Raw genomic sequence first — 48,919 nt, 5'->3', positions numbered from 1 at the left:
ATTCAGATTGTTATTCGTAGAAAAGTCAATGTATCTCTAAATTCTTAGGCTGTCTTCTGGCTTACTCCATTTTTGAATTGCCTTCCCAATATTCAGTCAACAGTGAGCAGTTAACAGTTAACAAAAATGATAACGAATAACTGATGATTGATGGCTGTTAATCAGTGGCTATAAGTTTTGTTCAAAAAATATCAGTGATTAGTATTAACCGTTCACTGAAAAGAGCTTACAGCAGCGGGTCTGCCCGGGATTCTCACCCGGTTCCCTTTTCACCATCCTTTAAGAACATAAAGGATGACACCAAAACCATGACAAAGGTAGATATTTTATCTTAAATTGCTATATGACTGGCAGTAGAAAATTTATTTTGTATGTGTAGATGTGATAGTTCCATGCAATGGTTATTATTCCAGATGACGACCGCCGCACTTTTTAATGATTTTCCGACATCGATTAACCGCTGATTGCTGCTACCTCTGAAGATAAGGGATTCATCTTTTAATGATTCAACATATCGCCCGTCTACAAGTACATCTATGTAGGGAAGTATCCGGGATAGCCTTTCCGACCTTATGATTTGTTCATAAATATAGCCCGTGTAGCACCAGATGTTTTTATCTGTTTCGGATTTGATCCTTCGGGCTAGTTCTGTAAACCCTTCTACCTGCATAAAGGGATCGCCTCCCGTAAAAGTTACATTGGAAAACTCGGATTCCTTGAGTTTCTCCAATAAGCTATCAATGGAGTATGCTTTACCATTCCCGATATCCCACGAATGGGGATTGTGGCACCCTTTGCAAAGGTGTGCACACCCGGCGGCATAGATGGCAGTCCGGAATCCGGGGCCATCTACAGTGGTGTCGTGTACGATATCCAGTATCGATATATTGCTATTCATGGACAATACGGTCATTAAGTTCAGCAAGTTTTGCGCTATTCCATCTATCGGTAGTGCCTACCAGATAGCCTGTTATACGTTGCAGGCGGTCTATCTGCATGCTTCCGCAACGGGGGCACTCATTTATTTGTGTAGCGGCATTTTCGTATCCGCATTTCAGGCAACGGTTCCGGTTATGGTTCACCGAGGCGTAGCCGATATTATATTTATCCATCATATCTACAACAGTCATAATAGCTTCTGGATTATGAGTCGCGTCGCCATCCATCTCGACATAAAATATATGTCCTCCACGCGTAAGATCGTGATAGGGAGCCTCTATTTTAGCTTTCCGATGTGCGCTGCATGAATAATATACAGGTACATGATTTGAGTTTGTATAATACTCCCGGTCTGTAATTCCTTCAATAAGTCCGAAATCTTTTTTGTCGCGTCGTGTAAACCGCCCGGCAAGTCCTTCGGCGGGAGTGGCCAGTACGCTATAGTTGTGCTGATATTTATCAGAAAATTCATTTACCCGGTCTCTCATATATGTTATTATTTCCAGACCTAGTTTCTGGGCGGTTTCGTCTTCTCCGTGGTGCTTGCCGGTAAGGGCAACCAAGGCTTCGGCCAGCCCGATGAACCCTATGCCAAGTGTGCCCTGATTGATAACTTTCTCTATTGTATCCTCACCTGCCAGCTGCTCGCAACCTTCCCATAGCACCGACATTAATAACGGGAATTGTTTGGGAGCGGCTGTCTTTTGGAACTCGAAGCGGCGATGCAATTGGAGGGCGGCCAGCCCGAGCATCTGATCCAGTTTCCTGTAAAAGCAGTCGATCCGTTCCTTCTCGTTTTCTATGTTTCTGCATTCCAGAGCAATGCGTACCAGATTGAGTGTAGAGAAAGAAAGATTGCCTCTGCCTACCGATGTTTTCTTTCCAAAACGGTTTTCAAATACGCGGGTACGGCAGCCCATTGTCGCCACTTCATATTCAAAACGGCGGGGATCGTTCTCATTCCATTCTTCATGTTGGTTGAATGTCGCGTCCAGATTCAGAAAGTTAGGGAAGAAACGATGTGCGCTCACCTTGCATGCCAGTTGGTATAAATCGTAATTCCGGTCTGTTGGTAAATAGCTTACTCCCCGCTTCTTTTTCCATATCTGTATCGGGAAAATGGCTGTTACTCCGTTGCCCACGCCTTCATCTGTGCTGATTAACAGTTCCCGCATGATGCATCTTCCTTCGGCAGAAGTATCCGTTCCATAATTAATAGAACTGAATACCACCTGATTGCCTCCCCGGGAGTGTATGGTGTTCATGTTATGGATGAAGGCTTCCATCGACTGGTGTACACGGCTCACTGTACGGTTTATGGCATGTTGGATAATTCTTTCGTCACCATGTAATCCGGTCAGGTCTTTTGATAAGTAATCCTCTATTGGTGTTTCGTAAAGGTGTTTGTAGTCCAGTCCGTTTATCTGTTCCAGCACTTTTATTTCTTCAATAAAACTACGCCTGACAAAAGGTGCCAGATAAAAATCAAAAGCAGGGATGGACTGGCCACCATGCATTTCATTCTGGGCTGTTTCCATGGATATGCAGCCAATCATGCTCGCTGTTTCTATACGTTTGGCAGGACGCGATTCTCCATGTCCGGCATTGAATCCATGCTGAAGTATCTTATCTAATGGGTGCTGTACACAAGTGAGGCTTTTGGTCGGATAATAGTCCTTGTCGTGAATATGTAAATAGTTTTGGCGGACGGCTTCTTTTACTTCCGGCAGCAGCAGATAGTCGTCAACAAAAGGCTTCGTAGTTTCACTCGCGAATTTCATCATCATTCCTGCCGGAGTATCAGCGTTCATGTTGGCATTTTCGCGTGTGATATCGTTCGATTTGGTCTCTATGATTTCGAGGAACATGTCCCGTGTTTTGGCCTTTCGGGCAATGCTGCGCTGGTCGCGGTAAGCGATATATTTTTTAGCTGCTTCTTTCCGTGGGCTTTTCATCAGTTCCACTTCTACCATATCCTGGATTTGCTCTACGGTCATTTGCTCGTTACCCTGGCAAGAGATAAAATCCGTGATGCGTCTTATCAGGGAAGAGTCTTCTCCTTGTTCGGTGTGTAACATGGCTTTGCGGATAGCTGCCATTATCTTTTCTTCATTGAAGCCGACTATGCGTCCGTCTCTTTTTATGACTGTCTGAATCATGGTTGTATTATGTTATGAGTAAAAGAAAGTATTCGACCCGCTTTCGCGTCGTCAATTGTTGATTAATGATACATTGCTTCAATGTAACTGACGGGGATAGAGACCAAAATAGGCGAAGAGAGATTAAAGATGTAAAGTCACCGCATATTCTATTCTATCGCTTTTCTCCCGAAAGCTACGAATGTATACACGGCAGGTCTTCTGACTTATTTCCCGGTTAGGAGCCTTCCCAATGTTCAGTTAACAGTGAGCAGTAAGCAGTTAACAAAATGATAACTGAAACTGATGACCGGTAACTGTCGATCAGTGGCGTGAGGGCCTAACCTTTTCTTGAAATTTACAGCTACGGGGATAGTTCAGGACTTGCACCTGATTCCCTTTTCATCTGATTTTATTTCAGAACCGTATATGGTAACAAAGGTAGATTATTTTTTTATATGGTTTTCAAAAATGAGATTTATTTATTGAAAAATAATGCCAAAGTTTCCCGAAATAAATTCTAAGTTATACAATATTAGATAAATAAAACTTTTATATTGTTGAAAAGTTTCCTAAATTGGATAATTTACGATATTAATTTATCTTTATTCCGGATGATTTGCCGATAACTACAGAAAAAAATATTTTCTCAAAATGTTATTATTTCGATTTTTTATTCCAACTTTGTATCTGATTATTGGTGTTACAAGTCCGCATCTTCGGATAAGTAATGAAAAAGGGAATCAGGTGCAAGTCCTGAACAGACCCGCTGCTGTAACCTCTTTTCAGTGAACAGTTAACAGTCATCAGTTAACATTCATTGATGTTGTTCCGAGCGATACCCAATGCCACTGGTCGACAGATAACTGTCTATCGGGAAGGCTGCACGGAGCAAGAGTGAGTCAGAAGACCTGCCAGTAATAGTATGATTTTGTCTTTCGAGGATTAGAGGCAAGTTGGAGAAGTAAAAATTCATGTTCGGATAAAGCTGGTTTTGTGCAACAGTCAAAGTTGCATTGTGTTGGTTATATATGATAACTAAGATCCCTGCAAGAGCCGCCGACAGAATCACTTATTCTCCCGGAGATTAATTTTATAAAGCAAACAAAATGGAAAATGTTTTGCCGGAGGACAAAGGTATGTCCGCTACAAAATTTGCCGATCTGATTTTGGAGGTCAGTACGATTCTGTTAGAGTCAGGCGCTCACTGTGAACGTATAAACCGGAATGTGCAACGTATTGCCGATACGACTTGTTTTAAGGTGGAGATGCTTCTCTCCTTTACTGCTGTATCGGTAACGGTTACAGATCGTGAAAATCCCGAAAATACAGTAACCGGAAACAAGCGGGTGAGGCATCATGGTGCGCATTTCGGCGTATTGACAAATACCAGTTTGTTAACATGGAAGCTGTTTGAGAATAAAATTTCGTTGGGTGAGCTGGAAAATTGCCTGAATGAGATAAAAGCCGCACCTAAACATCCTGTTTGGCTGATACGCGTTTTTATCGGGGTAGCATGTGGTTGTTTATGTTTGCTTGCCGGAGGCGACTGGATGGACGGAGCTTTTGCCTTTATAGCGTCACTCATGGGGCTTACAGTGCGTCAGGAAATGGTAAAAAAGGGTTTCAATCTGATGGTTGCCGTTGTATGTTCTGCTTTTGCGACTACAACGATCTCCGGCATGAATGTATTGTTCGGTTGTGGCTTATCGCCCGATATATCGGTAGCAACCGCTGTCCTGTTCCTTATACCGGGGGTCCCGTTGATTAATTGTATTATAGATTTGCTGGAGGGGTATATACCCACGGGAATTGCGCGTGGGGCATTCGGCGGCTTTATTTTGTTATGTATAGCGATCGGCATGTTTATGAGTATGTCATTGATAGGTATTAATAATTTTTAGAGATGATGATAGATATATTAAGAGATGCTTTTCTAAGCTTTTTTGTAGCAATAGGCTTCGCGCTTCTTTTCGAGACCCCCCGAAAAGCTTTGCTGATTGCAGGATTGTTAGGAGGGGTAGGGCATTGTATCCGGTTTGTGCTGTTGCAATTGGATTATGGTTTGGTCGCATCTACACTTTGCGGGACTGTATTTATCGGGCTTGCCGGAATTTATTGCGCCCACCGTATACATACGCCTCCTGTCGTTTTTACGCTTCCTGCCTGCATTACGATGATTCCCGGCTTATATGCATACCGCACGATGCTCGGTTGTATCAGGATATACGAAGAGGGGATGGATAATAAAGGTTCGTCATTGCTGCAGGATACCGCATATAACTTTATTCTTACCTCTTCGCTATTGTTTTGTCTGGCGATCGGTATTTGCATTGCCGCACTCGTTTTTCGTAAAAAAAGTGTGAAAGATATAAAGAAAATCAGGGATTTGGGTATAAAGATTTTTTGAACTAATAAAGACTTGAATTCATCAATTGAGATGCTTATAAGCATTTCTTCCTGAAGGCAGGGGATGGCTAAAGTGTTAAGAATATCTAACCGGATGTAATAAACCGGGAATGGGGGCGACTAACCTTTTGTAGGTGGCTTTTATTGCTTAATTAGATAATAGCCGGGATTTAATAATGCATTTCCTATTATAACTTATTCTTGTTGTTTTACTTACTGATACAAAGAGTTGGCTCGTGTCCTTAAAAAAGCTTATAATCAAGGATTAATTAAAAGGGAAATCCTCTGGAAATAAGTTTTTATGTATATTTGTAAGCTTTAATCAATTAAATTAACAAATACTCAAATATGAATATAGCTCTCATCGGATATGGTAAAATGGGACATGAAATAGAAAAGATAGCTGTTTCGAGAGGTCACAATATTGTATCTGTCATAGATGTAAATAATACGGATGATTTCGGTTCGTCCGCGTTCAAAAGTGCTGATGTGGCAATCGAATTTTCTACGCCTGACAGTGCGATAGATAATTACAGAAAATGTTTTGCTGCACACGTTCCTGTAGTTGCAGGAACAACAGGTTGGCTCGAACATATGGATGAAGTGAAAAAAGCGTGCTCGGAAGGCGTACAGACTTTCTTCTATGCATCGAATTATAGCCTGGGAGTAAATATCTTCTTTGTGTTAAATAAGTATCTGGCACGGATAATGAATAATTATCCGGACTATGATGTGAAGATGGAGGAGATACATCATATTCATAAATTGGATGCTCCAAGCGGAACAGCTATAACGCTTGCAGAAGGTGTAATTGAAAATATCAGCCGCAAGGAACGCTGGAATCTTGAAGTTGAAGAAAAACAATCAGATCTGGCTATCCATTGTATCCGTGAAGGAGAAGTTCCCGGCATACACGAAATAATATATGAGTCGGATGCCGATATTATCAGCATCAAGCATGACGCGAAAAGCCGGAAAGGGTTTGCTTTGGGAGCAGTTATTGCCGCTGAATTTACCAAAGGTAAAAAAGGCTTCCTGGGAATGGATGATATGCTTAAATTTTAAAATAAGGTCGTAAACCTACTTTTACTTACAATATGGAAAATAACACTAAAAAAGATGGCGCGCAGCAAAAACGCAAATCCGGCGTAAGGCAATGGATATATGCCGTTCTTGCATGTATATTGTGTGTCTTGTTTGTTATCTGGACAGGATACTGGGGAGTCCTGATTCTCATTCCCGTTTTTATAGATATCTATATTACGAAATTTATCCCGTGGGGAGCATGGCGCAATGCTAAGAATCCGCATATGAGGAAAGTGCTCGACTGGGTAGATGCTATTGTTTTCGCATTGGTAGGTGTATGGATCATTAATACATTCTTTTTCCAGAATTACCAGATACCGACTTCATCTCTCGAAAAATCGCTCTTAGTAGGAGATTTCCTTTGTGTAAGCAAGGTTAGTTATGGGGCGCGTTCCCCGATGACTCCATTCTCACTGCCATTGATGCAACATACGTTTCCTGTTGGCGGATTTAAGTCGTATCTCGAAAAACCGCAGTTGGAATATAAACGGTTTGCAGGCACAGGGCATATAGAACGCAACGATATAGTCGTGTTCAACTATCCGTCCGGAGATACGGTAGCGCTTAATTATCAGAATGGGGATTATTACGGGCTGGCTAAAAGGGTTGGGCGTGATGTGGTATGGAATGATAAAAGGACATATGGGGATGTAGTCTACAGGCCTGTAGACAGACGGGAAAATTATGTAAAGCGGTGTGTCGGGTTACCCGGAGAAACTATAGAACTTATAAATGATATTGTTTACATAAATGATAAACCGATTGCCAGTCCCGAAAACATGCAGCTATTGTATTTTATCCAGACAGACGGTACTGAGATAGCTGCAAAGATATTTGAAGAATTAGGCGCCAGTGAGGATGACTATTTATATACCAACAGTATGGGGCAAAAAATGGTATATTCATTTAATCCCATGGGTATAGAAGGCGCGGACAGTCTGAGGCTGGCCAGTCTCGGATTTAAGTATAATAATGGAAGTTTCGGCCTCGCGTATCAGATTCCTCTGACAAAAGCAATGGTTGAAAAAATAAAAGAAAAACCTTTTGTGCTGACAGTCTTTCCAATGAATGAGTTTAAGAAAAAAGCAGGGATCAAGCGTGATGTTGATAATGGCGACTATGTATATCCTATTACATGGACTCAGGATTGCTATTCAGGTGACTTTCCTAAAATATGGATTCCTAAACGTGGCGAAACTATAAAATTTGATACGGATGTGGATTATAAAGTTGCGGCTTATATCCGCTGTATCAAAAATTATGAACATAATGATTTTGACTATCGTGACGGCAAAGTGTATATCAACGGGCAACAAGCCGATTCTTATACATTCAAATATGACTATTACTTCATGATGGGTGATAACCGCGATAATTCTGCCGACTCCCGTTCCTGGGGATTTGTTCCCGAAGATCATGTCGTAGGCAAACCGTTGTTTATATGGTTGTCTCTGGATAAGGATAAAGGATGGTTTAGCGGTAAGATTCGCTGGAACAGATTATTTACATCGGGGAACAAAAAATGAGCCAGTCCCCTAATCCCCCGGAGGGGCCTTGCAGGGAGGGTAAGGATGAATACTTGTTGACCGTAACTTGTAACTGCCCGTAGGGCGAAGTAACCTGTAACTAATTCAATGTCGTCAAAAAAGAAAAATATATACGTTTATCTGGGCAAAGTAATTCTTGTTACTTTGCTCATTGTTTTACTGGTGCGTAGCTTCTTTCTTGAATCATTCTCGGTTTCCTCTGCCCAAATGGAGACTACATTGCTGAAAGGAGATAAGATACTGATTAATAAAACGGCCTATGGCATCCGTATGCCGGTAACTTTATTGAGCATTCCATTTACATTTGACAAGATATTCGGCATGAAAGCATACTCTACAGCCCTGCAAGCGCCTTATAAAAGGTTCTTTGCACACGCTGCGGACAGAGACGACATCGTGCTTTTCAATAATCCTCTGGAAACAGATAAACCTTTGGATAAGCGAAGCTTGTTGCTTAGCCGTTGTATTGCCTTGCCCGGAGATTCTATCCGGATAGAGAGTGGATTGTTTATCATAAACGGAAGGCCGTATCTGAGCAGCCCTGGTACAATAGAAGAATATTATTTCAGGGTATCGGCCAAAAAAGAATTGGAAGATGTGGCAAAGGGAATGCATATACCTATGCCTTTAGGTATAGGGCAAGGGGATAGTATAATCACCCAATTGAGTAAATACGACGCATTTGTGCTGAATGAAAGTTTGTCGGATTCGCTGACACTTGTTCCCTGCAAAAAGGACACTCTGCAAAGCCACACATTCCTGATTCCATTCAAAGGGAAGATAATAGATTTGAGCGAAAGTAACCTTGTCGTATACAAGCAGATAATTTTGCAGGAACTGGAAGGACAAGATGCTAAAATTGAGGACGGTGAACTGTTGATAAATGGTATAAAACAGACCGGCTATACATTCGAAGACAGTTATTACTGGATGTTGTCCGATAACAGGACTTATTCTACAGATTCACGTTCCATCGGGTTCATTCCGTTCAGTAGTATTATTGGTAAAGCATGCCTGATCTGGCATAGTTCGGACGAAAACGGTACAAGGGCGGAACGTTGTTTCTCTTCCATAAAATAAGTGATAGATGAAATTAAATGATATATACCTTTCTTCAGCATACCTTGCCCCGGTTCAGTATTATACAAAGTTTCTTCTTGCCAACCGTATTTTTATAGAGCAAAATGATAACTATATAAAGCAGACATACCGGAACCGTTGCACTATTGTCTCGGCAAATGGCGGAATATCCCTGTCTATCCCTGTCGAACACTCCTCGAAAGACAAAACATTGATGAAAGATATCAGGATTGCCGGACATGGTAACTGGCAGCATATGCACTGGAATGCTATTGTGTCGGCATATAATTCGACACCTTTTTTCGAATACTATCAGGATGATTTTTATCCGTTCTATCATAAAAAATATTCCTTCCTGTTCGACTACAATAAAGAATTAAATGATCTGATTCTCCGGTTACTGGATATAAATCTGCCTCAGATAGAATATACGGCAGCTTATAAGACCGAACTTGCAGATACGGAGTCCGATCTCAGAGAGCTGATTCATCCCAAAAAAGATTGGAAATCGTTAGACCCGGATTTCTCTCCCATACCGTATTATCAGGTTTTCGAACAGAAATTCGGATTCATTGCTAATATGAGTATCATTGATCTATTGTTCAATATGGGAAATGAAAGCCAGATAGTGCTTGCTGGTTCGGTGAATGAAAGATTATGAGCTTTTGGAAAATAGTTTATTTGTATAATAAGCTGTTCGGCATTAATTTATAGGTCTTTGGACCGTTGGTTGTTAATTTTTTTCGACGAGTAAGTATAGGATAATAGCTATACACATTCTCTATTTGTTATCTTTCCACTTATTATCGGGAATAGATCTGTATCGTCCCCAGAATTTGTAATGGGTTAATGATGAATATGAAATGAGCTTCCCAATCCATTTTGTCTTGAGGAAGAGATGCTGTAACCTGTACAGTGCGAACAGCAATAGCATGAAGATGGATGTGAAGATGGCTGATCTTATAAAGCCGGATTGAATATTGCTTGAGATAAAATGATGTATAAAGCAGGATGACGCAAATGATGCTGTCAGTGAGACGGTGAGAAACAATCCGTGTGCGGTTTCGATCGCTTTCTTTGGGCATTCGTTCATGCATTTCATACAGCTTTCGCACTTGTATGTCCAGAATGGCCGTGAGCCTGTATCCCTGATTGCTTTCACAGGACATTGCTTTATACATGAGCCGCAGTTGTCACAATCGGGAGAAGCATAGAAAGATTTTGCGAGGGCAAACCGTCCGACAAGGTAATAGGCCAAAGCAACAGGGGATATGAGAATATCCTGCACGATGTCCTTGTCAGAGGCAAAGTCAGGTTTGCCGGATAATATCTTTTGGCAGTGCTTTTCGAGACGTGCATAATTTTTCTGGTGCAGGAATTTTACCGACTTGCCGTTCAATGCCGGATGAATGGATATCCAGTTTGAAGGCATGTCGAAGGGGATTTGTCCTGTGATATGATAGCCCTTTTTCTTCAGGATGAATGCGGATAACATGAAACTAATCCCTGTAAGGCCGGGAGTAATGAAACGACCGATTCTGAGTCCGGCTCTGGTGTTCATCAGCACCACCTTGTTTTCCCCTTTTGGAAAGCGGCGGATAAAGTCAAGAGTTATCCTGGGGTAGTTAAAGCCGTGTACAGGCGAGATGATAACAATCAATGTCCCGTGTTCCGGTACTTGTGTCTTGGAATTGATTTTTGAAATATCTGTCAATTGACATTCAATTCCGCTGTTAACAGCAAATCCGGAAAACCACATAGCCACCCGCCGGGCGTTGCCTGTGCCCGAAAAGTAAAACACATGTGCTTTCCCGAGTTTGTCCATGTACAGAACAGGTTTTTATTTTTCTGCGAGGAGTTCGTCTATTACTTTATTGAAGTCTTGCTTAAACTCTTCGTAGAACAACCCTGTCGCCGGACCGTTGAAGCCGGTGTGTATCTTGCGGACTTTACCCTTCTTGTCGATAAAAATAGTAGTGGGGTATCCCATTATTTTGCTTACCTGAGGTAGAGCTTTGGCAGTTGCATCATCGCCCAGCTTACCCGCGAATAAGATATCATATGTGGTATCGTAACGTTTCGCCAGACGGGAAAGAACTGTCTTTACATATTCAGGATCATCTTTACGCTCAAAGGCGAGGCCTATGATTTCCACGCCGCGATCTTTGTTTTCTTTATACCATGGCGATAAGTATTCCATCTCGTCGAGGCAATTAGGACACCAGCTGCCAAGTATGGATACAATCACAACCTTGTCTTTGAACTTAGGATCGGATAACGATACTTTATTGCCCTCGATATCTGGGAAGGTAAAATCAAGACGGTCGAAACCCTTTTTCATGTACGCAAGGCTGTAAGGGTCGGCGAGTGCCGCTTCGGCATTACGTTTTCCAATGAGCTTAGTTACGCCCCTGGTAGTGTAAAACTCTCCCGTAAAGTTATCGCTCCCTGCAAACCGGCCTTTAATCAGGTAAGGACTTAATCCGGCAAAGGCAGAGAATTGAAAGCCATCGTTTGTTAATGCACCTTCAAGATAACGAAGGTCTCCGGCATTGGTAAGTATAGAGCCTGTAAGTATATCCCCGCCCTGATTGAATATGCCTACATTGCGTGCCGTATCGCCTTTCGGGCTGATGAAATCAATGTCCCATTTTCCGGCCAGAGATGTTGTCGCAGGAGTTGCCGCTTTTTCGAAGCGGGGTGCGTCCGTTTTCACTGCGGAGAAAGGCACGCCTTCATCGCCGCCTTCGACAAAGAGTTTTATAAATCGTCCGTCGAATTTTCCGTTGCTGATGACACCTCTTATTTCAGCATCATAAGCTTCGATGGGAATGATTACTGTATCAGTAGAATAGCGGATGCCTTTGAGTGGTACGCGTTCAGCTCCGTTAATCAGATATACCGTGGCAGAGTCTGTCGCAGCATCTGCGACATCGAAGAGGAACGGGAATTTCTCACCGGAGACGGAGAACTCGCCGCGCCATTTGCCATCGGCCAGTCTGTTATTTACTTCCTTGTTGCATGAGGCCAGAGAGATCAGCCCGGCCAGGCTTGCTATTATATACTTTTTCATATGCTAAAAAATTAGTCCTGACCATTCTTGCCCTGCCATAGTTTGTGGTAGATCTTATGGGAGTAATTACACCACATTTCCGGGGCAGCAGGCGAAGAATGTATCAGGACAAAAATACATACTAGTTTTTAAATATCCACGGCTTTGTCTCTATTTTATCACTACCCTGTGCCGACAGTGCCTGCTGATAGTTTGCCCTATTCACGTTCTGCTCTTTGGTAGGATAATACAGCCGGCTGGGAACACCTCCGTCTCCGAAGAGAGGGTCGAAACGATATGTTACAGTGTTGGCTTCTATTTCGCCTTCGAATATGATGTCGCCTTCCTTTATGAGGAAATCGGGGAATCCGGTGCGGCGATATTCACTCCATGCTTCCAGCCCCTGCATATATAATGCGATGTATTTCTGGGTTAAGACATTCTTCTGGTTAGCCGCAGGCAGCTTGGACAGGTAGTCTGTAACTTTGTCGGCAGCGACGCCCCATTTTTCAAGCGAGGCTCGTACTCCTGCCTGATAATCGTTTTGGCTCCAGTTGTTGTATTCGGAAATAAGGAATGCAACTTCTGAGTATTCCATCAGGATTTCCGCATAATTCGCCGCATTGATCGCCGCTCCCGGCAAACTGACGTTATTGGCGGAGAATTTTCCGGCCTGATCGTTTGCAAGGCCATATGGCAGGCCTATATAGGTATTCGTGGCTGTTGCCGGTAATGCATATGCGGATAAACGTGGGTCGGCTACAGGGAGTGCCGGATTACTGCCTTTTAGCAAATCGACAAGGATGTGAGAAACGGCGAAGTCTTTCCGGTTGGCTGTTACGGTGGCCCTGTAAAGAGGAGCTTCATTTGGAGATGTACCGGAATATTTGAATGCGGCATTGTCTGAATTGCTTGTGAACACACCTTTGCTTAATGCGTCTTCGAAATGTTGTCTGTATAATGCGCTGTCCTTCTCCTTTAAGCGGGTGGCAAAACGCAAGCGTAATGAATTAGCTAGTTTGGCCCATTTCAGGTGCTTTCCTCTGTAAATGATATCCGCCTTATTAAAGGTAGAGTCATCCGGATATTTGAGGAGTGTATCACTGGCGGCTTTTAGCTCATTCAGGAAATCGGCATAGATCTTTTCTTGTGGTGCATATGCCGGGGTAATATTTTCGGGGTTTTGTTGCAGAGCCTGAAAATCTGCATCTTTATTGCCATAAGACTGGTAAGGGATATTTCCGAACACGTCAGTCAATGCATAAAAGGTATAGGTTTTCAATATCCGGCTGATGGCAATCTGAGTTGAGTTACGCCCTATACCATTGGCGGAGGCTACATCTTTTGTTGCAGGATCAGTGTTGAGCCTTATTATTTCCTCCAGATTATTCAATGTCTTATAGAGCCCTTTCCAGTAATCGTCCGAGTAGCTGAACGGAATGTCGTAGCGGGACTGTGTTGTATAAGTATTCTGTGAAAAATATTGCACAAACAGTATAGAGCCTCTTAATGATACTTGTTCGCTGCGTAGGTTATCTACCAGTAATTTCTCGGAAGAAGTGATCAAAGATGTAGTAGGTACAGATGATGGGCGGTTGGGATCTTCATTGATATCATCTACGCATGATGTGAATAATAACAATGATGTGAAAGCACCTAGTATATATAGTTTATTTATTTTCATAATCTTTTTGTTGTCTTTTAAAATTTGAACCCAAGGTTTAATCCGTATGTTACCGGAGTAGGGATATTTCCTCCTTCTATACCTTGTACATTGCCACTGCTGTTTGTCAGTTCCGGGTCTATATCTTTACTTTTTGTGTAAATATTCCATAGGTTGCGGGCATAGGCAGTAACGCTGACACTTTCTATCTTCCATTTCGGCAGTTTGAATGTATAACCGAATGTCAGCTCTCTTAGCTTGATAAATGTCGCATCGAATACAGTATAGGCTGTCGGCCCATTATATTGGTTCTGCGCCCAGGCCTGAGCGGTTATATTCTTCGTGTTTTGAGCAGTATTGCTTACAGTATATGTACCATCGGAATTGAATACGACATCTCCTGTAACGCCATCCAACACAGTCCCTGTTTCACGGATATTATTAGCCGCAGTTGATTTCAGTATACCGGAATACATACCCACTTTATAGGTCTGGGAGAAAAACTTGCCTCCTACCCGTGAGTCGATAAGGAAACCGAAAGAGAAGTCTTTATATCTTAACTGATTCTGGAAACTCCACAAGAAGTCGGGCAACACACTGCCTAGCGGAACAAACTGATCTGTACGCATATACACACCGTCTTTATCCACGACCTTTTGTCCGTCAGGTGCATATACAAAGTCATATCCCATTATCTGTCCGTAACTATCCCCTTCTTTAGCCACCAGAGATACCAGTGTATTACTTAGCTGGAGAGTGTTTACAGCTTCAGAGAGTGTGATGATCTTATTGCTGTTTTTAGAGAAGTTTGCAATAGCTGTCCAATCCCAGTCTTTTTGTCTGATAGGGTTCACTGTCAATGTAGCCTCTATGCCTTTATTATTTATCTTTCCGGCATTGATCAGCTTATAGCTATATCCGAAAGCATCGGAAGTAGGCAGTGAAATAATCTGGTTGCGGCTGTTGTTATTATAATAGGTGACGTCGAGCCCTAATAGATTATCGAAGAGTTGTAATTGTAATCCGGTTTCCCATGAAGATGTTATTTCCGGCTTCAGTTCCGGATTATTCAATTTCTCAGGAAGTGTATAAACGATATTGCCATCGAATGAATTCAGGGCTTCATAAGTCTTATATAATTGATAAGGGTCTGTATCGTTACCCACCTGTGCCCAGCCTAAACGGATCTTAGCAAATGACAGCCAGCTTTGTTCTTTCAACGCCGGTAGTTCGGTCAGAATGAAAGACGATGTGAGAGATGGATAAAGGAATGAGTTATTATCTTCCGGTAATGTTGATGACCAGTCGTTACGCAATGTCCCGTCTACATACAACATGCTTTTCCATCCATAAGAGAAGCTACCATAGACTGACGATATGGCTTTCTTGTACAACCCGGTCGATGGGTTCACAATAATAGACGCAGCATTGTTCAGACTGTAATATTCAGGGATGGCAAGTCCTCCCGAAGTTTGGATGTCGCTTACCCGTCTGTTGCGCCTCATGTAGTTCGCACCGGCATTTGCTACCAGTGAGTGATCTCCCCAACGGTTGTTGGTTGTAGCCAGGAATTCATAGTTAAACTCATCGAATTTCTGTGAATACTCCTGATATTGGGACTGTGAACGTGAATAATAAGCAATTCGGTCTTGAGAATTGTATTGATAAACATCTCCGTTGATCCGTCCGGTCAGGCTAAGCCATGTTGTAGGGGTTACTGTTAATCCTACATTTCCATAAAAGCGGTCCCTGTTTTCTTTCAGGTAACTTTCATATGCCGACCAGTATGGGTTATCGATGTATTTGGTCTTTTCTCCGGCAGCTGTATTTTCCCAGCTTGTCCTGTTCCATGCGCGGGGTGTTCCGTCGGCTCTTTTATATTCTTTCAACTTTTGATAGTCGACCTGCACTTGTCCCCATTGGTATGCCTCGAGTATGATGTTACGGTTCGAGGCTCCTGTCCACGGACGGCCTGTGGATTTGTTATTTATATAGTTCACATTTCCGAAGAATGATACAAGGGAGCCTTTGGTGCTACCTGATATATTTATGGAGTTACGCCCTAAAGATGAATTCGGGATAGTCCCTTTTACGTTCTTGTTTGTAAATGATACGCGAAAAGTACCTGTTGCCGTATTCTTGGACAGGGCGATATTATTTGTATTTGATACGCCTGTACGGAAGAAGTCTTCCACATCGTGTTTCGGATAAACCCATGGCTGAGGATTCAGATAATCGGCTGTATATTCAGGATCGAGATTATACCAGTGCAATACAGGTGTTCCGTCCAGTTTCGGGCCCCAGCTTTCGTCAGCCGCGTAATCCACTATATTATATTCTTTTCCGTCGATAGTCGCCTTTTGAAAAGTGGTGCTGTATCCCCCGCCATATAGTTTCTGACGTTCAGGCAGGCGGACTACTTTTTCGAACTCAATACCGGTATTTACCTGTATATCTATACGGTCATCTCTTCTATCTCCTTTTTTCGTGGTGATGAGGATTACCCCGTTAGCTGCACGTGTACCGTATAAGGCGGCTGCAGAAGGACCTTTCAGTACGCTAATGTCTGCGATGTCGTCAGGGTTGATGTCCTGAATTGTACTACCCACATCTTTTCCTGCACTACCATTTATCGTGGCAGATGTATTCATATCTGTATTGTCCAACGGAACGCCATCTATTATGTATAATGGCTGGTTGTTTCCCGTAATAGAGTTTATACCTCGTAAAGTTACTCTGGACGATCCTCCCATATTTCCTCCACTGGAAATAACCTGTAATCCTGCTATCTTGCCCGACAATGCGCTCAAAGCATTGGTCGGCCTTGTTTCCAATGCCTCACCTGATACTCCCTGAACAGCATATCCAAGCGCTTTCTTTTCACGGGGAATGTTTAATGAAGTGATGACCACCTCGTCCAGTTCTGTAGCCTTTTCTTTCAGAACTACATTTATAGATGTATTCGTCAATACTTTTGCTTCATGTGTCTCGAATCCCAAAAAGGAGAAGACTAAAGTTTCATTTTTCTGTGCGGAAATGGAATAATAACCATCTTCGTTGGTCAGTGTGCCAGTCCGAAGATTACCTTTAATCTGAACAGTAACTCCCGGAAGTTCCAGGCCTGTAGCATCGGTAACACGTCCTTTGATGACAAACTCTTGATCTGTTTGGGCAAATAGTAGTATTGTAAAGGCATTTAACAATAGTAATAATTTTATTTTTCTCAATCCTAACATAGTTTTTGTAGTTTATTCAAATATTTTTATAGATGCAATAAATATCTTGTTGTTAAAAACAGATAATATTTATCACAAAAGTATAACGACTATGTTGCGTGTGAAATCCCTTTTATGTGGTATTTATATACCTAAAACATGGTATAGCTTTAACCTGTTACGAGTATTTGGCCCCCTTTGGGGGCCCCTTTAAAAAAACACCTCCTTTTTGGGGAAGTTGGAAGGCTAAAAGGTAACACAGATCAATGTGCCGATTGACTAATATGCCGATGTGTCAATAGCGCGAAGCTACTTTACAATTAATAGTTAACAGTCATCAACTCGTAAGATGTAAAAACTTTGCGCCTTTGCGTAAAACAAAATAAAGTATCTTGTAACCCGTAACTGTTAAAAGGTAACAAAGGTAACACTTGTTTCAGTTAACAGTAAACAGTCATCAGTAAACAGTATCGTGGTTTGTCATGCTGAGAGAAACGAAGCATCTCGTCAGGGAGTAGTTAACAACCTGTCTCTCGTGTCTTTCTCCAAAAAGGTAACAAAAGTAACAGATATATCAGTGAACAGTAAAACAACTTGTAACTTGTAACTCGTAACTGCCCGAAGGGCGAAGAAATAACATTCGCCGAAGCGAAGGCGAGGCAAACTCGTAACTATCTTAAAAGGTATCAAAGGTTACATTTTTCATTACTTTTTCTAATCAATCTTTAAATCATTAAACGTTAAATCTTCAAATTCTAAATCCAGTATATCAAAGAACTATAAGCTAACAGCAAAAGACTGTCGGCTTCTCATTATAGATAAAATTATCTAAATTCGCTCACATATTTTGTTCTTCGCTTTCATTATACTTACATTTGTAGCAACAGAACCAATTGATTTATGACATTTAGTAACTCACAGCCTAAAATCCGTTTCGGAGTGATAGGCACTAACTTCATTGTAGATAAAGTTTTGGAAGGAGCGAGTTTCGACTCCCGTTTCGAATTAACGGCAATATATTCCCGCACACAGGAGAAAGCCGATGAGTTTGCCTGTAAGCATAATGTTCCGCATACATTTACATCATTGGAAGCAATGGCTGCGAGCCCGCTTATAGATGCCGTGTATATCGCCTCACCTAATTCGTTGCATGCTTCCCAGAGCATCTTGTTTATGGGGCACGGCAAACATGTTCTGTGTGAAAAACCTTTTGCTTCCAATGTCAAAGAGGTAAAAGCCATGATAGCTGCGTCGAGGGAAAATAATGTCACTTTGATGGAGGCCATGAAACCCAGTCTTACACCAAATTTCAAGGCACTGAAAAATCATATGGGGGAAATAGGGATTGTAAGGAGATATTTCTCGTGTTACTGCCAGTATTCATCACGTTACGATAAGCTGAAAGAAGGGACTGTACTGAATGCTTTTGATCCTGCGCTGTCTAACGGATCAGTAATGGATTTAGGAGTATATACAATATACCCGATGGTGGTTTTATTCGGCCGTCCACAGAAAATAAGCGCCACAGGATTGAAATTATCTACCGGTGCAGACGGGCAGGGAGCTGTGAATTTCGAATATGAAGGAATGAGTGCTACTGTGCTTTACTCCAAAATTGCCGACTCGGCCTTACCTACAGAGATACAGGGAGAAGAAGGCACAATAACCTCGGACCGGATAAATATTATCAGTAAAGTAACACTTAAATACAGGAATGGGGAAGAAAAAGGAATAAGTTCTCCGGATGTGTTGCACGAATATTATTACGAGGTAGCCGAGTTCATTAATTTGATACAGGACGGAAAACGCGAGTCGGATATCAATAGTCATGAAAACTCCCTTATAACGATAGAAATAGTAGATGAAATAAGGAAACAGTTAGGGGTAATATATCCTGCTGATGACAAATAAGTATATATTTGTGCCAAATATCTGGCATTTGTTTTTGTAAAAGTCAGATTAATATGATTTTAATTTTTTTAGAAAACTTTTTTTAACAATAATAAATTATTATTCACTCAAAATATTCATAGCTTTATTCCGCATTTAATAAGTAAGACTTCATGGATCGTTGAATTTACCTGTACGGGGAGTTGAACTTGCTGTGACCAAGAGCCTTAAGAAGAAATAAAACCATGTTATACTTTGATTATTATTGCATCAGGAGATTAGTATGTAAATTTTATTGCGAAAATAAGACCCCAAATAATAAACAATATTAAAAGAAACAATTTATTTATTAACTTAATCCATGAATGAACAGACATCTTACTCACGCGCCCAAACGTTTTGGCTGGTTATATTACGGCTGCTAATCGGATGGCATTTCTTATACGAGGGAATCGTAAAAATTTTAAATTCAGGCTGGTCAGCCTATCCTTACCTGATGGATTCTCAGGGATTTTTTGCTGAATATTTTCATAATTTAGCCGCCGACCCGGGTTTTTTAGCAGTATCCAACTATATTAATGTGTATGGATTAACACTAATCGGATTAGGACTAATATTGGGATGTTTCTCACGCATCGCTTCCATTGGAGGTATCATTTTTCTTGCACTATATTACCTGTCACACCCACCTTTTATCGGAGCCGCTTATATGATGCCCACAGAAGGCTCTTACCTCTGGATAGATAAAAACGTAATTGAAATAGGAGCATTGATGGTACTCATTTATTTTCCTACTTCCCGGATAATTGGCCTTGACCGGTATATCTGTAAATTATTTAAACGCAAATAAAGCTAACATACTATAATATTATGACACCCGAAGACAGAATTGTCCCTGAGGATAAAGATAAAAAGAACGATAAAAAAACTCCGGAAAATAATCCGTTACCGGAGTCCCAAGGCAGGCGTAATGCCCTCAAAGCATTGGCTACAACTCCGGTTCTAGGCGCTTTGGCATATGGTGTATATCAAAAACAAAAATACACCAAGACACTGAATGATGTAAGCGATGTATTCAAACTGAGTGCCGAAACCCCGTCGATACCCGGTCTGCAGCCCAACGGAGAGCAAATCCGCATAGGCGTTATCGGTTATGGAGGCAGGGGAAAATATTTGCTCAGAGCTGCCGGATTTGCCACTCCCAAACATTTACAGGGGTGGATAGATGATGCCAAAAAGAACAAGAAAGATACCCGCTACAAAGACTTTAAGGAGCAGGAGGACCTGAATATTGTATTTGCCGGAATATGCGATATCTTCGATACATTTGCAGAAGAAGGGATGGCTGCCGGAGCGAATATTCACAGGGAAGGTATCGGAGGTAAAATGGGGCCTGCCCCAAAACGATACCGCCACTATAAAGAAATGCTTGCCGATAAAGATATAGATGCTGTTATTATTGCAACTCCCGACCATTGGCATAGCACCATGGTAATGGATGCAGCCAAAGCCGGAAAGCATGTATATGTAGAGAAACCCCTTTCGTGGACAGTGCCTGAAACATATATGGTGAGGGATATTGTCAAAGAGACAGGGATCGTTTTCCAATTAGGACATCAGGGGCGCCAGATCGACAGTTACCGCAAGGCAAAGGAAATTATAGATAAAGGGCTGCTGGGCCCGATCAGCCTTATCGAAGTATGTACTAACAGGAATGATCCTAACGGTGCATGGGTATATGATATCCATCCGGATGCCAATCCTCAGACCATAGACTGGAAACAGTATGAAGGAGACCCGGAACGGATTAAGGAATACATGGATTACATGACCAAGTACAATCTGCTTAAATATGTTGGTCCTGAAGCAAGGGATAAATTCAGCCTCGAACGTTTCTTCCGCTGGCGCTGCTGGTGGGATTACAGTACCGGGCTTAGCGGGGATTTGCTCACACATGAGTATGATGCCATCAACCAATTGATGGGAGTAGGTATACCTCATTCGGCTACATCATCGGGTGGCGTGTACTTCTTCAAAGATGGACGGACTGTCCCCGATGTGTTGCAAACCACATTCGAATTCCCTGAAAAGAACCTGACGATGCTGTACAGTGCTACCCTGGCAAGCAGCCGCAACAGAGGTAAAGTCATCATGGGGCATGATGCATCGATGGAAGTAGGAGATACGCTGACGGTGAAAATAGACAGCGGTTCTACCAGATATAAAGAAAAACTTGAGAAAGGTATCATCAAACCCGATGTGCCATTCTATACATATGTTCCCGGAAAAAACAATGTGGATGCGATAACTTCAGCTACCGAAATGTATTTTGCCCAACGCGGACTATTATATTCTTACCTGGGAGGAAAACGTTACGATACCACATTCCTTCATGTCAGAGAATGGGTCGAATGCATCCGTAACCGGAATAATAAGCCGTCTTGTGATATAAATGCAGCCTTCGAAGAGGCGATAACCGCGCATATGGGAACACGGGCTTATCTCGAAGGCCGTACTATGTACTGGGACAAAGACAAAGAAGAAATTGTCAGAGGAGAAATCAGCTGATAATCAATTTTAAAAGGACATTAAATCTATAATAATTAATAATTATTAAACCTAAAAACAGAAAAACTTATGGCATCAGACATTTCAAGGAGAAAATTCCTGAGTACCGGAGCTAAAGCTGCTATCGGTCTGACAATTATCCCAAGCACCGTTTTGGGTAAAAACTTCGGGCATGTTGCACCAAGCGACAAACTAAATATTGCCGCAATAGGTATTGGTGGTATGGGACATGCTAATATCAAGCAAGTGGAAAAAACAGAAAACATCGTAGCTCTTTGCGACGTGGACTGGAGATATGCGAAAGGCGTATTCGACAGATTCCCCGATGCAAAAAAATACTGGGATTTCCGCAAAATGTATGACGAAATGGGTAAATCCATCGACGCTGTTATCGTAGCTACAGCCGACCATACACACGCTATTGTTTCTGCTGATGCAATGACAATGGGCAAACACGTTTATTGCCAGAAACCATTGACTCACACAGTATATGAATCCCGCTTGCTTACCAATCTTGCCAAGAAGCATAAGGTGGCGACCCAAATGGGTAATCAGGGATCTTCCGCCGAAGGAGTAAACCTTGTTTGCGAATGGATATGGAATGGCGAAATAGGTGAAATCACAAAAGTAGAAGCCTTTACAGACCGCCCGATCTGGCCACAAGGGTTGAATGCTCCTGAGAAAATAGATAAAATACCAAAGACATTAGATTGGGACTTGTTTACAGGACCGGCTAAAATGCGTCCTTACAATGCTCTGTATACTCCTTGGAACTGGCGTGGCTGGTGGGATTATGGTACAGGAGCATTGGGAGATATGGCTTGTCATATCCTTCACCCTGTATTTAAAGGCCTGAAATTAGGTTATCCTACAAGTGCTCAGGGATCTTCCACTATGTTGTTACAGGACTGCGCACCTCAGGCCCAGTATGTAAAACTTGTATTCCCGGCCCGCGACAATATGCCTAAGGTATCTATGCCGGAAGTCGAAGTACACTGGTATGATGGAGGTTTGAAACCAAATATGCCTGCCGGATGGCCACAAGGCAAAAGCATGAATGATGCAGGTGGTGGTGTTATCTTCCACGGAACTAAAGATACATTGATCTGCGGATGTTATGGTGTGAACCCATGGTTGCTTTCGGGCCGTAAACCTAATGCGCCTAAAGTTTGCCGTCGTGTGGAAACTTCTCATGAAATGGACTGGGTACGTGCATGTAAAGAAGATGCTTCCAGCCGCGTGCTGACTGCTTCTGACTTTAGCGAAGCAGGACCTTTCAACGAAATGGTAGTAATGGGTGTACTTGCTGTACGCTTGCAGAACCTGAATAAGGAGCTACTTTGGGATGGAAAGAATATGAAATTTACAAATATCAATCCTAACGAAGAAATCCGTATTCTGAAGAAAGACGACTTCAAGATTGTCGACGGCGACCCAAAATTCAACAAGATATGGACAGATCCTATCAATGCACAGGAATTTGCGCAGGAACTGATCAAGCATAATTATCGTGATGGTTGGAAATTGCCGGATATGCCGTAATATTAAAATTGTTAAATTAAACCGTATAAAGAAATGAAGAAAATTATTTACAGTCTGGGATGCCTTATGATCGCAGGAGCAATGGTTGCTTGCGGAGGTGCCAAAAAAGATGCGCAAAATGCAGGTGAAAATGCAGACTCTACAAAGAAAGCTGAAGCTGCTGCTCCTCAGTACACTGTAGTGGAAAAACCACAGATAGATCTTTCTAAATTTGCGAAAGATAAAGACGGATTTATTACTATTTTCGATGGCAAAACATTTGAAGGATGGCGCGGTTATGGAAAAGATGCCGTTCCTGGAAAATGGGTTATCGAGCAGGGCGCTATCAAGTTCAATGGAACAGGTGGCGGTGAAGCTCAGGATAAAGACGGCGGAGATATTATTTTTGCTCATAAATTCAAAAACTTCGAGTTGACTTTCGATTGGAAAGTAGCTAAAGGCAGTAATTCCGGAGTTTTCTTCCTTGCACAGGAAATTGAAACAACAAACGATAAGGGTGAAAAGAGAATGGAACCTATCTATATCTCATCCCCTGAATACCAGGTTCTGGACAATGCCAACCATCCTGATGCAAAAATGGGTAAAGACAACAATCGTCAGTCAGCATCTCTTTATGATATGATCCCTGCAGTACCTCAAAACTCTAAACCTTTTGGAGAGTGGAACACAGGTAAGATTATGGTATATAAAGGAACTGTTGTTCACGGACAAAACGGAGAAAACGTAGTTGAGTACCATTTGTGGACTCCTCAATGGACAGAATTGTTGCAAGCAAGTAAATTCAGCCAGGAAAAATGGCCTTTGGCTTTCGAATTGCTGAACAATCTTGGCGGAACTAACAGAGAAGGTTATATCGGATTCCAGGATCATGGAGATGATGTTTGGTTCCGTAATATCAAAGTTAAGATACTTGATTAATAATCAGGCAACTAATTTTTTCTATTATAATAATGTCAAATCCATTGAGGAACATATCCTTCATGGATTTGACTTTTAAATATATCTTATTTAATTAGCATGAAAATAACAACGTTTTTTATAGCTGCCCTTCTGCTGATCTCTTGTTCTCCAAAAGCGGAAACAGTGACTCAACAGGCCCCTCCGAAGAAAGATATAGCCCTGCAATTATATTCCCTTAGGGACGATATATCCAAAGACTATGCCGGCACAATAAAGAAAGCCGGGGAAATGGGATATACGGCAGTTGAGGCTGCGAACTATGGCGATGGTAAATTCTATGGAAAAACGCCGGAAGAATTCAAAGCCGACATCGAAGCTGCCGGAATGAAAGTATTATCTTCCCATACCGGCCGGGGACTTAATGAGAAAGAACTGGCGTCAAAAGATTTCACTGAAGCTATGAAATGGTGGGATCAGTGTATTGCCGCGCATAAGGCTGCCGGAATGAAATACATCGTTACCCCATCCATGGAAACGCCCAAGACATTGAAGGATTTACAGACCTATTGCGAATACTACAATGAAATAGGCAAGAAATGTAAGGAAAACGGCATGTTGTACGGATATCATAATCATGACTTTGAACTTAGAAATAAAATAGAGGACAAAGTGATGTACGACTATATGATTGAGAATACAAATCCTGAATACGTATTCTTCGAAATGGATGTATATTGGGTAGTAAGAGGCGGAAAAAGCCCTGTGGATTATTTCAATAAATATAAGAACCGTTTCGCTTTGCTTCATATCAAGGACAATAAGGAACTTGGACAGAGCGGTATGGTCGGATTTGACGCTATCTTCAATAATACAGACGCAGCAGGAACAAAACACCTGATTGTGGAAGTGGAACAGTACAACTTCACTCCTTTCGAAAGTGTGAAAAAGAGTTTGGAGTATTTACTGAATTGCCCGTTGGTAAAAAAAAGTTACGATAAATAAATTATAGATGAGCAGGGCGGAAAGCTCTGCTCATTTTCCGGATAAGCATGAATGCAGTAATGGCCGACAACGGTACTTTCTACTACAATATACAAGGAATAGCGGAAGGTACAAGTTACAATATTATTTATCAGGACGGCGAAGACCGTGACTTTCAGCCCGAAATAGAGTCTTTACTCGCCGGTTTTGAAAAGTCTATGTCTGTATATGATGAGACATCCCTTATTTCCCGCATCAACAGGAATGAGAATGTAGAAACAGACTATTACTTCGAAACTATTTTTAACAGGGCTAAAGAGATAAGCCGGCAAACGGAAGGCGCATTCGATATTTCAGCCGAGCCATTATTCAGGGCCTGGGGCTTTAGCTCCCGCGAAAAAGACATCCCCGACAAAGAAAAGGTAGATGCCCTTAAAGAATATGTAGGGATGGATAAGATGAAGATAGAAAATAAGCGTGTTGTAAAATCGAATCCGAATATAGTATTAAATGCCAATGCCATAGCTAAAGGTTATTCAGCTGATATAGTCTCAGATTTTCTGGACGGGCACGGGTGCCTGAATTATCTGGTAGAAATAGGTGGTGAAATACGTATGAGAGGAGAGAATACGGCCGGGGAAGCATGGAGAATTGGAATAGACCGTCCGGCAGAAGACAATCCGATACCGGGGCAGGACTTGCAGCTTATCTTACAGATTACGGACAGAGGAGTAGCTACATCCGGTAATTACCGCCAGTTTTATATACAGGATGGACAAAAGGTTACACATACCATAAATCCGGCAACCGGTTATCCGGTAACTCACAATTTGCTGTCAACAACAGTTATAGCCAGAGACGCGATTACAGCCGATGCATTTGCGACGGCATTCCTGGTAGTGGGTATTGAAAAGGCATTGGAATGGGTACAGAAGTTTCCGGATCTGGATGCGCTTTTTATCTGCGATGAGGAGGGACAATACAAAATGTATCATACTCCCGGTATAAAGGAAAATCTTATCCCGGCATAAGTTGGCCGGGGTTTGAAACAGGGAATAGTTAAAAAAGAAATAAATATCCATATCATCCCGTCTAGTAGACATTATTTGTGTTATTTTTACTGATGAATGGAATATAGCCATATTTACATTAATATTTAAACTTAGAAAACATGAAAACACTTTTGTTTTTAGGAAACCTGGGGACAGGAGAAATCATCATCATAGCTATAGTCGTATTGTTACTTTTTGGTGGCCGTAAAATACCGGAACTAATGAAGGGTCTGGGTAAAGGGATCAAAAACTTCAAAGAGGGCGTAAAAGGCATTGAAGACGATATAGAAGGAAACGATACAACTAAAAAAGATTGAGATAGTACTTTTCTATGGAAGAGAACAATGAAGGAATGACCTTTTGGGATCATTTGGAGGAACTTCGATGGACTTTAATACGGTCTATCATCGCTTTATTTGTATTCGCAATAGTTGGGTTTGCTATTATGCCGTACATATACGATACATGGATAATGGGGCCTACGCGTGCCAACTTTGTCCTGTATAAGTATCTGTGCTATGTTACGTCGGCTGTACCTTTTCTGCCAGACTTCTGTGATGATACATTTCACATCAAGATTATAAATTATAATCTTACATCACAGTTCTTCAGGCATATGACCACATCATTCTGGCTGGCGCTGATACTTACATTCCCTTATCTTATATTTGAGATATGGAGATTTGTCAGCCCTGCTTTATATTCCAATGAGAAGAAAAGTATCCGGTGGGTATTCCTGTTCGGTACCATTATGTTTTTCATAGGATGCTCTGTCGGTTACTTTCTGGTATTCCCGATGACTTTCCGCTTCTTGTCCACTTATCAGCTGAGTGAGATGATAGAGAATACTATCTCGCTCGACTCGTATATGGATAACTTTCTGATGCTGATATTTATTATGGGAATTGTCTTTGAACTACCGCTTGTATCGTGGTTATTGTCTCAGTTGGGATTGTTGAACAGGTCCTTCTTTAAAAAGTTCAGGCGTCATGCTATAGTAGGCCTTCTGGTGCTGTCGGCTGTTATTACACCTTCGGGTGACCCATTCACATTATCGGTAGTCTTTATACCACTATATTTCCTGTTCGAGTTGAGCCGGTTTATGGTAAAACCGGCGCCTAAGGAGACGGATGACGACGAAGAAGAGGAAGAGGAGGAAGAAGAGGACGAGGATTCTCCACAATTGTCAATATAGAATAATATATATAATCTGATTATAGTTAAGCGCATGCCTGAATCTTAGGTATGCGCTTTCCATTTTCACCGGGTAGATTATGTGCCGAAAAAGGGTAATTTTTTTGAAAAAGTTTATCTATATATAGCTTTTAGCCGTTAGCTGTTAGCTTATGGTTCTTTGAAGTATTGATTAAAGCAGTTACGAGTTTGCCTCGCCTTCGCTTCGGCGAATGTTATTTCTTCGCCCTTTGGGCAGTTACGAGTTACAAGTAAACAAGATACGACATACAAGTTGTTAACTGATGACTGTTTACTGCTAACTGATATATTTGTCACTTTTGTTACTTTTTGGAAGAGAGTGTATCAAAAGTAATTTTTGCTTTCTGTTTACATACGCTACGTTCTTGTGACCGTTGGTTATCATGTTGAACGGAGTGAAACATCTCCTAAATCGAATGAGATCCTTCGTTCCACTCAGGATGACAGCAGAAAATAACAGAATAAAGCGGAGAACTTAACAGTCCTGCCCCGCTCGCGCAGACGTCACGTCTGTGTGCTGCGTAGCAAACATTTTTACCCTGTCAACAAGACACGGACTTGAAGTCCGCGCTAGCGGGGTTTCAGCGTCCCTAAGCGCCCGCTCGGTGGTATTCAGTGTAACGGAAAAATTGTCTCTTAGCCAGATGTTGTTAACAAAAGTAAAAATGACAGAATAAAAACAGTGAAAAATATGTCAGATGTGTCAGGTTTTAACTATTTATAGTTAATAAATGCAAATCATATTGGAGGGCATAACGGATGATTTTCGTGGATTTGCCCTGGTGCAGAAACCCTGAAATTTGGACGTCTTAATAAATGTCATTACCTTTGTATAAATTATTTATAACTATTTCATACGGAATGTCATGTAATTGTTTAGCATACATAGCGGGAGTCTTCCCGCATCTTTCAAGGCTGTAAAGTGAATTTACGGGCCTTGTCTGCTATTGTATTCTAAGAACTAAAAAACAATTACATTATGTTATCACAAAAATATGGACGTACATATCATTTTCCGTTCTCGCCCGGGACTACCAGCGATGACCGGATAAACCATACATACCGGGATGATATTCAACTGATAGAAACCCTTGTGCATACAGAGAAACTGGATGGAGAGAATAACTGTCTCAACCGGTTTGGAGTCTATGCCCGCTCACATGCGGCGCCCACCACTTCGCCCTGGACCTCCCGGATACGTGAACGCTGGGAATTTATGAAGCGAGACTTGGGCGACATAGAACTATTTGGGGAAAACCTGTATGCAATACACTCTATCGAATACAAGCGGATAGAGTCTTATTACTACGTGTTCGCAGTGCGTTGCCTCGACAAATGGCTGTCGTGGGAAGAAGTGAAATTCTATGCTGCCATATTCGATTTCCCTACTGTCCCTGAATTGGATATTGAGCAGGTAAAAGATTTATCGCACGATACACTCGAGCCGCAGGTATTGGCTTGGGCACAGCACCCGAGTGTATTCGGTTCTACCGATACGCAAACCGGCGAAGATTGTACGCGTGAAGGCGTTGTCACCCGTAATGCAGGAGAATACCCTGTCAGTGCCTTCTCTCGCAATGTATTCAAATATGTCCGTAAAGGGCATGTAAAAACAGGAGAACACTGGACCCGTAACTGGAAACGTGCATGTTTGGTTTGGGAAAGGCAAATAATTAACGAATAAAATATATGATTATGACTTGGAAGTTAACACAAAATAAAGACTGGCAATCACTCGAAAGACAATTTTCGTGGGTCGCTGATATGAAAAATGTGGTGCAACACAAAACTCACCATGCTGAAGGTAATGTAGCCATCCACACACAAATGGTACTGGACGAATTATTGAAAATGCCGCGGTATCAGACTTTGTCCGAACAGGAACAGGAGATATTGTGGGCGGCGGCTCTCATGCATGATATAGAGAAATGCTCCACTTCGCAGGATGAAGGCAATGGAAATATCTCTGCTAACGGGCATGCCCGGAGAGGAGAATATACTGCGCGAAATATTCTGTTCAAAGACATTCCGACTCCGTTCCACATTCGGGAGAAAGTCGTTTCACTGGTACGCTTTCACGGCTTGCCTTTATGGCTGATGGAAAAATTGGAACCGGCCAAAAAGATTCATGCTGTATCATTAAGGGCTAATACCCGCCATCTGAGAATGTTGGCCGAGGCTGATGCCCGCGGAAGAATATGTGAGGATGCAGGGGCGTTAATCGAGTCATTGGACTTATTTGAGATGTTTTGCAAAGATGAAGGCTGCTGGGACAAAGCCTTGGAATTTCCGACGGCAAGTGCCCGGTACGAATATTTCAATACGATAGACGGTTATATTGGTTATGTGCCGTACGATGACTTCAAATGTGAGGTTACTTTGCTATCAGGTTTGCCGGGGATGGGCAAAGACCATTATATACAATCACTTAAACCGGATATGCCGGTCATCAGCCTCGATGCTATCCGCCGGAAATATAAATACAGCCCTGCGGACAGGTCAGCGACCGGCCGGGTAGTACAGGAAGCAAAAGAACAGGCTCGTGTATATTTGCGTAAGAAACAGGATTTTGTATGGAATGCTACTAATATCACACGCCTGATGCGTCAGCAACTGGTCGATCTGTTCACTTTGTATGGGGCAAAAGTTAAAATAGTATATGTGGAAAAACCATATGATGTGTGGCGCAATCAGAACCGTAACAGAGAGTTTCAGTTGTCAGGAGATATACTGGACAAGATGTTGCAGAAGCTTGAAATACCACAACTGCCGGAAGCGCATGAAGTAGAGTATATAGTTGAAAAATAAACCTTTTAGAGAGGGTATATGTTTATAAATAAGATATTAATCTATTCAAAATATAAATTATGTATAAATTAATTTTAAGCTTGCTCGCAGCGGCCTTATTTTTAGGTTCTTGCGGCAGTTCTGAGAATATTCAGAAATTGACGGTGGCATCCAGCCAGGGTGATTGTGTGGGAGTAGCTCCAATGAAATGCCTTTTGGTAAAAAGAGATGGCCAGACAGAATGGGAGTTTTTTTATAGCAACATAGAAGGCTTTATTTATGAACCCGGATATGAATATGTACTGGAAGTAAAAGTTGAAGAAGTAGAGCATCCAGCAGCAGATCAGTCTTCGTTGAAGTATACTTTGGTAAAAGAAGTTTCCAAAGAACAGAAAACATCAGACAACCTGCCTGATATGCCTACCGGGGATGATTTACAGTCCGGACCTGTGGAGTAAATCAACATCTCTTTTATTACAGACTAAAGGACGGTTTTTTGTTTAACCGTCCTTTAGTCTGTAACTCATAAAAGGCTACAGGCTTTTGCATATAAATAAATGAATTCTGAATCGATAAAAAATAAAGTATCCTGCACTATGATTTCGAAATAAATATCTAATTTTGAAGCCATACATTTTTATTATCAACCGGGTCCTCTATGAAAAAACAGTTTTTACTAATCCTCTTGCTGGCAGTATATTTCAGCCTGTCGGCCAGTGTGTACACCCCCGATAAATTACTATATAATGGAAAAGAATACAGCATAGTGGACAGCAAATACCTATCTCATTTTTTTATCGACAAAGCAGATCACACCGAAATGACCCCCGATGGAGAGATCATACTCTCTACTGCGCCCAGACAAGGCTATATAGGCACATTCCGGATCGAAGACAATCAGCTTTATGTAACGGCAATACAAAAATATTATATGGAGGATCTGCAAATAAAAAGAGAGAATGCATACAGTTCGCTATTTCCAAACACAACCCGGGCAAAAGCAGATTGGGTATCGGGCCTTATGCTTGCGGGGGAAGTACCCGAAGGTGGTTTCAAGAACGGGGATTCTCCCAAAAACTATATACTTCTGGAAATTAAGGACGGGACTGTAATCAAGGAAATGAAACTAAGCAGGAAAGAACTGAATAACTTCAAGAAAAGGCAATACCGGTCTTTTAAAAATACAGAAGAATACCATACGGTTTTCGACCGCCTAAAAGCCGAAGCGCCTGATTATACCTCCGATAGATCGATAGATGAAACAATAGAGTTTTTCATATTGATGCATTCGTCCAGAATATTGACAGATTAACAAATCAAACTAAATTAATGCTTAATTGTTAAAAAATGAAGCCGGTTCTAAAAACTTTTGTCAAATCCTCATCTTTTTTAATCAAAAAGAAACTCTGTTTGCCAAAAAATGACTATATTTGCACGCAATAAATTTCAAAAGCTCTTTTATATATGTCTTTTATTGCAGATAAAGTAGTCATGGATGGATTGACATTCGACGATGTATTGTTGATCCCCGCTTATTCAGAAGTTCTCCCACGCGAAGTCGATCTCTCGACAAGTTTCTCACGCAATATCAAATTAAATATCCCAATCGTTTCGGCGGCTATGGACACAGTCACGGAAGCTAAACTGGCTATTGCCATCGCCCGCGAAGGAGGTATTGGCGTTATACATAAAAATATGTCGATCGAAGCCCAGGCCCAACAGGTAAGGTTCGTAAAACGTGCCGAAAACGGTATGATCTCGAATCCTGTAAGCATCCTTCGCGACAAAACGGTAGGCCAGGCACTGGCTATGATGGCAGAATTCAAAATCGGAGGTATCCCTGTTGTTGACACCAACAACTATCTTGTGGGTATCGTTACCAACCGCGACCTGCGCTTCCGCCGCGATATGAACCAGCTGATAGACGATGTGATGACCAAAGACAGGATTATCACTACACGCCAGAGCACCGATCTGGAAGCCGCGGCAGACATCCTTCAACAGCATAAAATAGAAAAACTGCCCGTAGTAGATTCTGAAAACAGATTGATCGGACTCATTACATACAAAGACATAACCAAAGCTAAAGATAAACCGTTTGCATGCAAAGACGAACACGGGCGTTTGCGTGTCGCTGCCGGAGTGGGCGTGACATATGATACACTGGACCGTGTAGCCGCTTTGGTCGAAGCAGGAGTAGACGCCATTGTTATAGATACAGCGCACGGTCACTCGAAAGGGGTAGCCGATATGCTGAAAAGAGTAAAAGCTGCTTATCCCGGCATAGATGTGGTAGTAGGTAACATCGCCACAGGCGAAGCTGCCAGATATCTGGTAGATGCAGGAGCCGATGCGGTGAAAGTAGGTATCGGACCGGGCTCTATCTGTACTACACGTGTAGTAGCGGGAATCGGAGTTCCGCAACTGTCAGCCATCTATGATGTCGCAAAATCGCTGAAAGGAACAGGTATTCCATTGATAGCCGACGGAGGCCTCCGCTACTCGGGAGATATAGTAAAGGCCCTGGCCGCAGGAGGTTATTCGGTAATGATGGGCTCATTACTTGCCGGAGTGGAAGAATCTCCCGGCGAAACTATCATATTCAACGGACGTAAATTCAAATCATATCGTGGAATGGGCTCTCTCGAAGCGATGGAAAAAGGCTCGAAAGACCGCTATTTCCAGGATATGGAGGCTGATATAAAGAAACTTGTACCCGAAGGTATCGCTGCCCGTGTACCGTTCAAAGGCTCATTGTTCGAAGTCGTTTACCAGATGACAGGCGGTTTGCGCGCAGGTATGGGATATTGCGGGGCAAATAATATAGAAACGCTCCATAACGCTAAGTTTACACGCATCACAAATGCCGGAGTAGCTGAAAGCCATCCACACGATGTGGCAATAACAAGTGAAGCGCCGAATTATAGCCGCGGAGAATAAATACGATCCGATCGCATAAATTCTGAAATAAATTAAGACTCTGTATGTTGATAAAAATATACAGAGTTTTTATTTTAGAATATTTTAAAACATTATGAGCCTATATTTCTTGTATCTTTGTGTCTGGTTTATTTTTACATAGCTTATTATATGATAAAAAAGCTTTCTTTATTAATCTTTGCGCTACTTGCTACGTTGTGTACATTTGCACAACAGGACGATACTGTCGTGTTCTCAATAGATGGGACACCCGTGTATAAGTCCGAGGTTGAATACGCCTACAAAAAAGGAAATGCCAATACCGAAACCAAACAGAACTTCGCCGACTTTGTAAACTCATATATAGATTTCAAACTGAATGTAGCAGAGGCCAGGGCCCAGCATCTCGATACAACGGCGTCTTTCCAGCGGCAGCTTTCATCCTACAGGTCGCAGATGGCTCATAAATATATGAATAATACCGGCTATGAGGATGAATATATAGAGAAGATATATAAGCGGATGCAGGAAAACGTAGAGATCAACCATGTCATGTTCCCATTCGACAATGAAGAAATAGTCCTCCCTGGCGATACTCTGAGGATATACAAGAAGGCGATGGAAGCCAGAGTCAAAATACTGAAAGACGGATTCGCCGGAGCGGAACCGAATACCCCGCGCTCGGGTACTGCATTCTATACCCGTGCTGAGTCTCGCAACGGATATATAGGCTGGGTATCACCTTTTATGTTTGCGGCCAAGGTGGAAGATGCCATATACAGCTTGCCAATAAACGAGGTAAGTATGCCTATACGCGCATCCAGAGGATACCATATTATACAGGTACTGAACCGGCGTCCTGCAATGGGAGCAGTAGAGATAGAGCAAGTAGTATTCAATTTTTCACATCTGCCTCCGTCGCAACAGCAGATAGACAGTGTGGGAAAGGTAGCGTGGAGAGAATATGAAAACATCAAGTCTCCGGCAGATTACCAGACCCTCTGTGACTTATTTTCCAAAGCCCATAAAATGGAGGCCAACGGATGCTACTTCGGCATTATAAGGCTGGACTCCAATTTGCCTATGGATTTTACTATGGCAGCTTTCAATCTCGAAAAAGCCGGTGATATAAGCAAGCCGGTGATGTCCAACTATGGTTACCATATCATAAGGTTATTACGGAAAATACCCACAGAAAGCCTTGATGTAATGAAAAATCAGTTGAGGGAAAAAATACTGAAAAGCGATAAAGTTCAGGCGCTTAGCGATGAGAAAAGACGCAGGCTGAAAAGTAACTTTAATGTTACAGTCAACAAAGAGGCCTTCTCCAGATTGTATGAAATCACAGAAACGGTATCACCGCGTGATTCTGTGTTCCTGAAGATGATAAAGAACGGTGACGATATCCTGTTCGGTATCGACGGGCAGAGGGCATATCCTGTCCGTGAATTTGCCAAGTATATCAGTTACAGGCAGAAAGAAAGGATAAAAGATACGGATGATATCTCAATTATGCAAGTAGAAGAAGCCTCTCCTTACAGTTTATCGTCGGATATACTCAACGAATATTTCGAAGGTTTTCAGGCAGTCCTGCTATCCGATTATGAAGAAGATACTCTGGACAAAAGATTCCCTGACTTTGCCCGTACAATGAATGAATTTTCCGACGGTCTGTTATATTATGACGTACAGAACAAAAATGTATGGGAACGTTCAAAAAACGACGCGGGCGGGCTAACAGCTTATTTTACTAAAAACAAGGCAAGGTACTCGCTGGATGGTCAGAAATATAAAGGTATGGTGGTATATGCCAAGAGTGAAGATATCCTGAAGAAAGCCGAAGCAGGCGCTAAAAAGGCAACTTCGCGCGAGGCTTTCATCAATGAGATAGATGGTACGCTGAACAAGGACTCTTTACAAGTCAAAATAGAGCCGGGAATATGGATAAAGGGAAGCAATCCATATGTAGACAATAAAATATACGGAGGAGTTGCCCCTGCTCCATTCAGAGGATATCCGTATTTCTTCGTAACCGGAAAGTTTATAAATGCCCCTGAGGATTATACTGATGTCCGTTATGCGGTAGAATTGGATTATCAGGAAAAACTGGAAAAAGACTGGATTACTTATCTCCGTAATAAGTACAAAGTAGATATTAATAAGCCGGCACTAAATTTGAAACAATGAAAAAGACCCTCATCTGTTTATATCTGTTTTTTACGGCTTTCATTGTGTTTTCTTGCAGTGGAAGCGGAACAACCGATGCTGACCGGGCATTGAATCCGATTGTCACTGTGGGAGACAAAACCCTCTATCAGGCCGAACTAGATGAAATGCTGCCCATGGGTTTATCTGCTGAAGACAGTATTGCAGCTGCCAAGTCTTATATAGACATGTGGATAAATGACCAACTGATATACAGTAAGGCTCTGCAAAATATCATAAACAAGAAGGACATAGACGAGTTGGTAGAAAACTACAAAAAGTCGCTGATAACAAGTTCATATCAGGAGCAACTGCTGAAAGAGCATTTTTCAAAATCCGTTACGGAGAATGAGCTTAAAACGTATTATGAACAAAATAAAGACAAATTTAAACTGGAAGACAATATCATCAAGGGCCTGTATCTGAAAATCCCCGCTAACTCAAAGCAATTAGCCAATTTTCAGAAGTGGTACAGGCAGGGAAACGATGCCGCGATAGAAAATATTGAAAAAAACACGTTGCAGAATGTGGTGGCTTATGAATATTTTTATGACAAATGGGTAGGACTGGCAGATGTCCTGGAAAATATGCCTCCGGCTGTCACCGATGAGAAAATATTCCTGCAAAGGAATAAAAATCTGGAATTGCGCGATTCTTCCTTCGTTTATCTATTGAATATCAGGGAATATGAACTGGCGGGAAGCGAGGCTCCATACGACTATGTAAAGGGACAACTGTCCGAAATGTATATGGAACAAAAGAAAGCCGATTATTTGCAGCAAGTGAAGAAAGACTTGTATGACAAAGCCGTTTCAGATGAAGAAATTAAGTTTTATAACAAATAGAATATAACTTCTTTTTTTACGTTAAGAGAAAAAGTAATACATTATCACTATATTTACGCGATTTTTTAATTGAACATACAAATGGTAAAACAGGCCGGAAAATTTATTTTATTAGCAATACTATTAAGTTCGGGGCTTTTGTGTAAGGCTCAGGATAATATTATCGACCAGATAATCTGGGTAGTAGGAGATGAGGCTATATTAAAGTCGGATGTGGAAAAAGCCCGGCAGATGATGCTGTCACGGGGCGAACGTATTGAAGGTGACCCATATTGCCTGATACCCGAACAACTGGCTGTACAAAAACTGTTTCTCGACCAGGCCAAGATAGACAGTATAGACGTACCTACGGCAGAAGTGTCCAGAGGAGTGACCCGTCAGGAAAACATGGTTATTGCCAATCTGGGTTCTAAAGAAAAAGTTGAAGAGTATCTCCAGGCTTCGATGAGCCAGTTGCGTGAAGAGTGGAGGGAAGAAATCCGGAATGGCTATCTGGTATCGGAAGTAAAGAAAAAGCTGGTAGGCAAAAAAAGCAGCCTGACCCCATCGGAAGTAAGAAGATATTACGCTCAATTACCTCAGGATAGCCTGCCATATATACCTACTACCGTAGAAGTTCAGATAATTACAAACGAGCCGATAGTTCCTTTGGCCGAAATAGATAAAGTAAAAGAACGCCTGAGGGATTTCACCAACAGGGTAAATGCGGGTGAAAGCTTCTCCACACTGGCAATTATGTATTCCGAAGACGGTTCTGCCCAAAACGGAGGTGAAACCGGATTCAGCGGACGGGCAAGCTGGGTTACGGAGTTTTCCAATATGGCATTTTCTCTTAATGATCCTAAAAAAGTATCCAATATAGTAGAAACCGAATACGGATTCCACATTATTCAACTGATAGAGCGCAGGGGTGACCTGATAAACGTGCGTCATATCCTGCTTCGCCCGAAAGTGCCGGAAGCGGAATTTGAAAAAGCAATCGCTAAGATGGATTCAATCACCAAAGATATAAAGCAAAACAAATTTACATTCGAAGACGCAACCGTACTGTCATTCGATAAAGACACCCGCAAAAACAACGGGTTGATGGTAAACCGCAAGGAAAGTACCAATTATGGCACCCCGCGCTTCCTGAAGGAAGAGCTTCCGCCGGCAGTAGCCATCGCCGTGGATAAATTGAAGGTAGGTGAGGTATCGGCACCGTTCAGAATGAAGACAGATAACGGTAAAGAAGTAGTAGCTATCGTAAAGCTCAGAAGCCGTACCGAGGGACACGTAGCTAATGTATCTGATGACTATCAGGCCCTGAAAGAAATAGTAGAATCTCATAAGCAAGAGGAAATACTTCGCAAATGGCTCCAAACTAAAATTAAGGATACATATGTCTTTATAGACGAAAATTGGCGGAATTGCGACTTCCAGTATTCGGGATGGCTCAAAGATGATACTGCCGGCAAGGTTAGATAAACCTGTATCAAGTAACTGTTTTATTGGTCTTCTCCCATGAGTTTTTGAGATAGATTCTACGCTCAAAAGAATACACACAGAGAGCCAAAGAAAGAAAATAGTTATATAAAAGATTATTTCGGTAAATTTTAAACAGTTACTAAATAAGACGTGTTTAATAAACTTATAAAATATGCGATGCAAAGGCATAGAATACCTCTGGTGAGTATTCTGTGCCTCATTGCCCTTTATGCTTCGGCCCAGTCCATGCTGTCGCCGCAGGTAAGGCCGGACATCACACAGGTGCCCAAAAAGCCGCAAGATCCTGTAAAACAAAAGCCGGCAACGAGTAAAGGTGGCGTCAAAGTAATTGAATTACGCAATTCGAAAAGGCTGATAAGACGGCCGGATTTCGAGCCGCAGGTACTAAAAGACAGTGTCATATTCTTCCACGACGGAGCTTACCTTTATTGCGACAGCGCTTATTACGATGAGAAGCAAAATTCATTCGAAGCTTTCAGCAATGTCCGTATGGAGCAAGGCGATACACTGTTCCTGAACGGAAGATATATGCATTATGACGGGAATACGAAGCTGGTGAAAGTCCGTGAAAATGTCAATCTCGAACATTCACCCAAAAGCAAAAGGAACCCGATAACATTGTTTACCGACAGTCTTAATTATGACCGGACTATGAATCTGGGTTATTATTTCGATGGCGGTATGCTTGTCGATTCTCTCAACGAATTGACCTCTTTCTGGGGGCAATACGAGCCTGATATCCGTATTGCTACATTCAAGGATAGCGTAATCTTGAAGAACCCGAATTTCACACTTTATTCGGACAAGCTGAAATACAATACGAACGAGAAAGTCGCTATATTCACCACGCCCACCGAAATAGTATCTGATAGCGGAGTCATATACACCAGCAACGGGTGGTACAATACGGAAACAGAAAGATCACTCCTTCTGGACCAGTCTACAGTAATGAATAAAGAAGGAAACCGTTATCTCAGGGGTGATTCCATTTTTTATTATAAGACATTGGGCTATGGCGAAGTATTCGGAAATATGTTTTTACAGGATACTGTAAAGAAAATAATCCTTATAGGCAATTACGGCTACTATAATGAACTGAACAATTCCGCATTAGCTACCGATTCTGCTTATTGCATCGAGTATTCACAAGGAGACAGCCTGTATATACATGCCGATACACTGAAATTACTGACAGTTATAGACAGCAGTTATATCCCTAAGATAAAACCTGTTGCAGTAGATTCTCTGATAAAACCCGAACCTCAGATCCTGGATTCTCTGGCAAGGGATTCTTTGCATATCATCGACCGTTTCCAAAACGATTCGGCGCGGGTAGATATGGGGCTTCCGGCGGATACTATGCCGCTTTATACGGTGTCTGCGCTACAACAGCCTGTAGATACTGCCAGGAAAGAGTTTCGTTTGATAAAAGCCTATTATGGGGTAAGATTCTACCGTTCCGATATGCAAGGCGTATGTGATTCCCTGCAGTTCAACTCGAAGGATTCCATCATCCACATGTACCGGGACCCTATATTGTGGAATACCAACAGGCAGCTGTCGGGTGACACGATAGATATATTCATGAATGACAGTACCATCGACCGGATGCATATAAAGCAGTATAGTTTCTCTATCGAAGAAAAAGACTCTATACACTTCAACCAGCTGAAAAGCCGTTCGATGAAGATTTTCTTCGAAAATAAGAAAGTAAAAAGAGTGTTGGCCGAAGGAAACGTAGAAACAATCGCCTATCCGGAAGAACGGGACGGCACACTAAACGGGGTCCTCAACTGGCTGGAAGGCAGTTATCTGCAGATTTTTATGAACGACGGGCAGTTCGAAAAGCTGGTAGTCTGGCCTAAGCCTGTAGGCAAAACAACGCCTTTCCATTTGGTAACCAATGAGCAATTGAGACTGAAGGACTTTTACTGGTACGATTATATAAGACCTTTGGACAAAGACGATATATTCCGGAAAGCACCGAAAAAAGCCGGGGATGTACGGCCTAAACGTCCGGCAGTCTTTGACAGGGAAGAATAATCCGGTTACAAGTCAGGTAGACAAGATACAAGTAATTTTGAAATCTTGAAATTCTAAATCTTGAAATACAATAAATGAGTGATATAATACATCTTTTACCCGATTCCATAGCTAATCAGATTGCTGCGGGAGAGGTCATTCAACGACCCTCATCCATAGTGAAAGAACTGGTAGAAAACGCTATTGATGCAGGAGCCGACACTATACAACTTATTGTCAAAGATGCAGGACGGACATTAGTTCAGGTCATCGACAACGGTAAAGGCATGTCCGCTACCGATGTACGCATGGCTTTTGAACGTCATGCAACTTCGAAAATAAGGTCGGCTGATGATCTGTTCGCTCTGCATACAATGGGATTTCGCGGGGAAGCATTGCCTTCTATCGCTGCTATTGCCCAGGTAGAAGTAAAGACCCGCAGGGAAGAGGATGAGCTGGGTACTTTGCTCCAGATATCGGGATCGAGGGTTGAAGCTCAGGAATGTATCGCCTGTCCTAAAGGAAGTAATTTTTCGGTAAAGAACATCTTTTTCAATGTCCCTGCCCGCCGCAAGTTCCTTAAATCGAACGATACCGAACGGAGGAATATACTTACCGAGTTGGAACGGATAGTGCTGGTAAATTCCGAAATAGAATTTTCCTTCACCGACAATGATATTGAAGTTCTTCGGTATCCTGCATGCAATCTGCGCCAGCGAATTGTAAATGTGGTAGGGAAGAATTTCAACCAGCAACTGATATCCATCGATATAGATACTTCTTTGGTAAAGATAAGAGGATTTGTGGGAAAACCCGAATCGGCGCGCAAAACAAGGGCCTTGCAATATTTCTTTGTGAATGGGCGGTATATGCGTCATCCGTATTTCAATAAGGCCGTGACCGCTGCGTTCGAACCGTTAATCCCATCGGGCGAAAATCCGAATTACTTTATCTATTTCGATGTTGAGCCGGATACTATCGATGTGAATATACATCCTACAAAAACCGAAATAAAGTTCGAAAACGAACAGCCTATATGGCAAATATTATCGGCTGCAGTAAAAGAAGCGTTAGGCAAGTTCAATGAGGTGCCCACCATCGACTTTGATACAACGGATGCCATAGATATACCGATTCACGATCCATCGAAGAATGTAAGCCAGCCACGTGTGAATGTAAATCCATCGTACAATCCTTTCAAAAGCCCTTCTTCTGGTTCCGGCTACCAACGTCAGACTCTGGATTGGGAAAAGTTTTACGAAGGATTTGAAAAAGACAGGGGTAACTCTGGTATGGATATAGAACCGGATAGGGACGTAAATATATTCAGCCAGTCATCTGGTACGGAGACAACCATTCCTTCAGTAAACACTGAGATGGTTGTTCATTACCAATACAAGAACAAATATATACTTACATCTGTAAAATCGGGTCTGATGCTCATAGACCAGCACCGGGCACATGTCCGTATCCTGTTTGACCAGTTTATCGCGCAGATTCGCCAGAAGAGAGGTATATCGCAACGGGCCTTGTTTCCCGATATAATAGAGTTGTCTCCTTCCGAAGCAGCAATGATTCCTTATCTGATGGACGATTTGGAAGCTGTAGGATTCGATTTGAGCCATCTTGGCAACAATGCCTATGCTATAAACGGAACGCCTTCCGAAATCACAAATGTAGATCCTGTACAACTTGTACATAATATGATAAGCCGGAGTGTGGACAGCGGCAGTGATGTAAAGGAAGAAATACAGGAATCCCTTGCCTTGTCGATGGCTAATGCCGCATCTATACCTTACGGGCATAGATTATCCGACGAGGAGATGAATAAAATTGTAGACCAACTGTTTGCATCGCCTGCACATAAACATACTCCCGATGGTAAGACAATTATCTCATTACTGGAAGATGATGTGATAGAAAAGATGTTCCGGTAAGATATCTTTATCGGTACTATAATCTTTTAATTGGTAATTTGTTTTATTATTTGAGATAAACCATCTGAAAGATTCACGTGACACAGCTGTAAAACACAGAAAGAGCAGGATATTTATTATACCCTGCTCTTAAGTTATAGATTGTACGCTTATTTGCTTAATAACTTCTTTACTGTCTCCGAAATAGCCTTACCGGCTGCAACTCCGGCCAATGCCTTTGTAGCCACACCCATTACCTTGCCCATATCGGCAGGTGAAGTTGCACCAACCTGAGCGATGATTTCGCTGATTTTAGTGTCCAGCTCATCTTGCGATAATTGTTTCGGCAGGAATGTTTCGATAACAGCCAGTTCTGCCAGTTCATTTTCGGCAAGATCGGCACGGTTTTGTGTGGTGTAGATGGCTGCACTGTCGCGACGTTGCTTCGCCATCTTCTGAAGTATCTGAATAGCTGTCTCATCAGTCAGCTCATCATTAGCCCCTTTTGCAGTTTTCGCCTCTATAAATTCCTTTTTAATTCCACGCAGTGCTTCCAGCCTTATCTTATCTTTTGCACGCATTGCATCTTTTATACCTTCACTGACTTGGTCGAATAAGTTCATGGTTATATGTTTTTATTATATTGTTTCATTAAGTAACAGAAATGGTTTAATATGACGATATTGAATTATAACCAACTGCTGTTGTCATACATATAAAAATAATAAAAGGTTTGTGACCTTAAAAAAGTTCTCCCGGTTTCTTTGTTTCCGGTTTATATTCACTCGGATTGAATTTATCGTCACGCTTAAATACAGGTGTATTTTCCAGTGCATCTACAATACGGTCGTTATCCAGTTCCTCTGTCGATAAGATAACTGGTTTGGGGCTGAAAAAAGAAGTTCTTACGGCCATCGTCTGCACTCCGTCTTTACCGTAATGCTTTTCTATCATTTCGTTGATGCGGCGTTTTTCCTCTTCCTCTGTCCTGATACGTTCTTCTTCGAGCATTTCCTCTTCTTCGGTCATTTCTCGGTAATGCTCATCTATACCCGGAATGCTGGACATGCCGAATCCTGTGGCAAGAAGTGTTATCTTCACCTTCTCTCCCAGTTTTTTATCGGTAGCCGTACCCCAGATAACTTCAATTTCGGGACCGAAGCGCTTCATAAAGTTAGCTACAGCTTCCATTTCTTCAACAATAAGCGGGGTTTCGTCGCTTGAATATATATTGAATAATATTTTCTTGGCATCGAACACATCATTGTTATTCAACAACGGAGAGTGCAGAGCGTTTACAATCGCATCTTCCACACGGCTTTCTCCTTCACCGTATCCGCTACTCATAATGGCCACCCCACCGTCTTTGAGAATTGTCTTCACATCGGCAAAGTCAAGATTGATATGACCATGTACCGTGATTATTTCCGCAATACCTTTTGCTGCGATAGTCAATGTATCATCAGCTTTTGCAAAGGCATTCGGGATAGTAAGGTCAGCATATATATCTATCAGCCGCTCATTGTTGATAACGAGCAATGCATCCACATTCTTGGCTATATCTTCGACACCACGCAGAGCCTGTATTATTTTTTTACGGCCTTCGAATACAAACGGAATAGTTACAATACCAACTGTAAGGATACCCATATCCTTGGCAATACGTGCTACCACAGGTGCCGCGCCCGTACCTGTACCACCTCCCATACCTGCAGTGATAAAGGCCATTCTGGTTCCGTCGTTAAGCAGTCTTTCCAGATCGTCCCGGCTCTCTTCGGCAGCAGCTTTCGCCACTTCCGGACGGTTACCTGCCCCAAGTCCTTCCGTTGTTTTCCGTCCCAGTTGGACGCGGGTCTCTACAGGAGATTCACAAAGGGCCTGGTTATCGGTATTGCACAATGCGAACGATACATCGTGTATCCCTTCGTTATACATATGATTCACGGCATTGCCACCACCACCTCCTACACCAATTACTTTTATTATGGTCTGGGTTTTCTTCGGAAACTGGAAATCAAGTATTTTCTCATCCATATTTTTAATATTTAGCTGTTAGCTATTAGCGTATAGCTGTTAGCTTATATTTTTTTACTTGCAACTATTTTATTCTTCGTCGTTGAACATTGTTCCTCCGAAGTTCTGTATTTTTTCAAAAAAGCCAAACAGGGTTGTTTGCTTACCGTCTTTTTGCTTCTTTTGTTTTTTATTCTTCTTTGTGTCTTCCTCAGGCTCGTCGTCCTCTTCCGCAGGAGGCGGTGGAGTAGGGGTAACCACTGTTTCTACCTTAGGTGCCACAACTTCTTTCTTCTCACAATTTTCATTTGCAAAAAGCAATAGGCTCAAAGCCTGTGTATACAACGGGTTCTGAAGCAACTCGGCAGCATTGTTTATATATACGCGCTTTGCTACTGCACGTTTTACCGGAAGCTGTGATTTTTCAGCAAGGTGATCGACCAGGCCATTCATTTGAGAGGCTCCGCCTATCATGATAATGCCGGCATCCAGTTCATCGGCATATCCCGATAATTTTATCTGATTGATGACATTCAGTATAATTTCATCCTGACGGAGTTGTATGACTTTGTTTAATTCTCTCAAATCCACATCGGGAGAAACATCTGCCGCAGCCTTATTCTTATCTTTTCCTAATTTTCCGTAACGGATTTTATACGTTTCGGCCGATTCGAAAACAAAACCAAGTTCCTGTACATCCTTGGTTATGGTGCGCCCGCCGAAAGGTATGACAGACATGAAGCGCAACAGTCCCCCTTTATATATGGACAAAGTCGTAGTACCCGCCCCAAAATCGACAAGAGCGCATCCTGCCTGCCTGTCATGTTCGTCGAGAACTAAAGCCCCTGCAGCAACAGGACCCACAATATAACCTGCAATTTCTATCTGAGCTTTGTCGGTTATACTTTTTGTCAGGTTAGTCTTTATATTCGGACGGCCTATAACCAGCCGGTAATGTCCCTCTAGAGTAGAACCTATTTTATCTATAGGATCTTCTTCATATTTCCCGTCCAGATAATATTCAGGGGCAAGGACACTGTAATTGGTGAAAAACTCAGGCTTATTCAGTTTTGCCTGTTGCTCCAGATTGTCCAACAGGGCAAAGGTGATAGGCGTAGTTCCATCCAATAATTTGGTTTCCTTATGCTCTATTGCCCGAAGGGATTTTCCTGCAACCGATACATACGCCTTTCCTATTTTCTTACCTGTTTTATTTTCGAGCAAGTTGATAAGTTTCTTGATCTTACCCGCCGCTTCGTCTATATTGTATATTACGCCGTATTTTACGCATGAATCGGAAGGAATACTTTCCGATGCGAGGATGGAAATCACCCCTTGCTCATTCTTGCGGCCCAGTACTCCGATTATCTTGGATGTGCCTAAGTCGATACCTACTATAAATCCTGATTGCTCCATATAACTCCTATCTTTATAAACCGGCCCGGATAAAACCCGCCAGTATATCTATTCCTCTTTTAACGCTTTGTACAGACAACTTGTTTGTCAAATTTCAAATTAATAACGGAATACTTATTCCATCCCGTTTCGTTAAGCCCGTTTTCATAAAAAGCCAGCAGTTTATCCAGCCTTTCCTTATACCCGTAGAGGTTTCCCAGAATAATCTGGTGGTCGCCCACACGGGGTATTAATTTTATATCCTGATTAGGCAGGACTACAATTTGTTCGATTTGTGCGTTCCAAAACTTATCATTATGCAAAAATAGTGCAAATTTGTATAAGTCGGTCTTCGCGAAGTCTTCTTTTATTGCTCCGGTGGCAATAGGAAGATATGCGGTGAAACGTCTTGACAGGGGCATCTTGCGTCCTTCGTTGTCGATATAGTAATTTTCCCCTGCGCCGGACATAACTCTCAGTACCGGTTTACGCTCTTCTATAGACGCTTTGATGGCCCCGTTATTAGTAACAAATACATCAGCCTTTTTTATCAATTGATTAGTCAATATAGCCTCCTCTATAGTATTTGTATTTATATCCTTTATTTGCTTACCCGTAGGATCGAGTCCCTTTTCTTTCACATACCGGGTTATATCTTCCGTATCTACAAACTGCTCATCATCTGAAGCATTCTTTACCTCGACCTCAAATTTGGAGCATATGCCATCCTTTGGTTTTCCCTGAAAGTAGAAAACCGAGAAAACGAGATAGCCTGCAAGCAAACATATTCCGATGATGACTAATGCTTTTTTCATATTTTTTGTTCCAATATATCCTTTATCGGATTTAATAACCGGTCTATATCTCCTGCCCCTACAGTAAGAAGAACCTCCAAATCATTCTTATTTTCCAATAAAGGTAATAATTCCTCTTTGTTACACAATGTTTTAGGACAGGTGACTTTATCGAAAATAATCTTCGAGGTCACACCTTCTATCGGTTTTTCCCTTGCCGGATAAATATCCAGCAGTATCAATTCATCCAATAGAGACAGGCTTTTCGCAAATTCAGATGCAAAATCCCGTGTCCGTGTATATAGATGCGGCTGAAAAATGCCGGTCAGCTTGCGGTCAGGATATAGTTCCTTGACAGATGCTATACTTGCGGCCAGTTCTTCAGGATGGTGCGCATAATCATCTATCATCACTATCTTATCTGTTTTCAGCAAGAAATCGAAACGGCGCTTTGCTCCCATGAAGGTAGCCATGCCATGTCGTAATTCGTCCGCAGTAGCTCCGTTAAGCCAGGCCATAGCCATAGAACCAATGCCGTTTTCTATATTTATTTTTACCGGGACACCGAGCTGTATGTTATCAATCGTTCCCTTCGGTGTGACAAAATCGAAACGAATCTCACCATTTCCTATTTTTATATTCTGTGCATGGAAATCTCCTTTATCCATCGAATAAATATATATCCGCACATCTTTTCCTGTCTTTGGCGAAAGCTTTATATTGTGCTTTATCACCAATGCCCCTCCAGGCTGAATAAGGCTTGTAAACTTCTCAAAGCTTTTCAGATATTCCTCCTCCGTACCATAAATATCCAGATGGTCGGGGTCAACAGAAGTTATCAGCGCCATATAAGGATGGAGCCAATGGAAAGAACGGTCGTACTCGTCTGCTTCCACTACCGTAAATTCGCTTTTATCGGAAAGTATCAGATTGCTGCCGTAATTTTTCAATATACCGCCCAGAAAAGCATTGCAATCGAGATGCGACTGTTTAAGAATATGCGCCAGCATACTGGATGTCGTAGTCTTTCCATGTGTACCTGCACAACAGAGAGCTTTACCCGATTTTGTAATTATGCCTAATACCTGCGCCCTTTTCTGTATAGTAAATCCGTTCCCCTGAAAATATGCGACTTCTTCATTTTCAGCCGGAACAGCAGGCGTATATACAACAAGTGTACTTTCTTTATCTTTACAATAGCCCGGTATAAGTTTTATATCATCAGTATAATGGATTTCGGCACCTTCGGTTACCAGATCTTTTGTAAGAGGCGTTTCGGTGCGGTCGTATCCGGCAACCTTCTTGCCTTTCGATATAAAGTAGCGGGCCAGATTGCTCATGCCTATACCACCAATCCCTATGAAATATATAGATTGTATATTATCCATTTTTCTTTACTAATTTAATAACCTCATCCACAATACGATTGGCAGAGTCGGGTTGTGCCATTTTCCGAATATTCGCTGACAATACCTCAAGTTTCTCTTTATCCTGTATTATGTTTAATGCCTCAGGTACAAGTTTTTCGATTGCTTCGTCATCCCTGATCAGAATAGCTGCATTTTTATCTGCCAGTGCCATCGCATTCTTTGTTTGATGGTCTTCCGACACATTTGGAGACGGAATTAATATCACAGGCTTGCCGAGCAGGCTAAGTTCGGAAATAGAGCTTGCCCCCGCACGGGAAATAACCAGATCAGCCGCTTTATAAGCCAAATCCATACGTGATATAAACTCATGGATATGTATATTTTCAGGACTGCCTTTACCGGATAAATCCATATTCATTTCGAACGAATAGAGCTTTCCACATTGCCAAAGCAATTGAATATTGGAATTTGCCAGTTCATCGATTCCCGCCAGAATACTTTTATTCATCATTCTCGAGCCTAGGCTACCACCTATGAGAAGAATTGTTTTTTTATCCGGATCGAGATTAAATTCCTCATATGCTTCTTGTTTGGTAATAGTTGCGGATAGTAACTCCTGACGGCACGGATTGCCGGTCATTACTATTTTGCTTTTAGGAAAGAAACGTTCCATGCCTTCATATGCGACACACACTACCGAAGCCTTCTTTGACAAGAATTTATTTGTAACCCCGGCATAGGAATTCTGCTCCTGGATAAGTGTCGGGATTTTCAACGCATTCGCTTTGTAAAGCATCGGGCCACTGGCATAGCCTCCTACACCTATTACCACATCGGGCCGGAAATCCCTGAGTATCCGTTTCGCTTTTATCAAACTCTTTTGGAATTTCAATAGGGTAGATATATTCTTAAAGATGTTTTTCCTGTTAAGCCCGGATATTTCCAGACCGATGATTTCATATCCGGCCGCGGGAACTTTCTCCATTTCCATACGCCCGGTAGCTCCTACAAAGAGGATGTCAGCATCGGGGTAATGCTCTTTTATCGTATTGGCAATAGCTATTGCAGGAAATATATGCCCTCCTGTGCCTCCGCCGCTTATTATTACTCTTAGCTGTTTCATATTCTATTTGCTTCATCAAAAGTTTCAAAATCCACATTTGCAATACTTTCGTCTACATCTTCATGGTCCGAATCGTTCAGTTTTGAAGAACATGCCAGAATGATCCCGAAATAGGCGCAAGTAATGATTGTAGAAGTCCCTCCCCGGCTGACCAATGGTAATGGCTGCCCTGTTACGGGTATGAGATTGACTGCAACGGCCATATTAGCCAAAGCCTGTATTGTAAGTATAAGTCCTGCCCCCAGGATGAGATAGCGGGGGAATTTCTTTTCGCATTTCGATGCCAATACTCCGCACCGGATCATTAATGCGACATATAAAAGCAGCACAAACAACCCGCCAAGCAAGCCCATTTCTTCGAGAACGATTGCAAAAATAAAATCGGAATACGCCTGCGGCAAAAAATCGCGTTCTACACCGCTGCCCGGAAGTCCGATAACTCCACCGTTTGCAATTGCTATTTTAGCATGTGATACCTGATAGTTGTCGTCTGTGATCTTATAGGCAATTGTTCCATCTTCTTTTCTATCATGGATGGAGCCCCCTTCCTGTTCGCCCGAATGCCTTTCCAAACGGTTTTTCCAGGTCGTAAAACGTTCCGGCAGGTAATCTTTGACTACCTTATCCGGCAAGAGTGTGAGACTAAGGAATAATACACCACCTATAACAATTCCACCCAGGGCTACTTTGAATAGCCGCCCAAAACTGACCTGGCCGATCCATAACATGAGCATACAAACAGCGAAGAGGAGGCATGCTGTAGAA

General features: G+C 42.1%; 38 protein-coding genes and 3 riboswitches (1 of these 41 only partly in view). Of the genes, 25 read left to right on the top strand and 13 right to left on the bottom strand.

Translation table 11 applies throughout. The annotated features are described in order from the left end of the window. Positions 1-30 precede the first annotated feature (30 nt). A riboswitch (cobalamin riboswitch) is annotated at positions 31-320 on the bottom strand. Between the two features lie 11 nt (positions 321-331). Beyond that, positions 332-898, bottom strand: coding sequence for an anaerobic ribonucleoside-triphosphate reductase activating protein (gene nrdG / locus ACFO6W_RS07030; RefSeq protein WP_379994715.1), 567 nt, complete (start codon positions 896-898; stop codon positions 332-334). After that, positions 891-3,098 (bottom strand): anaerobic ribonucleoside triphosphate reductase, encoded by a 2,208-nt coding sequence (locus tag ACFO6W_RS07025; protein WP_379994713.1) that lies wholly within the window; start codon positions 3,096-3,098, stop codon positions 891-893. Before ACFO6W_RS07025 ends, nrdG begins: the two co-directional genes overlap by 8 nt. Positions 3,099-3,272: 174 nt before the next feature. Continuing rightward, a riboswitch (cobalamin riboswitch) is annotated at positions 3,273-3,520 on the bottom strand. Positions 3,521-3,758: 238 nt separating this feature from the next. Then, a riboswitch (cobalamin riboswitch) is annotated at positions 3,759-4,010 on the top strand. A gap of 176 nt (positions 4,011-4,186) precedes the next feature. On the opposite strand from ACFO6W_RS07025, the gene ACFO6W_RS07020 reads away from it, so the two are divergent. From ACFO6W_RS07020 to ACFO6W_RS06995, 6 genes are all read left to right on the top strand, one after another. Continuing rightward, the gene (locus ACFO6W_RS07020; protein ID WP_379994710.1) at positions 4,187-4,981 is read left to right on the top strand and encodes a threonine/serine exporter family protein; all 795 of its coding nucleotides are present in this window, start codon (positions 4,187-4,189) and stop codon (positions 4,979-4,981) included. 2 nt (positions 4,982-4,983) lie between these two features. After that, complete coding sequence (locus ACFO6W_RS07015; protein ID WP_379994707.1) at positions 4,984-5,487, top strand: threonine/serine exporter family protein; 504 nt, start codon at positions 4,984-4,986, stop codon at positions 5,485-5,487. Between the two features lie 347 nt (positions 5,488-5,834). After that, positions 5,835-6,551 (top strand): 4-hydroxy-tetrahydrodipicolinate reductase, encoded by a 717-nt coding sequence (gene dapB, locus ACFO6W_RS07010; protein WP_379994705.1) that lies wholly within the window; start codon positions 5,835-5,837, stop codon positions 6,549-6,551. Positions 6,552-6,583: 32 nt separating this feature from the next. After that, positions 6,584-8,098 (top strand): signal peptidase I, encoded by a 1,515-nt coding sequence (gene lepB / locus ACFO6W_RS07005; protein ID WP_379994703.1) that lies wholly within the window; start codon positions 6,584-6,586, stop codon positions 8,096-8,098. A 108-nt stretch (positions 8,099-8,206) separates the two neighbouring features. Then, positions 8,207-9,199: a signal peptidase I gene (lepB, locus tag ACFO6W_RS07000; RefSeq protein WP_379994700.1), complete on the top strand. Its 993-nt coding sequence runs from the start codon at positions 8,207-8,209 to the stop codon at positions 9,197-9,199. 7 nt (positions 9,200-9,206) lie between these two features. Then, complete coding sequence (locus ACFO6W_RS06995) at positions 9,207-9,860, top strand: WbqC family protein (RefSeq protein WP_379994698.1); 654 nt, start codon at positions 9,207-9,209, stop codon at positions 9,858-9,860. Positions 9,861-9,980: 120 nt separating this feature from the next. Here ACFO6W_RS06995 and ACFO6W_RS06990 read toward each other — a convergent pair whose 3' ends face one another. The 4 genes from ACFO6W_RS06990 to ACFO6W_RS06975 all read right to left on the bottom strand — a co-directional run bounded on the left by ACFO6W_RS06990 (position 9,981) and on the right by ACFO6W_RS06975 (position 17,150). Further along, on the bottom strand, positions 9,981-11,024 hold the full coding sequence (locus ACFO6W_RS06990) for an EFR1 family ferrodoxin (protein ID WP_379994696.1): 1,044 nt from the start codon (positions 11,022-11,024) through the stop codon (positions 9,981-9,983). Positions 11,025-11,039: 15 nt separating this feature from the next. Beyond that, complete coding sequence (locus ACFO6W_RS06985) at positions 11,040-12,272, bottom strand: TlpA disulfide reductase family protein (protein WP_379994694.1); 1,233 nt, start codon at positions 12,270-12,272, stop codon at positions 11,040-11,042. Between the two features lie 121 nt (positions 12,273-12,393). After that, a complete protein-coding gene (locus ACFO6W_RS06980; RefSeq protein ID WP_379994692.1) occupies positions 12,394-13,935 on the bottom strand; it encodes a SusD/RagB family nutrient-binding outer membrane lipoprotein in 1,542 nt (513 codons plus the stop codon). 17 nt (positions 13,936-13,952) lie between these two features. Continuing rightward, positions 13,953-17,150, bottom strand: a complete 3,198-nt coding sequence (locus ACFO6W_RS06975; RefSeq protein WP_379994690.1) for a SusC/RagA family TonB-linked outer membrane protein — start codon at positions 17,148-17,150, stop codon at positions 13,953-13,955. 879 nt (positions 17,151-18,029) lie between these two features. Between ACFO6W_RS06975 and ACFO6W_RS06970 the strand changes: the two genes are divergently transcribed. The 19 genes from ACFO6W_RS06970 to mutL all read left to right on the top strand — a co-directional run bounded on the left by ACFO6W_RS06970 (position 18,030) and on the right by mutL (position 41,480). Further along, on the top strand, positions 18,030-19,040 hold the full coding sequence (locus ACFO6W_RS06970) for a Gfo/Idh/MocA family protein (RefSeq protein ID WP_379994688.1): 1,011 nt from the start codon (positions 18,030-18,032) through the stop codon (positions 19,038-19,040). 340 nt (positions 19,041-19,380) lie between these two features. Continuing rightward, on the top strand, positions 19,381-19,869 hold the full coding sequence (locus tag ACFO6W_RS06965) for a DoxX family membrane protein (RefSeq protein ID WP_379994686.1): 489 nt from the start codon (positions 19,381-19,383) through the stop codon (positions 19,867-19,869). A 20-nt stretch (positions 19,870-19,889) separates the two neighbouring features. Next, positions 19,890-21,587: a Gfo/Idh/MocA family protein gene (locus tag ACFO6W_RS06960; RefSeq protein WP_379994684.1), complete on the top strand. Its 1,698-nt coding sequence runs from the start codon at positions 19,890-19,892 to the stop codon at positions 21,585-21,587. A gap of 69 nt (positions 21,588-21,656) precedes the next feature. Beyond that, positions 21,657-23,129: a Gfo/Idh/MocA family protein gene (locus ACFO6W_RS06955; protein ID WP_379994682.1), complete on the top strand. Its 1,473-nt coding sequence runs from the start codon at positions 21,657-21,659 to the stop codon at positions 23,127-23,129. A 33-nt stretch (positions 23,130-23,162) separates the two neighbouring features. Beyond that, positions 23,163-24,047: a 3-keto-disaccharide hydrolase gene (locus ACFO6W_RS06950; protein WP_379994680.1), complete on the top strand. Its 885-nt coding sequence runs from the start codon at positions 23,163-23,165 to the stop codon at positions 24,045-24,047. 99 nt (positions 24,048-24,146) lie between these two features. Further along, the gene (locus tag ACFO6W_RS06945) at positions 24,147-25,031 is read left to right on the top strand and encodes a sugar phosphate isomerase/epimerase family protein (protein WP_379994678.1); all 885 of its coding nucleotides are present in this window, start codon (positions 24,147-24,149) and stop codon (positions 25,029-25,031) included. A 47-nt stretch (positions 25,032-25,078) separates the two neighbouring features. Then, a complete protein-coding gene (locus ACFO6W_RS06940; RefSeq protein WP_379994677.1) occupies positions 25,079-26,041 on the top strand; it encodes an FAD:protein FMN transferase in 963 nt (320 codons plus the stop codon). 140 nt (positions 26,042-26,181) lie between these two features. After that, entirely contained in the window at positions 26,182-26,379 is a 198-nt protein-coding gene (tatA, locus tag ACFO6W_RS06935; protein ID WP_006799017.1) for a twin-arginine translocase TatA/TatE family subunit, read from the top strand. Between the two features lie 14 nt (positions 26,380-26,393). After that, positions 26,394-27,257, top strand: coding sequence for a twin-arginine translocase subunit TatC (gene tatC, locus ACFO6W_RS06930; RefSeq protein WP_379994676.1), 864 nt, complete (start codon positions 26,394-26,396; stop codon positions 27,255-27,257). 999 nt (positions 27,258-28,256) lie between these two features. After that, on the top strand, positions 28,257-28,961 hold the full coding sequence (locus ACFO6W_RS06925) for an RNA ligase family protein (RefSeq protein WP_379994675.1): 705 nt from the start codon (positions 28,257-28,259) through the stop codon (positions 28,959-28,961). A gap of 11 nt (positions 28,962-28,972) precedes the next feature. Beyond that, positions 28,973-30,085: an AAA family ATPase gene (locus ACFO6W_RS06920; RefSeq protein ID WP_379994673.1), complete on the top strand. Its 1,113-nt coding sequence runs from the start codon at positions 28,973-28,975 to the stop codon at positions 30,083-30,085. A 59-nt stretch (positions 30,086-30,144) separates the two neighbouring features. Further along, positions 30,145-30,522, top strand: a complete 378-nt coding sequence (locus ACFO6W_RS06915) for a DUF4377 domain-containing protein (RefSeq protein ID WP_379994672.1) — start codon at positions 30,145-30,147, stop codon at positions 30,520-30,522. A 200-nt stretch (positions 30,523-30,722) separates the two neighbouring features. Continuing rightward, positions 30,723-31,376, top strand: coding sequence for a hypothetical protein (locus tag ACFO6W_RS06910; RefSeq protein ID WP_379994671.1), 654 nt, complete (start codon positions 30,723-30,725; stop codon positions 31,374-31,376). 152 nt (positions 31,377-31,528) lie between these two features. Next, positions 31,529-33,004 (top strand): IMP dehydrogenase, encoded by a 1,476-nt coding sequence (gene guaB, locus ACFO6W_RS06905; protein WP_379994670.1) that lies wholly within the window; start codon positions 31,529-31,531, stop codon positions 33,002-33,004. Between the two features lie 150 nt (positions 33,005-33,154). Then, positions 33,155-35,170 carry a peptidylprolyl isomerase gene (locus ACFO6W_RS06900; RefSeq protein WP_379994669.1) on the top strand — a complete coding sequence of 672 codons (2,016 nt, stop codon included), beginning with the start codon at positions 33,155-33,157 and terminating at the stop codon, positions 35,168-35,170. Continuing rightward, entirely contained in the window at positions 35,167-36,033 is an 867-nt protein-coding gene (locus tag ACFO6W_RS06895) for a peptidylprolyl isomerase (protein ID WP_379994667.1), read from the top strand. The genes ACFO6W_RS06900 and ACFO6W_RS06895 overlap by 4 nt, the downstream gene beginning before the upstream one ends. 81 nt (positions 36,034-36,114) lie before the next feature. Next, positions 36,115-37,500: a peptidylprolyl isomerase gene (locus ACFO6W_RS06890; protein ID WP_379994665.1), complete on the top strand. Its 1,386-nt coding sequence runs from the start codon at positions 36,115-36,117 to the stop codon at positions 37,498-37,500. Positions 37,501-37,677: 177 nt separating this feature from the next. Then, complete coding sequence (locus ACFO6W_RS06885) at positions 37,678-39,564, top strand: OstA-like protein (RefSeq protein WP_379994663.1); 1,887 nt, start codon at positions 37,678-37,680, stop codon at positions 39,562-39,564. Between the two features lie 74 nt (positions 39,565-39,638). After that, positions 39,639-41,480, top strand: coding sequence for a DNA mismatch repair endonuclease MutL (gene mutL, locus ACFO6W_RS06880; RefSeq protein ID WP_379994662.1), 1,842 nt, complete (start codon positions 39,639-39,641; stop codon positions 41,478-41,480). 149 nt (positions 41,481-41,629) lie between these two features. Here the strand turns inward: mutL and ACFO6W_RS06875 are convergent, their stop codons facing one another. The 7 genes from ACFO6W_RS06875 to ACFO6W_RS06845 all read right to left on the bottom strand — a co-directional run. Then, positions 41,630-42,082 (bottom strand): GatB/YqeY domain-containing protein, encoded by a 453-nt coding sequence (locus tag ACFO6W_RS06875; protein ID WP_379994661.1) that lies wholly within the window; start codon positions 42,080-42,082, stop codon positions 41,630-41,632. Positions 42,083-42,200: 118 nt separating this feature from the next. Further along, positions 42,201-43,493, bottom strand: a complete 1,293-nt coding sequence (ftsZ, locus tag ACFO6W_RS06870; RefSeq protein WP_379994660.1) for a cell division protein FtsZ — start codon at positions 43,491-43,493, stop codon at positions 42,201-42,203. Positions 43,494-43,562: 69 nt separating this feature from the next. Then, a complete protein-coding gene (gene ftsA / locus ACFO6W_RS06865) occupies positions 43,563-44,888 on the bottom strand; it encodes a cell division protein FtsA (RefSeq protein WP_379994659.1) in 1,326 nt (441 codons plus the stop codon). A 59-nt stretch (positions 44,889-44,947) separates the two neighbouring features. Further along, positions 44,948-45,682 (bottom strand): cell division protein FtsQ/DivIB, encoded by a 735-nt coding sequence (locus ACFO6W_RS06860; RefSeq protein WP_379994658.1) that lies wholly within the window; start codon positions 45,680-45,682, stop codon positions 44,948-44,950. After that, positions 45,679-47,049 (bottom strand): UDP-N-acetylmuramate--L-alanine ligase, encoded by a 1,371-nt coding sequence (gene murC / locus ACFO6W_RS06855; protein ID WP_379994657.1) that lies wholly within the window; start codon positions 47,047-47,049, stop codon positions 45,679-45,681. Before murC ends, ACFO6W_RS06860 begins: the two co-directional genes overlap by 4 nt. Further along, entirely contained in the window at positions 47,042-48,154 is a 1,113-nt protein-coding gene (gene murG / locus ACFO6W_RS06850) for an undecaprenyldiphospho-muramoylpentapeptide beta-N-acetylglucosaminyltransferase (protein ID WP_379994656.1), read from the bottom strand. Before murG ends, murC begins: the two co-directional genes overlap by 8 nt. Then, on the bottom strand, positions 48,151-48,919 hold the 3' portion of the coding sequence (locus ACFO6W_RS06845; RefSeq protein ID WP_379994655.1) for an FtsW/RodA/SpoVE family cell cycle protein. Its footprint extends 482 nt past the window's final position; 769 of the gene's 1,251 nt are visible here — the last part of the coding sequence; its start codon lies beyond the right edge, outside the window; its stop codon occupies positions 48,151-48,153. Before ACFO6W_RS06845 ends, murG begins: the two co-directional genes overlap by 4 nt.

Origin of the sequence: Dysgonomonas termitidis (assembly GCF_042654545.1) — a bacterium.
In the GTDB taxonomy this organism is placed as follows: Bacteria; Bacteroidota; Bacteroidia; order Bacteroidales; family Dysgonomonadaceae; genus Dysgonomonas; species Dysgonomonas termitidis.
The sequence above is the reverse complement of the archived record's forward strand: the minus strand, read 5'-3'. Positions and strand labels throughout refer to the sequence as shown.

Coding starts and splice junctions, on each gene's coding strand:
- nrdG (WP_379994715.1), bottom strand. CDS start 898: ATGAATAGCAATATATCGATACTGGATATCGTACACGACACCACTGTA.
- ACFO6W_RS07025 (WP_379994713.1), bottom strand. CDS start 3,098: ATGATTCAGACAGTCATAAAAAGAGACGGACGCATAGTCGGCTTCAAT.
- ACFO6W_RS07020 (WP_379994710.1), top strand. CDS start 4,187: ATGGAAAATGTTTTGCCGGAGGACAAAGGTATGTCCGCTACAAAATTT.
- ACFO6W_RS07015 (WP_379994707.1), top strand. CDS start 4,984: ATGATGATAGATATATTAAGAGATGCTTTTCTAAGCTTTTTTGTAGCA.
- dapB (WP_379994705.1), top strand. CDS start 5,835: ATGAATATAGCTCTCATCGGATATGGTAAAATGGGACATGAAATAGAA.
- lepB (WP_379994703.1), top strand. CDS start 6,584: ATGGAAAATAACACTAAAAAAGATGGCGCGCAGCAAAAACGCAAATCC.
- lepB (WP_379994700.1), top strand. CDS start 8,207: ATGTCGTCAAAAAAGAAAAATATATACGTTTATCTGGGCAAAGTAATT.
- ACFO6W_RS06995 (WP_379994698.1), top strand. CDS start 9,207: ATGAAATTAAATGATATATACCTTTCTTCAGCATACCTTGCCCCGGTT.
- ACFO6W_RS06990 (WP_379994696.1), bottom strand. CDS start 11,024: ATGGACAAACTCGGGAAAGCACATGTGTTTTACTTTTCGGGCACAGGC.
- ACFO6W_RS06985 (WP_379994694.1), bottom strand. CDS start 12,272: ATGAAAAAGTATATAATAGCAAGCCTGGCCGGGCTGATCTCTCTGGCC.
- ACFO6W_RS06980 (WP_379994692.1), bottom strand. CDS start 13,935: ATGAAAATAAATAAACTATATATACTAGGTGCTTTCACATCATTGTTA.
- ACFO6W_RS06975 (WP_379994690.1), bottom strand. CDS start 17,150: ATGTTAGGATTGAGAAAAATAAAATTATTACTATTGTTAAATGCCTTT.
- ACFO6W_RS06970 (WP_379994688.1), top strand. CDS start 18,030: ATGACATTTAGTAACTCACAGCCTAAAATCCGTTTCGGAGTGATAGGC.
- ACFO6W_RS06965 (WP_379994686.1), top strand. CDS start 19,381: ATGAATGAACAGACATCTTACTCACGCGCCCAAACGTTTTGGCTGGTT.
- ACFO6W_RS06960 (WP_379994684.1), top strand. CDS start 19,890: ATGACACCCGAAGACAGAATTGTCCCTGAGGATAAAGATAAAAAGAAC.
- ACFO6W_RS06955 (WP_379994682.1), top strand. CDS start 21,657: ATGGCATCAGACATTTCAAGGAGAAAATTCCTGAGTACCGGAGCTAAA.
- ACFO6W_RS06950 (WP_379994680.1), top strand. CDS start 23,163: ATGAAGAAAATTATTTACAGTCTGGGATGCCTTATGATCGCAGGAGCA.
- ACFO6W_RS06945 (WP_379994678.1), top strand. CDS start 24,147: ATGAAAATAACAACGTTTTTTATAGCTGCCCTTCTGCTGATCTCTTGT.
- ACFO6W_RS06940 (WP_379994677.1), top strand. CDS start 25,079: ATGAATGCAGTAATGGCCGACAACGGTACTTTCTACTACAATATACAA.
- tatA (WP_006799017.1), top strand. CDS start 26,182: ATGAAAACACTTTTGTTTTTAGGAAACCTGGGGACAGGAGAAATCATC.
- tatC (WP_379994676.1), top strand. CDS start 26,394: ATGGAAGAGAACAATGAAGGAATGACCTTTTGGGATCATTTGGAGGAA.
- ACFO6W_RS06925 (WP_379994675.1), top strand. CDS start 28,257: ATGTTATCACAAAAATATGGACGTACATATCATTTTCCGTTCTCGCCC.
- ACFO6W_RS06920 (WP_379994673.1), top strand. CDS start 28,973: ATGACTTGGAAGTTAACACAAAATAAAGACTGGCAATCACTCGAAAGA.
- ACFO6W_RS06915 (WP_379994672.1), top strand. CDS start 30,145: ATGTATAAATTAATTTTAAGCTTGCTCGCAGCGGCCTTATTTTTAGGT.
- ACFO6W_RS06910 (WP_379994671.1), top strand. CDS start 30,723: ATGAAAAAACAGTTTTTACTAATCCTCTTGCTGGCAGTATATTTCAGC.
- guaB (WP_379994670.1), top strand. CDS start 31,529: ATGTCTTTTATTGCAGATAAAGTAGTCATGGATGGATTGACATTCGAC.
- ACFO6W_RS06900 (WP_379994669.1), top strand. CDS start 33,155: ATGATAAAAAAGCTTTCTTTATTAATCTTTGCGCTACTTGCTACGTTG.
- ACFO6W_RS06895 (WP_379994667.1), top strand. CDS start 35,167: ATGAAAAAGACCCTCATCTGTTTATATCTGTTTTTTACGGCTTTCATT.
- ACFO6W_RS06890 (WP_379994665.1), top strand. CDS start 36,115: ATGGTAAAACAGGCCGGAAAATTTATTTTATTAGCAATACTATTAAGT.
- ACFO6W_RS06885 (WP_379994663.1), top strand. CDS start 37,678: ATGCAAAGGCATAGAATACCTCTGGTGAGTATTCTGTGCCTCATTGCC.
- mutL (WP_379994662.1), top strand. CDS start 39,639: ATGAGTGATATAATACATCTTTTACCCGATTCCATAGCTAATCAGATT.
- ACFO6W_RS06875 (WP_379994661.1), bottom strand. CDS start 42,082: ATGAACTTATTCGACCAAGTCAGTGAAGGTATAAAAGATGCAATGCGT.
- ftsZ (WP_379994660.1), bottom strand. CDS start 43,493: ATGGATGAGAAAATACTTGATTTCCAGTTTCCGAAGAAAACCCAGACC.
- ftsA (WP_379994659.1), bottom strand. CDS start 44,888: ATGGAGCAATCAGGATTTATAGTAGGTATCGACTTAGGCACATCCAAG.
- ACFO6W_RS06860 (WP_379994658.1), bottom strand. CDS start 45,682: ATGAAAAAAGCATTAGTCATCATCGGAATATGTTTGCTTGCAGGCTAT.
- murC (WP_379994657.1), bottom strand. CDS start 47,049: ATGGATAATATACAATCTATATATTTCATAGGGATTGGTGGTATAGGC.
- murG (WP_379994656.1), bottom strand. CDS start 48,154: ATGAAACAGCTAAGAGTAATAATAAGCGGCGGAGGCACAGGAGGGCAT.